Consider the following 57671-nt stretch of genomic DNA (forward strand, 5'->3'; position numbering starts at 1 on the left):
GCTCGCGATAGCGGTGTGTCATCCGACACATGTATTGGATGAAACACCGCTATCGCGAGCAGGCTCGCTCCCACATTTGTTTTGTGGTGCCTGTTAAGTCGTCGCTCTGCCCTACCATCACGCTCATCAATCATCCTGTTCAGCCTCTATCCCCACGCCTAGACTCGGTCCATTCCAAAAAAAGGTAGGCCGCCATGTCCGAGACGTTGCTCAGTTCCCGCAATCTGGCTTTCGAGCTGTATGAAGTCCTCGACGCCGAAGGCCTGACCCAGCGAGAGCGTTTCGCCGAGCACAATCGCGAGACCTTCGACGCCGCCATCGGCACCGCTCGCAGCATTGCCGAGAAGTTTTTCGCCCCGCACAACCGCAAGGGCGACGAGAACGAGCCGCGCTATGAGAACGGTCAGGCGATTCTGATTCCGGAAGTGAAACCAGCGGTGGATGCCTTCCTCGAAGCCGGTTTCCTCAACGCCGCGCGCAGTTTCGACGCCGGCGGCATGCAACTGCCTACGCTGTTGTCCCAGGCGTGTTTCGCGCACTTCCAGTCAGCCAACGCGGCCTCGACTTCATACCCGTTCCTGACCATGGGTGCGGCGAACCTGATCGAAAGCTTCGGCACCGAGGAACAGAAGCAGCGCTTCCTGCAACCGATGATCGACGGCCGTTTCTTCGGCACCATGGCCCTGACCGAGCCCCATGCCGGTTCGTCGTTGTCGGATATTCGTACCCGCGCCGAGCCCGCTTCTGACGGCACCTATCGACTCAAGGGCAACAAGATCTTCATCTCCGGCGGCGATCACCCGCTGTCGGAAAACATCGTGCACATGGTGCTGGCCAAGTTGCCGGACGCACCGGCCGGGGTGAAAGGCATTTCGCTGTTTATCGTGCCCAAGTTCCTGGTCAACGATGACGGCAGCCTGGGCAAGCGCAATGACGTGTTGCTGGCCGGGCTGTTCCACAAGATGGGCTGGCGCGGCACCACGTCCACGGCACTGAACTTCGGTGATAACGGTGAGTGCGTCGGTTATCTGGTGGGCAAGCCGCACCACGGTTTGAGCTACATGTTCCAGATGATGAACGAAGCACGGATCGGCGTCGGCATGGGCGCGGTGATGCTCGGTTACGCCGGTTACCTGTATTCGCTGGAGTACGCCCGCGAGCGTCCGCAAGGCCGCGTGCCGGACAGCAAAGACCCGAACACCGCGCCGGTGGCGATCATTCAGCACGCCGACGTCAAACGCATGTTGCTCACGCAAAAGGCTTACGTCGAAGGCTCGTTCGACCTCGGGCTGTACGCGGCGCGACTGTTCGATGACACCACGACGCTTGCGACCGAAGCCGAGCGCAAACAGGCCCATGAGCTGCTGGACTTGCTGACGCCAATCGTCAAATCCTGGCCGTCGGAGTTTTGCCTGAAGGCCAACGAACTGGCGATCCAGATTCTCGGCGGTCACGGTTATACCCGCGAATACCCGGTTGAGCAGTATTACCGCGACAACCGTCTGAACCCGATTCATGAAGGCACCCACGGCATTCAGTCACTGGACTTGCTGGGCCGCAAACTGGCGCAGAACGGTGGTGCGGGACTGAAGCAATTGATCCGCCTGATCGCCGACACTGCCGAGCGGGCGCAAGCGTACGAATCGTTGAATGCGCTGCGTGAACCGCTGGAGAAACTGGTGGCCCGCCTGCAAACCGTAACCCTCGGTTTGCTGACCGACCTGGCTCAAGGCAAGGTCAACAGCAGCCTGGCGAATTCGGCGCTGTACTTGAAGGTGTTTGGGCACACAGTGATTGGCTGGCGCTGGCTGGAGCAGGCGATTCGCGCCGAAGAAGGGTTGACCAAGGGGAATGCGGCGGATGTGAGCTTCTATAAAGGCAAGCTGCAGGCGGCGCGGTATTTCCTGACCTGGGAAGTGCCGGGTTGCCACCATGAATTGGCGATTCTTGAGGCTCTGGATGATGTGTGTTTGAACATGCAGGATGAGTGGTTCTGAGCAACTGATTCAGTGCAGAGTATTGGTAATGCATTGAGTGTTCATTTTGAAACACGCCAACTCTGCACTCGACACACCTGTTATTTCTGACAGCTGTGTAATCAAGGCAGCTCCGATAGGCTGGATTCCCGACGTCACACTATTTGTCGGCAACGACGGACATCACCCTGTCCGTCGGTCCTCCTATTTGAGAGAGCATGATGAATACGCCAAACACACTTGCAGACAAAACAATCAAACTCCCAGGACTTGTCAGCCGTGACTATTGCGTTCTGGCATCCATTTCAGCTGGGCCTGGAAGAGCGGGAACGATTTGGACCGATTCCAAAGGGATTGAATACATCGTCCTCGACAAGAATTATCACAGGCCGTCAAACGAACAGTCCCTTATCACTATTGAGATGGTTTCCGTTGGCGCCACCGGTGAGAAGAAAGCTTCGGAGAGTACTGAAACAACGGCTGTCGGTATGATGGAAATCGTTTCGCCCGACGAGCGATATGAGTGGGACTACCTCGTCGGGTACAAGGACTACGAGGCCATGTCTGCCAACGAGTGGCTAAGCGTTGTCTATGGCTTCCCTGCCGCAGAACGCACACCAAAAATAGACCCTTATATACGGCTCACCCACGACCAATTCATTCTGGCCACCAGAGTGGGTGACAAGGTAAGAGGTAGTCGCAACAGCACCGTCACAGGCAAAGAGTATCGCTGGCAAATCGATAACGGCTATCGCGTAACCGTCAAAACAGAGGGTGATACCCAAATTGGTAATCGGTTGTTTAACCGCGATGACATGTTCAGATCAATGACCAGTGGCGACACCTATATCGATGAACAACAACGTTCCTGGGTCGTGAGAGAGAAGCGGGTTTTTTATATCGATACCGTCAATGGTGCTGAGGTATATGGGAAAGAGCTTTTGGTCTCGTCATTCGTTTCTGACTGATCATCAGCGCCCCGAGAGCGCACAAACTATCGTCGCGCTCTCGGCCAGCCTGTGCTGCCTGGGACTCGAAACTCAGCTCAACCGAAACCCACCCATCTGCCGCGCCAAATCATCCGCCAACCGCTGCAACGTCTGACAATCCTCTCGGCAAGCCCTGACCTCCCCTGCCGTCGCCCGAGCCAAGTCGGAAATCCCCTGCACGTTGCGGTTGATCTCTTCGGTTACCGCCGACTGTTCTTCCGTCGCGGTCGCGACTTGATGGTTCATGTCGCTGATGCGCTCGATCTGCCCGGTAATCGCGGTCAGCGACGTCCCGGTGCGCTGGCTCGATTCGACACCGGTGCCGGTCGCCGCTTGACCGGTGTGCATCGACGACACCGCGTTCTCCGCACCTTGTTTGAGGCTGCCGATTATTTGCTGAATTTCATCGGTGGACGTTTGAGTTCGCCGCGCCAGCGTCCGCACTTCATCTGCCACGACGGCAAATCCACGGCCCATGTCTCCAGCCCGCGCCGCTTCAATAGCCGCATTCAACGCCAACAGGTTGGTCTGCTCGGAAATCCCGCGAATCACCGCCAACACCTGATCGATCGACGCCACCTGATCAGCCAGTTCGCCCACCGCACTGGCGGCGACACCGATTTCATCGGACATGCTTTCAATATGTCGGATCGACCCACCGACCACTTCCCGCGCCTGCATCGCTTCGTCGCGAGCATCCTGCGAAGCAACCGCCGCGTTACCGGCGTTCTGCGCGATTTCCTGCACGGTCAGGCCCATTTCGTGGACGGCGGTGGCAACCATGTCGGTCATTTCCTGCTGACGCCCGGAGCGTTCGGCGGTGTTGTCCACAACCTTCGCCACCTGGCTGACGGCGGTGCGCAAACGCTCACTGGTGGTCAGCACTTCGCCGATCATCTCGCGCTGGCTGTCAAGGAATCGATTGAAGCCGCGTGCCAGGTCACCCAGTTCATCGGCGCGGCTGGAATCTAACCGGTGGGTCAAATCTCCACCACCGCTACCGATGGCTACCAGCGCCGCTGTTACCTGACGAATCGGCCGCACCAACCCACGGGCCAGCAACACCACCAGTAACAGGCATACCAGCGCCACCGCCAGGCCAATGCCGCTGCTCATCCACATGGCGCGGCGGGCTTCGGCGTAGATCTGCGACTGTGGCACTTCGGCCACCAGGGTCCAGCCCAGATCCCTCAGCGGCAGGCTCAACGCGAGGAAGTCTTCGCCATCACGCACGAAGCTGCTGCTGGCAGCTTTTTGACCCATGACTGCCTGCGCGGCCGACGCACCGATTTGCTCGACCAAGGTGCGTTTGCCACTGAATTGCGCTTCGGGGTGAACCTGGATCAAACCGTCGGAACGCACGAGATAGACCTTGCCGCGCTCACCGAAGGTGAAGTTGTGAATCAGCTCCGACAGCTCTTTCATGCTCAGGCCAAGCCCGGCAACGCCCACGACTTTGCCGGCCTGCTCGACCTTGAGGTCGATGAACAGCGCCAATTCTCCGGTGGCTGTGTCGTTGTCGATATTGAGGGTGCGCGGCTGGTTGCTGTCGAGGAACGAATAGAACCAGGCGTCTTTGGGATTGGAACGGCTAAGGCTGCGGTCCAGGCCTTTTTCAGTGAAATAGTGGTTTGAAGCCGTACCGACAATTAATGCGGTAAAGGCTTTGTGTTCGGCGCGGATGCCTTCCAGATACTGCACGAACGCGGCGGTCTGATCACTGTTTTCGCCCCCGGCGAGCCAGTCGCGCACCATGCTGTTGCTGGCGATGTCCTTGGCGGCGGTGAGGGGTTGAACGAGGATGCGCTCGATGTCGTTGCGCATCGCTTCGATGCTCGACGGCAGCGCTTGTTCGACCAGGTAGCTCTGGGCGAGACGGTTGACCACGAGGGTATAAACGCCAACCACGATCAGAATACTGACCAGCAGGGCGGTGCCCATACTGAGGATCAACTGCCATTGAATACTGCGACGCCAGAACTGCATGGAGCACCCCCAAAGAATAAGAGGCTGAAACACTGCAACAGCCGTGCCGATTGTATACAACGCAAACGACAATTTATTCTTTGGTTGTGCGCAAAGCCGATCAGGCCTGATTGATCGTCTTGGAGATCACTTCAACCGTGGCGCTGACTTGCTCTTGGTAACGGTCGAGTTCGAGCTTGTGCTGCTTTTTCATTTCGATCTGCTGAGAACACAGATTCATCGCGGCCAGCACCAGCAGTCGGTCACCGATCAGGGTCGGGTACTTTCTTTTTGTGTCAGCCAAAGCAGCCTTCAACATCAATGCGGCGTCCAGCAGGGTTTGCTCTTCCCCGGCCGGCGCCTTGATCGAATAGTCCTCCCCCAGGATCGAGACGACTTTTACCCCTGCGGCGCCGACACTCATGCGCTGACCGGGCCGGCGCTGACGCGTTCAACCAGGGCCTGGATGCGGGCGGCGGTGGCGCCTTGTTTCTCTTCCTGTTCCATCAGGCTCAGTTGCAGGCTTTCGTTTTCATCCTTGGCCTGGGCCAGTTCTGCACTCAGGGTCTGGTTCTGTTGAACAAGGTCGCTGACCAGTTGTTCCAATTGGCTTAGGGATGCTTCCAACATTTTGATTTTCCAAGCATTTTCAAGGGGCGCGTACGATAAAGAAAAGTCACCACGGATGCCAGGGTTAATGGGGCGCAAGGCCTTGATTTTCCTGGCGGGCGACCTTCCTCGCGAACTTTAAAGACTGTGATTGGCGGATCTGGTTCCTGCACTTCGTCGCCATAGTTCCTGTAGGAGCGATGCTTGCTCGCGAAGGACGTCCAGACAACGCGTTCATCCAGACTGCACGCGTTACCGTTAACGCCCTTCGCGAGCAAGCTTCGCTCCTACAGGAAACAGTCTGACTGCGACAAATACGCGCAGCCCCTCAAGACTTTAGTCGTATGACCGATAAGTCATCCATACGTCAGTCTCAGCGCCGCACAGGTGCGCTCTTTTCGGTAAACACCATGTCCCTTCGTAATATGAATATCGCTCCGCGGGCGTTCCTCGGTTTCGCCCTGATTGGCGGTCTGATGCTGGTTCTGGGGGTGTTTGCCTTGAACCAGATGAGCAAGATTCGCGGTGCTGCCGAGGAGATCACCTTGAGCAGCGTGCCGAGTATCAAAAGCCTCGACGAGTTCACCCAACTCACCTTGCGCCTGCGGGTGCTGTCCTACCGTTTGCTGGTGAACCGCGAGCCCGATGTTCAGCAGAAAACCATGGAGCTGCTGGACACGCGCAACCAACAGATTCGTGCGGCTCAAGCCACCTACGAAAAACTGATCGCCAGCCCGCAGGAACGTGCAGCCTACGATCAATACGTGCAGTTGCTGGGGCAGTACCGCCAGATCGAAGACCGGATGAAAACCCTGTCGCGCAACAATCAGGTCGATGAACTGCGCACGCTGCTCAACACTGATCTGCTGACCAACTCCGAAGCCGTCAACGCGGTGCTCAATCGCTTGCTGGAGATCAACACCCAGCAGTCCCTCGACACCAATCAGCGCGCCGCCGATCAATATGATTCGGCCTTCAATCTGGTGATCACCTTGCTGGTCATCGCCACCGGCCTGACCGTGCTGTTTGCCTGGCTGCTGACCAACAGCATCACCAAGCCAATCGCCAATGCCTTGAGCGCTGCCGAACAAATTGCCGAAGGTAACCTGACTCGCCCGATCACCGTTGATGGCGAAGACGAAGCCGGCCGTTTGCTGCTGGCCATGTCGAAGATGCAAGACAAGCTGCGTGACACCCTGCAGCGGATTTCCGGCTCGGCCACGCAACTGGCCTCCGCCGCTGAAGAGCTCAACAGTGTCACCGACGAAAGCGCCCGTGGCCTGACCCAGCAGAACAACGAAATCGAACAGGCCGCCACCGCTGTCAACGAAATGACCAGCGCCGTGGAAGAAGTCGCGCGCAACGCGGTGAGCACCTCGGAAGCATCGAAGAACGCCACCACGTCGGCCGGTGACGGCCGTGATCTGGTGCAGGAAACCGTCAGCGCCATCGAACGCATGAGCGCCGATGTGCAGAGCACGGCGACACTGATCGGCGATCTGGCCAATGAATCCCGCGACATCGGCAAGGTACTGGACGTGATCCGTGGCCTGGCGGACCAGACCAACCTGCTGGCCTTGAACGCCGCCATCGAAGCGGCCCGTGCCGGTGAAGCCGGGCGCGGTTTTGCGGTGGTGGCGGACGAAGTGCGTGCGCTGGCGCACCGCACTCAGCAATCGACCAGCGAAATCGAACGCATGATCGGCAGCATTCAGACCGGCACCGAGCACGCGGTGGATTCGATGCGCAACAGCACCGAGCGCGCCGAGTCGACCTTGAACATCGCTCGCGGCGCAGGGATGTCGCTGGACACGATCAACAGCGCCATCGTCGAAATCAACGAACGCAACCTGGTGATCGCCAGCGCGGCCGAAGAACAGGCCCAAGTGGCCCGTGAAGTGGATCGTAACCTGGTGAACATTCGTGATCTGTCGGTGCAATCCGCCACCGGCGCCAATCAGACCAGCGCGGCGAGCAACGAACTGTCGCGATTGGCAGTGGACCTGAACACAATGGTTGGACGGTTCAGCCTCTGACCCGCTAACACCACAAATCCCTGTAGGAGCCGGCTTGCCGGCGATGAGGCCCTAAGATTTTGCGATGATCTTGAGGCCGCCATCGCTGGCAAGCCAGCTCCTACAGGGGATTGCGTAATGGCGGATTTCGCGTAGGGCTTTTGATCTGCAAAAGCTTTTTGACAGCATCACATTTCAACAGGTTAGAATCGCTGGCACGCAGACTGCATGGTCAGTGTGTGCCCGCCTTTCAGCTTTCTGGAGTATTGCCTTTGAATGCGACGACCATCAACAGCCTGTTCTTGATCGGCGCGTTGCTGGTAGGTGCGAGCATTCTGGTGAGCTCACTTTCGTCCCGCCTCGGCATCCCGATTCTGGTGATCATCCTGGCCGTGGGCATGGCCGCCGGCGTCGATGGCGGCGGGATTATTTTCGATAACTACCCAACGGCCTATCTGGTCGGCAACCTTGCACTGGCGGTGATCCTGCTCGACGGCGGTTTGCGCACCAGGGTGTCGAGTTTTCGTGTGGCGTTATGGCCGGCGCTGTCGCTGGCCACGGTCGGGGTGTTGATCACCACCGGGCTGACCGGCATGGCCGCGGCCTGGCTGTTCGATCTGAACCTGATTCAGGGCCTGCTGATCGGCGCCATCGTCGGCTCCACGGATGCTGCGGCGGTGTTCTCGCTGCTCGGCGGCAAAGGCTTGAACGAACGGGTCACCGCCAGTCTCGAAATCGAATCCGGCAGCAACGACCCGATGGCGGTGTTCCTCACCGTCACCCTGATCGACATGCTCGCCAGCGGCCAGACCGGCCTGCACTGGAGCCTGCTGACCCACCTGCTGCGCGAGTTCGGCATCGGCGGCGTGATCGGGCTCGGTGGCGGCTGGCTGATGCTGCAACTGGTCAACCGGATCAATCTGGCCACCGGCCTCTATCCGATTCTGGTGATCGCCGGCGGCCTGGTGGTGTTCGCCCTGACCAACGCCCTGCACGGCAGCGGTTTCCTCGCGGTTTACCTGTGCGGCCTGGTGATCGGCAACCGTCCGGTACGCAGCCGCCACGGCATTCTGCACATGCTCGACGGCATGGCGTGGCTGGCGCAGATCGGCATGTTCCTGGTGCTGGGCCTGCTGGTCACGCCGCACGACTTGCTGCCGATCGCCTTGCCTGCGCTGGGCCTGGCGCTGTGGATGATCCTGTTTGCACGGCCACTGTCGGTGCTGGTCGGCCTGCTGCCCTTCAAGGCCTTCCACGGTCGAGAGAAAGCCTTCATTTCCTGGGTCGGCCTGCGCGGCGCGGTCCCGATCATTCTGGCGGTGTTCCCGCTGATGGCCGGTCTGCCCAACGCCCAGCTCTACTTCAACCTCGCCTTCTTTATTGTGCTGGTGTCGCTGCTGGTACAGGGGACGAGCCTGCCGTGGATCGCCAAACTGTTAAAGGTGACGGTGCCACCGGAACCTGCGCCGATCTCGCGCTCAGCCCTGGAAGTGCATGTCACCAGCGAGTGGGAGCTGTTCGTTTATCGCCTCGGTGCCGAAAAATGGTGCATCGGTTCGCCCCTTCGCGAACTGAAAATGCCCGAAGGCACACGCATCGCCGCACTGTTTCGTGGCCAGCAACTGCTCCATCCGTCGGGTAGTACGGTGCTCGAAGTCGATGATTTGCTCTGCGTGATCGGCCACGAACACAACCTGCCGGCCCTTGGAAAACTGTTTAGCCAGGCGCCTCAACGAGGCCTCGATTTGCGCTTCTTCGGCGACTTCGTACTCGAAGGAGATGCCCAGCTGGCGGCGGTTGCTGCCCTGTACGGGTTGAAAGTCGAAGGCATCGATCCGGATATGACTCTGGCCAGCTTCATTGCTCACAAAGTAGGCGGTGCGCCAGTCGTGGGTGACCAGGTGGAATGGAACAACACCATCTGGACCGTCGCGGTCATGGAAGGGAACAAGATCGGCAAAGTGGGCGTCAGATTCCCCGAAGGAAGTCGCCCGGGTCCGGGACTCTTCCTCTAAACTTCATTCTTCGTCTCGTTTTCGATCGGTCTCTATGTCAACCCTGCGCACCTTTTTCATCATGGCCCTGCTGGGCTTGAGTCTGTCTGTCGGCACACTGCAAGCGGCGGAACCACCGTCCAGCGAAGCCGTGCAGGCGAGCCTGGACAAGATCGCCGACCGCAAACTGCCGGAAGCCGATCAGAAAGCTCTGCAAACGTTGCTGCAAAGCACGCTGACTCAGCTCAACAACAAGCGTGATTACGAGCGCAAGCTGGCCGATCTGAAGCAGCAACTCGCTACCGCGCCCAAGCAGAACATCGAGAACCAGCGCGAGCTGACGCGCCTCAAAGCCAGCAGCGTCATCCCTGTGGCGCAACGCTATGGCAAAGAATCCGTGCAGCAGCTCGAGCAGATGCTGACCGAGCGCGCGACCCAGCAAAGTGATATGCAGAAAGCCCTCGCCGATGCGAACAGCCTGGTCATTACCGCCCAGACCCGCCCTGAGCGTGCCCAGGCTGAAATTTCCACCAGCCAGACGCGCATCCAGCAGATCAATAACATCCTCAAGGCCGGCAAAGACAACGGTAAGACCTTGAGCAGCGAACAGCGCGACCTGCTCAATGCCGAACTCGCGGCACTGAATGCACTGATCCCGCTACGTCGCCAGGAACTGGCCGGCAACAGCCAGTTGCAGGACCTGGGCAACAGCCAGCATGACTTGCTCTCGGAAAAATCCGACCGCCTGGATCGCGAAATCCAGGAGCTGCAAAACCTGATCAACCAGAAACGCCTGGCCCAGTCTCAGGAGACGGTGACGCAGCAGTCTATCGAAGCGCAGAAGTCCGGCGGCAGCGCCCTGCTGGCCACCGAAAGTGCGGCAAACCTGAAGCTTTCGGACTACCTGCTCAAGAGCACCGACCGTCTCAACGAAGTCACCCAGCAGAACCTGCAAACCAAGCAGCAACTCGACAACGTAACCCAGAGCGATTCGGCCCTCGACGAGCAAATCAGTGTGCTCAAGGGCAGCCTGCTGCTGTCGAAAATCCTCTACAAACAGAAACAGGGCCTGCCGCGCCTCAAGGTCGACCGCGACCTGGCCGACCAGATCGCCGACATCCGCCTGTATCAGTTCGAAGTCAGTCAGCAACGGGAATTGCTCAGCAACCCGGCGACCTATGTCGACAACCTGCTGTCGACTCAGCCGCCCGAGCAAGTCACCCCGCAACTGCGCAAGAGCCTGCTGGAACTGGCCACGACCCGCGCCGACCTGCTGGAGCGGCTGAACCGCGAACTCAGCGCGGTGCTCAACGAATCGATCACGCTGCAACTCAATCAGAAACAACTGCTCAGCACCGCGCAAAGCCTGCGGGCGACCCTCGACGAACAGATGTTCTGGATTCCCAGCAACAAGCCGCTCGATCTTGAATGGATGCGCGGCGTGCCGGAACGTCTGCAACGCCAGGTGGCGACCCTGCCGCTGGCGTCGAGCGTGAGTGAATTGATTGACGGCCTGACTCAGCGACCGCTGCTGTTTCTCCCGCTGGTACTGGTGATCGGCGCCCTGCTGTGGCGGCGCAAAAGCCTGTATGCCCGACTGAACAAGGTTCACCAGGACATCGGCCACTTCAAACGTGACAGCCAGTTGCACACGCCGCAGGCGATTCTGGTCAATATTCTGCTGGCATTGCCGGTTGCGCTGGGCCTGGCCCTGTGTGGCCTGGCCCTGCAAATCGACGCTCGGGGGCAGAACGCCAACATGGGCGCGGCGCTGCTGCAAATGGCTCAGGCCTGGCTGGTGTTCTACACCGCCTACCGGATCCTCGCGCCGGGCGGCGTCGCCGAACTGCATTTCCGCTGGGAAAAGCCTCAGGTCGAATTCCTCCAGGGCTGGGTCCGCCGTCTCGGGCTGGTGGTCATGGCGTTGGTTGCGGTGGTGGCCGTTGCCGAGCTGCAACCGGCGGGGCTGGCCGATGACGTGCTGGGCATGCCGGTCGTACTGATCTGCTACGCCTTGATGACCTGGCTGCTCAGTCGATTGCTGATCAGCAGCCCGACGCACGAAAACGCCTCGTTGTTCCGCAAAGCGGTCGGGGTCATGTTCACCGTCCTGCCTGTCGCGTTGTTCGTGGCGGTGTGCTTCGGCTACTACTACACCGCGCTGAAGCTCAGCGACCGCTTGATCAACACGCTTTACCTGCTGATGTTCTGGCTGGTGATCGAAGCCACGTTCGTCCGCGGCCTGAGCGTTGCGGCACGCCGTCTCGCGTACCAGCGCGCCCTGGCCAAACGCCAGGCAGCGAAAGAGGCCGGCGATGGCGAAGCGGTGATCGAAGAGCCGACCCTGGACATCGAGAAGGTCAACGAGCAGTCGTTGCGCCTGATTCGCCTGGCGCTGCTCGGCGGCTTCATCGCTGCGCTGTACTGGGTCTGGTCCGATCTGATTTCGGTGTTCTCGTACCTCGACAACATCACCCTCTACGAATACACCAGCGGCACCGGCGCCAACATGAGCATGGTGCCGATCAGCATCGGTGACATGCTGGGGGCGCTGATCATCATCGGCATCACCTTCGCCCTCGCGCGCAACTTGCCAGGGCTGCTGGAAGTGTTCGTATTGTCGAAGCTGAACCTGGCGCAGGGCAGCGCCTACGCCACGACCACGCTGCTGTCTTACGTGATCGCCGGCATCGGTTTCGTCTCGACCCTGTCCACGCTCGGCGTGAGCTGGGACAAGTTGCAGTGGCTGGTGGCGGCGCTTTCGGTGGGACTTGGCTTCGGGATGCAGGAGATTTTTGCGAACTTCATCTCCGGGATCATGATCCTGTTCGAACGCCCGGTGCGGATCGGCGACACGATCACCATCGGCAACCTGTCGGGCACGGTCAGCAAGATCCGCATCCGCGCCACGACCATCACCGACTTCGACCGCAAGGACATCATCGTCCCGAACAAGACGTTCATCACCGGGCAACTGATCAACTGGTCGCTGACCGACACCATTACCCGGGTGACCTTGAAGCTCGGCGTCGATTACGGTTCGGACCTGGACCTGGTGAAAGAACTGCTGCTCAAAGCCGCCCGGGACAACCCGCGCGTGCTGAAGGATCCGGAGCCGCACGTGTACTTCCTGAACTTCGGCGAAAGCACCCTCGACCACGAGCTGCGCATGCATGTGCGTGACCTCGGCGACCGCAACCCGGTACTCGATGAGGTCAACCGCTTCATCAACCGCGAGTTCAAGAAGCAGCACATCAACATTTCGTTCCGGCAGATGGAGGTTTACCTGAAGAACCTGCACGGCCAGGAATACAAAATGGTGCCCATCGAGCCGGAAGCCAAAACCATCGTGCCGATGGCCGACGGCAAACCGCTGCAAGAGCCGCCGCCCGCCAAACTCGACTAACCGCCCTATCCCTAGCAGAATGCTCGGACATTCTGCTGGAGATGGCCGGTGAAAGCCCTCGACGAACTGACCTTCGATAATCGCTTCGATCGCCTGGGCGATACATTTTCTGCCCACGTACTGCCCGAGCCTATCGACAACCCGCGCCTGGTCGTCGCGAGCCCTGCCGCCATGGCGCTGCTCGACCTTGATCCGGCCGAGGCCGAAACCCCGGAGTTCGCCGAGCTGTTCAGCGGCCACAAGCTGTGGGCCGATGCAATTCCGCGGGCGATGGTGTATTCCGGGCATCAGTTCGGCTCCTACAACCCACAGCTGGGCGACGGTCGCGGACTGCTGCTGGGCGAGGTCTACAACGAGGCCGGCGAGCATTGGGACCTGCACCTCAAGGGCGCCGGCCAGACGCCTTTTTCGCGCATGGGCGATGGCCGTGCGGTGCTGCGTTCGTCGATCCGCGAGTTTCTTGCGTCCGAAGCGCTGCATGCCCTGAACATCCCGACCACCCGTGCGTTGTGCGTGATCGGCTCCGACACGCCGGTGTGGCGCGAAAAACAGGAACGCGCAGCCATGATCCTGCGCCTGTCACCGAGCCATGTGCGCTTCGGGCATTTCGAGTATTTCTACTACACCAAACGCCCCGAAAAGCAGAAAGAACTCGGCGAGCACGTGCTGGCCATGCACTTCCCGGAATGCCTCGAACAGCCAGAACCGTACCTGGCGATGTTCCGCGAAGTCGTCGAGCGCAATGCCGAGCTGATCGCCAAATGGCAGGCTTATGGCTTCTGCCACGGCGTGATGAACACCGACAACATGTCGATCCTCGGCATCACCTTCGACTTCGGCCCGTTCGCCTTCCTCGATGACTTCGACGCCAACTTCATCTGCAACCACTCCGATGATCAGGGCCGTTATTCCTTCAGCAACCAGGTGCCGATCGGCCAGTGGAATCTCAGCGCGCTGGCCCAGGCGCTGACGCCGTTCATCAGCGTCGAAGCCCTGCGCGAAACCCTCGGCCTGTACCTGCCGCTGTTCCAGGCCCATTACCTGGACCTGATGCGCCGTCGCCTCGGCTTCACCACCGCTGAAGACGATGACCAGAAACTGCTGGAACAGCTGCTGCAACTGATGCAGAACAGCGGCGTCGATTACAGCCTGTTCTTCCGCCGCCTCGGCGACGAGTCACCCGAGCTGGCCGTCGCCCGCTTGCGCGACGACTTCGTCGACATCAAGGGCTTTGATGCCTGGGCAGAACGCTATGTCGCCCGTGTTGCCCGCGAAGGTGAAGTTGACCAGCAACAACGCCGCCAACGGATGCACGCGGTCAATCCGCTCTACATCCTGCGCAACTACCTGGCGCAGAAAGCCATCGACGCGGCGGAGAGCGGCGACTATTCAGAGGTTCGCCGGCTGCATGCGGTGCTGAGCAATCCGTTCGAGGAGCAACCGGGGATGGAGGGTTACGCCGAACGGCCGCCGGAGTGGGGGAAGCATTTGGAGATCAGTTGTTCCTCTTGAGTGACTTACGGAATGTCGCCTTGATAACCACCGACTTCGACTCCAGATCAGCTTCACTGATTACCCATTTATTCAGAGCCCGATTATGTCCGAACCACTCCTCATCCCCTGCCCCCACTGCAACGGCCTCAACCGCATCCCCGCCGAGCGCCTCGGCGATCAGCCGAAATGCGGGCGCTGCAAAGCCGAGGTCTTGCTGAGCAAGCCTTTTGAATTGAAACAAGGTGATTACGCCAGTCAGATCAAGGGCGATCTGCCGTTGCTGGTGGACGTGTGGGCGGACTGGTGCGGGCCGTGCAAGTCTTTTGCGCCGGTGTTTGAGCAGGCAGCCAGTCAGTTGGCGGGCAAATGCAGGCTGGCCAAGCTGGACAGCGAGGCGAATCAGCAGTTGTCGGCGCAGTTGGGGATTCGCTCGATTCCGAGCCTGATTCTATTCAAGAACGGCCGGGAAGTGGCACGCCAGAGCGGGGCGTTTCCGTTGCCGCAGTTGATGAGCTGGTTGCGTAGCCAGGGGATTTAAGAACACCTCGATCAATTGTGGGAGCGAGCCTGCTCGCGATTGCTATCTGTCATTCAACATTGATGTTGTCTGACACACCGCTATCGCCGGCAAGCCGGTCTCGCTCCCACAGGTGTTCGGTGTCATCGCGAGATCAGGCATTTTCCAGCAGGCTATGCAGCTCGACGAATTGCTGGGTCAGCTTGTGCCGTGGGTCGAGGTGGATCAGCGGCGTGTTGGCCTGATGCGATTCGCGCATGCGCACCGAAGTGCCCAGGTACACCGGCAGCACGGGCAGCCCTTCGGCAATCAACTCGTCGAGGATTTGCTGAGGCAGGCTGGCGCGGGCCTGGAACTGGTTGACGACGATGCCTTCCACTTCCAGCCCTTCGTTGTGGTCGTCCTTCAATTCTTCGATTTCCGCCAGCAGACCGTACAGTGCCTGGCGCGAGAAACTGTCGCAGTCGAAGGGGATCAGCACACGATCGGCGGCAATCAAGGCAGAAACCGCATAAAAGTTTAGTGCTGGCGGCGTATCGAGGTAGATCCGGTCGTAATCTTCGGCCAGCTCGTCGAGCAGTTTGCGCAGCTTGTTGATCTTGTGTTTCGCCTCAAGCTTGGGTTGCAAGTCCGCCAGTTCGGCGGTGGCGGTGATGACGTGGAGGTTGTCGAAAGGGGTTTCGTAGATATCGACCTGGTTTTTCTTCGAAAACGGGCCTGAAGACAGCGTTTGCTTGAAGAAGTCGGCAATCCCCATCGGAATGTCATTACCGGTGAGCCCGGTGAGGTACTGGGTCGAATTGGCCTGAGCATCAAGATCCACCAACAGGGTGCGATAGCCCTCGCTGGCACTGACCGCCGCCAGATTGCAGGCAATGCTGGATTTGCCTACGCCGCCTTTCTGATTGAATACCACGCGCCGCATGTCAAAACCTCCGTGTATCAAAGAATGACCGAGTGTAGTAGTCCACGGCGTCGCTTAGCTACCTCGCCGGCACAGGGACTACGCAGTCAGGTGCAAACACTCACCAAAAAAGCCGCCTTCTCGTCCGGAAAAATGCTCTCGGCGCCGACAGACATCCGTCCACCGACGTGAATAATGGCCAAACGACAGCTTTTCACGAACCAATCGGTACATTTCGTTGAGCAAAATGTAACCAGCATTTGCTACGCGCTCGCCGCAACGGGATAATGCGCGCCACTCGACGCTCAGCGTCACGTCAGGTGAATCGCCGATTTTGCGACTTGCCGCGTCAAGAAAGCCCGCAGGGGCGGGATGAATGTCTGTGATCAACTTCAACATCGCCCAATGGCGCGCGTGGGCCCCTGGGCTCGAAAGCGTGGACGATTGGCAGGCCTGGAGCCGACAACCGGTCGTGCTGCCAAGCTGCGATGCCGCCCCCGACGTCTCGTTTCTGCCGGCCATGCAACGGCGGCGGCTCAGCCGTCTGGCGCGGATGGCGTTCAGTGTCGGCTGGCCATTGGCCGATGGTCGCCCTGACCTACCGTTGGTCTTTATTTCCCGCCACGGCGAAACCCCGCGCACCTTCGAAATCCTCAGCGATCTGGCCGCCGATCAGCCCCTGTCGCCGACTCAGTTCAGCCTGTCTGTGCACAACGCAGTCATCGGCCTGTGGTCGATCATGCGTGGCGAAACCAGCGAAATGACCGCTCTGGCTGCGGCCGGCGATGGCCTTGAACACGGCATGCTAGAGGCTGCGGCGCTGCTTGGCGAAGGAGCGCCCGCCGTCCTGCTGGTGGTCACCGAAGAGCAGCCACCCGAAGCCTATTCGACCTGGATCGACGACGTGCCCTTTCCCTACGCGGTGGCTTTGTTGCTCACGCCGGGCAACGACTGGCAATTGTCCTTGAACAGCACTTCGGATGAGTTGTCCAAAGCCCACTGGCCCCATGCCCTGAATCTCTTGCGTACCCTGCTGGGCCAGCAGACCACCTGCCAACATGCCTGGAAAAATCGTGTATGGAACTGGCAACGCAATCGGTAACCGAAAAAAACCGCGACGCCTATTACTGGCGTTTGCTGGCCACCGCCGCAAGCTTCACCCTCTTCGGATTGGGCGGGCTCTGCCTGCGCCTGGTGGTATTCCCGGTGCTGGGCTGTCTGCCCGGCGATGCGCAGACGCACCGCTTGCGTGCGCGGCAAACCGTCAGCCGCTGTTTCTGGTTTTTCGTCCGGTTCATGGCCCGCACCGGCGTGCTGACCTACGACATCGAGGGCGCGGAAAAACTCGGCCGCCCCGGGCAAATGATCATCGCCAATCACCCGTCGCTGATCGACGTGGTGTTCCTGATCGGCCTGGTGCGCCATTCCAACTGCGTGGTCAAAAGCAGCCTGTGGGAAAACCCCTTCACCCGTGGCCCGTTACGCTGCACCGAATACATCAGCAACGATGGCAGCATGGACATGCTCGACGCCGCGGCCGACGCGCTGAAAAGCGGCCAGACCCTGATCATTTTCCCCGAAGGCACCCGCACCCAGCCCGGCGAAGCACCCGCCTTCCATCGGGGTGCGGCGTCGATCGCACTGCGCGGTGCGAAAATTCTCACACCGGTGGTCATCAAGGTCAGCCCGACCACTTTGACCAAGGCTGAACCCTGGTATCGGATCCCTAAACGTCGCGTGCACTTCAGTTTCCGTGTCGGGGCCGATATAGACCCACAGGCCTTCGCTGCACAAGGCCCGGCGCCTCAAGCCTCGCGCAAGCTCAATGATTACCTGCATCACTACTTTATTAAGGAGCTCGCCGAAGATGAGCGATCTGCACCGTGAAATAAAACTGTTGATCATCGACGCCCTTGGCCTCGAAGACATCAGCGTCGAAGACATCGGCAATGACCAGACGCTGTTCGGTGAAGGCCTGGGCCTGGACTCCGTCGACGCCCTGGAACTCGGCCTGGCGATCCAGAAAAAGTACGGCATCAAAATCGATGCCGACGCCAAGGACACCCGCAATCACTTCAGCAACGTGGCGAGCCTTGCGGCGTTCGTCACTGCAAAACAGGCAGCTTGAGACCGGACCATGCAAACTCGTGACGACATTTTCAACACCTTGCGCGATGCCTTGGTCGAACTCTTCGAGCTGGATCCAGAACGTGTCAGCCTCGACTCCAACCTGTACCAGGACCTGGAAATCGACAGCATTGACGCGGTCGACCTGATCGATCACATCAAACGCCAGACCGGCAAGAAAATCGCCGCCGAAGAATTCAAATCGGTGCGTACCGTCAGCGACGTCGTCGAGGCGGTCTACCGTCTGGTTCAGCCGGCCGCATGAGTCGACTGATCGGCCTCGGCCTGCTGCTCGCGGGGCTGCTGTACCCTTTCGCGGTGTATTTCGGCATGGAGCATTTCGCCCCGTGGCAGTTCGGCCTGCTGCTGGGCAGCCTGTGGCTGGCGCGAGCGGTGACGGGCGTGCGGCGACCAGGGAGCCTGTGGATGGCCATCGTCGCCATCGTGTTTTGCCTGTTGCTCGCACTGTTCGACAGCCCCGCCATGCTGCGCTGGTACCCCGTGCTGATCAGCGGCTTCATGCTGGTGCTGTTCGGGTTGAGCCTGAAATTCGGCCCGCCGATGATCGAGCGCCTGGCCCGCCTGCGTGAGCCACGCTTGCCGGCCAAGGCCATTCGCTACACCCGCCAGGTCACCATTGCCTGGTGCTGGTTTTTTCTTTGCAACGGTTTGTGCGCCGCCGCCCTGACCCTCTGGGCGCCGCTGAGTTGGTGGATGTTGTACACCGGCCTGATCTCCTATGGGTTGATCGGCCTGATGTTTGCCATTGAATGGCTTATACGACAACGGGTACGAGGCCACCCATGAATTGGATAAAACTTGAGCACCTGTTGCTCAAGGCTCAACCGGAACGCGCCGTGACGGCCGAGCCGGTGCTGAATCACGCACAATTGTGCGAACAGGCCCTGAGCCTGGCCGCCGGCCTGCAAGCGCAGGGTGTGCAGCGCATTGCCGTGCATCTGGAAGACGCCGCCGACCTGGCGATTGCCCTGCTTGGCGCCTGGCGTGCCGGGATCAGCGTATTGCTGCCTGCCGACCTGCAACCCCAGACGCGCCAGCGCTGGTCGAGCGAAGTCGATCTGTGGCTGACAGATCAGGCCGATGACGCTCAGTTGAGCGACTATCGCCATGCGCCGCTAAGTGCAGCAGCACTGGACCTGGATCGCTGCTCGCTTAGCCTGTGCACCTCCGGCTCCAGTGGCGCGCCCAAACGCATCGACAAAAACCTGCGCCAACTGGCCAATGAAGTCGAAGCCCTGGAACACCTCTGGGGCGCCGATCTGGCTGAAGCCTGCATCATCGGCAGCGTCGCCACCCAACACATCTACGGTTTGCTGTTTCGGGTGTTGTGGCCGCTGTGTGCCGGGCGCTCGTTCGTGCGCAAGCAACTGGCCTTTCCGGAAGATTTGCAGCGCGCCAGCCGCGAACACCCGGCCTTCGCCTGGGTCGCCAGCCCGGCGCTGCTCAAGCGCATGGGCGACAACCTCGACTGGCCGGCCTTGAGCGCAGTTCGTCGGGTGTTTTCCTCGGGCGGCGCATTGCCGGCCGAGGCAGCGCAAAGCCTGCAGCAACGCCTGCAACAGTGGCCGACGGAAATCTTCGGCAGCTCGGAAACCGGCGGCATTGCCTGGCGCCAGGGACTTGATTTGTGGCAGCCGTTTGCGGGCATCGAATTGAACCAGGACAGCGATGGCGCGCTGCTCATTGCCTCGCCGTACCTGCCACCCGGCCATATTGAACACACCGCGGATGCCGCGCGAATCGCGGCCGATGGCCGCTTCGAATTGCTGGGCCGTCTGGACCGGATCGTCAAACTGGAAGAAAAACGTATCTCCTTGCCGATGCTGGAACACGCGCTGATGGCCCACGACTGGGTCGCCGAAGCGCGCCTGGGCGTGGTTCAGGAAAATCGCGCATCACTGGGTGCGTTGCTGGTGCTGAGCGAGCAAGGTTTGCATGCCTTGCGCAATCAAGGTCGACGCACCCTCACTCAGGCATTGCGCCAACACCTGAGCCAGCATTGCGAAGCCCTTGCCTTGCCTCGACGCTGGCGTTTACTGCGGCAGTTGCCGCTGAACGCTCAGGGCAAACTGCCTCAGGCCGACGTCGAAGCGCAGCTGCTGGCGCCGCGTCCAAAGGCGCCGCAAGTGCTGGAGCAGGTCGAAGCCGATGGCGAATGGAGCCTGCAACTGGCGGTGCCACCGGACCTCGCCTACTTCAGCGGCCATTTCCCTCAGGCGCCGGTATTGCCCGGCGTGGTGCAAGTGGATTGGGCGTTGAGCCTTGGCCAGCAACTGATGAACCTGCCGGAAAAATTCGCCGGCATGGAAGTGCTGAAGTTCCAGCAACTGGTGCGCCCCGGCGATGAAATCCAGTTACACCTGCGTTTCGATCCGGTACGCAGCAAGTTGTATTTCGCCTATCGCAACGAGACCGCCACGTGTTCCAGCGGGCGGATTTTGCTGGAGGCTTCGAGTGATGCATAAATTTGGTGAGTGCTGCGCACTCAATCGCGAGCAGGCTCGCTCCCACAAGGGGCCGTTTTGCACAATTCCAATGTGGGAGCGAGCCTGCTCGCGATGGAATCAACGCGGTCTCCCAGGTGTACGCCAACATGCATAACCCCTGCGCCGTCGTGCCCGTCTACAACCACGAAACCGCCATCACCACGGTGGTCGACGCCCTGATTACCTGCGGCCTGCCGTGCATTCTGGTGGACGATGCCAGCAGCCCGGCCTGCGCAAAAGTGCTCGATCGCCTGGCTGAGCGCGAGATGGTCTACCTGATCCGCCTCGCCGCCAACCAGGGCAAGGGCGGCGCTGTCATGACCGGTCTGCGCGAAGCCTCACGCCTGGGCTTCAGCCACGCCTTGCAGGTGGACGCCGACGGTCAACACGACCTGCAAGACGTCGCGACGTTCATCGAGCACTCACGCACCCATCCACGCGAAGTGATCTGCGGCTATCCGCAATACGACGCCAGTGTGCCGAAAGGTCGGTTGTACGCCCGCTACCTGACGCACGTGATGGTGTGGATCAACACCTTGTCGTTGCAGATTCGCGACTCCATGTGCGGTTTCCGCGTCTATCCATTGTCACCGACCCTCGCCGTGATCGAATCGGCCAAAGTCGGCAAGCGCATGGACTTCGACTCGGACATTCTGGTGCGCCTGTCCTGGCGCAATCAGCCGATGCAGTGGTTGCCTACTAAGGTGCATTACCCGCTGGACGGCGTCTCGCATTTCCGCATGTTCCACGACAATGTGCTGATTTCGAGCATGCACACCCGGTTGTTCTTCGGCATGTTGCTGCGGGCGCCGGTGATTCTCTGGCGGCGGTGGCGAGCATGAGCAGCAACGTCGACAAAAAGCATTGGGCCGACCGCGAAGAGCGCGGCAGTTTCTGGCTGATGAAGCTCACTGCGTTCGGTGCCAAAGTCCTTGGCCGCCGACTGTTGAGCCCGCTGTTGTACGGCATCGTTCTGTACTTTTTCCTGTTCGGTCGCAGCGCCCGCCGCAGTGCCTGGCAATACCAGCAACGCCTCGCCGACTGGAGCGCTCGCACTGAATTGCGCCCGACCCATTGGCGGGTATTCGGTCAGTTCATGGCCTTCGCTGATTCGATGCTCGACAAACTCGACGTGTGGAACGGCAAGCTGAGCATCGAGCAAATCGAAATCGTCGACCCGGCGCTGTTGCGCAATCAGTTGCGTGGCAGCCGCGGGCAACTGCTGGTGGGCGCACACCTGGGCAATCTCGAGGTCTGCCGCGCGCTGGCGGAGATCGGCGAAAAGGTCACGATGAACGTGCTGGTGCACACCAAGCACGCCGAGCAGTTCAATCGTCTGCTGGGCGAGGCCGGGGCCACCAATCTGCGGTTGATTCAGGTCAGTGAACTGGACCCGGTGATCATGCTGCAACTGCACGAGCGCCTGGAGCGCGGCGAATGGCTGGCGATTGCCGGTGATCGCGTGCCGTTGCACGGCGGTCGCAGCGTGACTGTGGATTTCCTTGGCCATCCGGCAAAGTTTCCGCAGGGGCCATGGTTGTTGGCCGGTCTGTTGAAATGCCCGGTCAACCTGATGCTGTGCCTGAAGAAACCCGACGGCGATTATCGACTGACCCTCGAACCGTTCGCCGATGCGATCACCTGGAAGCGCAGCGACCGCGAGCAGGTCATTCATCAGTGGGCGACCCGCTACGCCGAGCGCCTGGGCCACTATTGCCTCGAAGCACCTCAACAATGGTTCAACTTTTACCCTTTCTGGAAGACCGATGACGACGCCAACGCTTGAGCCGGTAACCTTCGGCGAACTCCCTTTGCGCATCGAAGACGTGCTGGCCCTGGCCAACCGTCAGGTGCCGACGCAGTTGCAGGCTGACCCTGCGTACCGCGAGCGCATCGCCAAGGGCGCACGATTCCTCGATTCCCTGCTGGACAAGGAAGGCGTGATTTATGGCGTGACCACCGGTTACGGCGATTCCTGCGTGGTCGCGGTGCCACTGCATCACGTCGAAGCGTTGCCGCGTCATCTGTACACGTTCCACGGTTGCGGCCTGGGCAAACTGCTCGACGCCCAAGCCACCCGCGCGGTGCTGGCTGCACGCTTGCAGTCGCTGTGCCACGGCGTGTCGGGGGTTCGCATTGAGCTGCTGGAACGCCTGCAAGCATTCCTTGAACACGACATTTTGCCGCTGATCCCGGAAGAAGGTTCAGTGGGCGCCAGCGGTGATCTGACGCCGCTGTCCTATGTCGCGGCGACCTTGTCCGGCGAGCGCGAAGTGATGTTCCGTGGCGAACGCCGCCAGGCCGCCGATGTGCACCGCGAACTCGGTTGGGAGCCGCTGGTGCTGCGCCCCAAAGAAGCCCTCGCGCTGATGAACGGCACCGCCGTCATGACCGGCCTCGCTTGCCTGGCCTATGCCCGCGCCGATTACCTGCTGCAACTGGCAACGCGCATCACCGCGCTGAACGTGGTCGCGCTGCAAGGCAATCCCGAGCACTTCGACGAGCGCCTGTTCGCCACCAAACCGCATCCGGGGCAAATGCAGGTCGCCGCGTGGCTGCGCAAGGACCTGGCGATCGACGCGCCGACCGCGCCGCTGCATCGCCTGCAAGACCGCTATTCCCTGCGCTGCGCGCCGCACGTGCTCGGCGTCTTGGCCGACAGCCTGAACTGGCTGCGTTCGTTCATCGAGATCGAACTCAACAGCGCCAACGACAACCCGATCATCGATGCCGAAGCCGAGCGCGTGCTGCACGGCGGGCATTTCTACGGCGGCCACATCGCGTTCGCCATGGACAGCCTGAAAAACCTGGTGGCCAACGTGGCCGACCTGCTCGACCGTCAACTCGCGTTGCTGGTGGACGAGCGTTACAACCATGGCTTGCCGAGCAACCTTTCCGGCGCCACGGCAGATCGAGCGATGCTCAACCACGGCTTCAAAGCCGTGCAGATCGGCACCAGCGCCTGGACCGCCGAGGCGCTGAAAAACACCATGCCGGCCAGCGTGTTTTCACGCTCCACCGAATGCCACAACCAGGACAAGGTGAGCATGGGCACCATCGCTGCCCGCGATGCCATTCGTGTGCTGGAGCTGACCGAACAGGTCGCCGCTGCCACACTGCTCGCCGCCAATCAAGGCGTGTGGCTGCGCAGCAAGGCCGAGGACGCGCGCCCGTTGCCGCCGGCCCTTGCTGCCATGCATGAAGAGCTGGCCAAGGACTTCCCGCCGGTCATCGAAGACCGCGCGCTGGAAGGCGAATTGCGCCTGTGCCTGAAACGGATTGCCGAGCAACACTGGAGGCTGCATGCGTAGCAAGGGAGTGCTTCACACTGATACGGAAATCCTCGTGCCGTTCTTTGACGTCGACAGCATGAACGTGGTCTGGCACGGCCAATACGTCAAATACCTGGAAATCGCCCGTTGTGCGCTGCTGGATAAAATCGGCCACAACTACACGGCCATGTCCGAGTCGGGCTATGCCTGGCCGGTGATCGACCTGCAATTGCGCTATGTGCGTGGTGCCGTGTTTGGCCAAAAGCTGAACGTGCGCGCCAATCTGGTGGAGTGGGAGAACCGGCTGAAGATCAACTACCTGATCAGCGACCTGGAAACCGGCGAACGCTTGACCCGCGCCGTCTCGGTGCAGGTCGCAGTCGACATGAGCAGCCGTGAGATGCAATTGGCCTCACCCAAAATCTTCACCGACGCCGTCGCAAGGGCCCTGTCATGATTTTCTGCCACCCCCGCTCCCCTGTGGGAGCCGGCTTGCCGGCGATGCTCGTTAACGATGACGCGGGACACCTGACACTCCGCGGCGCTCTCAGGTTTTTCGCGAGCAAGCTCGCTCCTACAGTGTTGTGCCTGTTGCTGGGCATTCCAGGCCTGGCCCATGCCTTCGATCTGCAACAGCTCAGCGATCAACTGGCCAAACCCGATGTGATCCACGGCCACTTCATCCAGGAAAAACACCTGCGCGCCCTGCCCCAGCCGCTGACCAGCAAAGGCACCTTCGTTCTCGCAAAAAACCACGGCCTGCTGTGGTTGCTGAAAACGCCGCTGCAACAGGATTACCGCATCACCGGCAAAGGCATTGCGCGACGTGACGCCAGCGGCTGGCAAATGCTGCCCGGCAAGAGTGCCGGCGCCGAGCAGAACCGCTTGTTCCTCGCCGTGCTGCAAGGCGACAGCAGCGGGCTGCAACGGGACTTCGAACTGTCGCTGAGCGGTGAGGCGCAGAACTGGAAACTGACGCTGACCCCGCGCTCGCTGCTGCTCAAGCAGGTGTTCAATCAGATCAACATCACCGGCGGCGAATTGGTGAACACCATCGAACTGCTGGAAACCCAGGGTGACAGCACCTTGCTGCGCATGCAGGACAGCACCAGCACCCAACCGTTGAGCGACGCGGAGCAACATGACTTTGCCGAGTGAACGTACGCTTCCACGGCTGTTTCTGATCCTGCTGCTGGCGGTGCTCGCGCTCGCCGGTTGGCAATGGCGGGACGGCGCGCCGCTGTCGGCCAACCTGATGGAACTGGTGCCGGGCACGGCGCCGGACGCGCTGGAACTGCGCGCCGAACAACGCATGCAAGAACCGCTGAACCGCGAAATGCTGGTGCTGGTCGGTCACACCGATCGCCAGCAAGCCGTCGCCATGGCGCAGAAACTGGGCGAGCAATGGCAGGCCAGCGGTTTGTTCGAAAAGGTCCAGTGGACCCTGCAAGCCGACTTGCCGGCGCTGCGCACGCAACTGCTGCAAGGCCGGTTGGCGATGCTCTCGGCTGCGGATCGCCAGCAATTGATCGAGCATCCCGACGCGTTCATCCAGCAACGGGTGCAGGCATTGTTCGACCCATTCACCGGTTTCAGCCTGGTGCCGAGCCAGGATGACTGGCTGGGCCTGACCGGGCGCATCCAGAACAGCCAGCCGCAACACGGTTCGGTGCAACTGGACATCGGCAGCGGCGCACTGGTCGCCGATGCCGATGGCAAGAGCTGGGTGTTACTGCGGGCGCGCACCACCGGCAATGCTTTCGACATGAACCTGCCGCTGCAAGTGGCCGATCTGCTCAAACACAGCCGTGAAGATGCGGCCCAGGCTGACGTGCAACTGCTGGCCGCCAGCGGCTTGCTCTACGCGGCCAACGGGCAGCGGCAAGCCTCACGCGAGATAACCTGGGTCGGCGGTGGTGCCACCGTCGGCATTCTGTTGCTGTTGTTGCTGGCCTTCCGCCGTTTGCGCGTATTGCTGGCGTTCGTCCCGGTGCTGGTGGGCATGCTGTTTGGCGCGGTGGCGTGCGTGGCGCTGTTCGGCCATATGCATGTGATGACGCTGGTGCTCGGCTCCAGCCTGATCGGCGTCGCGGTCGATTACCCGCTGCACTATTTGTCCAAGAGCTGGAGCCTGAAACCCTGGCACAGCTGGCCGGCGTTGCGCCTGACCTTGCCGGGGCTGACGCTGAGCCTGATCACCAGTTGCATCGGTTACCTCGCGCTGGCCTGGACCCCGTTCCCGGCCCTGACCCAGATCGCCGTGTTCTCCGCCGCCGGCCTGCTCGGCGCCTACCTGTCTGCGGTGTGCCTGTTGCCTGCGCTGCTCAAGGGTTCGGATTTGCGCCCGGCGCAATGGCCATTGCGCGTCGCCGAGTATTTGCTGGCACTGCGCGAAAGGCTGTTGAAAATCGCCCGTACGCCCGTGCTGCTGGTGCTGCTGATTGCCTTCTGCGTGGGCGGTCTGTTGCAGCTCGATACCAAAAACGATATTCGCCAATGGGTCGGCGCACCGCAGCAATTGACCGACGAAGCCCAGACTATTGCGCGCATCACCGGCTACCAACCCACCAGCCAGTTCTTCCTGGTGCGAGCGGCCAATCAACAAGCATTGCTCGAACGCCAAACCGCGTTGAGCGAGCGTCTGGATCAGTTGGTCAATCTGAACAAACTTCAAGGCTATCTGTCGCTGAACCAACTGGTCAGCCAGCCCAGCGAGCAACGGCAAGTGCGCGAAGCGCTGAACAAGTTGCCGGCGTTCTGGCAACCGCTGCTCGACGTCGGCGTGCCCGTCGAAGCACTGAAAACCGAATTGGCGAAGTTGCAGGCACTGCCGGTTGAAGACATCGACAGCGCACTGACCGGTCCGCTGGCCGAACCCTATCGCACGCTATGGCTGGGCCCGACCGAAGACGGCGTGGCGGCGATGGTCAGCCTGCAAGGCCTGAACAACCCTGCACTGCTGCGGGTACAGGCGCTGGACTTGCCGGGGGTGGAACTGGTGGATCGTCTGGGCGAATTGAATAACGTGTTCGCCAAAACCCAGATCAGCGCTGCGGAACTGAAACTCGCCTCCTGCGTGCTGATCGTATTGGTGCTGATCCTGCCGTTCGGCCTTGGCGGCGCCTTGCGCATCGTCGCCCTGCCGTTGCTGGCGGCGCTGTGCAGCCTCGCCAGTCTCGGCTGGCTCGGACAGCCGCTGACGTTGTTCAGCCTGTTCGGCCTGCTGCTGGTGACGGCGATCAGCGTCGATTACGCGATCCTCATGCGCGAACAGGTCGGCGGCGCCGCCGTCAGCCTGCTGGGCACCTTGCTGGCGGCGTTGACCACATGGCTGTCGTTCGGATTGCTGGCCGTGTCCAGCACGCCAGCGGTGAGCAACTTCGGGTTGTCGGTGAGCCTCGGCCTGGCGTTCAGCTTCATCCTCGCGCCGTGGGCCGGACGGCACGTGCAAGCGGCCACGGTCGCGGAGTCGGCAGCGTGATGGTCGTGTTGTTCTGGGCAATGGCCCTGGCGCTGTTCGCCGTGGCCACGCGTGTCGGGCGCCACTTCGGTTTGATCCCGATCGTCAGCCAATTGTTGCTGGCCACCGTCGGTTTGCCGCTGCTGATGTACTTCTGGATCGAACCTCAATGGCACTTGAGCGGCGCAACGCTGGTCGCTCCGATCTGGCTGAAAAACCTCTACAGCCTGAGTTTCGCGCTATTGCTGGGCTACATCCTCAGCGACGTGATCGACCTGCGCCTGGACCGCCAGAGCCTGAAAATCGCCCTGCCGAGTTTCTGCATTCCGTTCGCCGGCGGGCTCGCGACAGCGATCTGGCTGCTGCCGCCACAACCGTGGATCAGCTCTTTGGCGGTCGGCCTGCTGTTCGCCATTACCGCGATTCCGGTGTTGTACCTGTACCTTCGGCATATCGATTACCCGGTCGCCGCGACCCGGCGCCTGGTGCAAACCGCGATCCTCATCGACCTCACGTGCTGGACCGTGTTCGCCATCGCCCAAGGCAGCCTGCACCTGAGCAGTTTGCTGCTGCCCTTGGTCTGCGCATGTGTGCCCTTGCTGCTGCGGGTACTCGGCTTGCGCCAGGCACGGCTCTACAGCGGGTGTTTCTTCGCGTTGCTGGTGGTGGCCGAGCACTACAAGCTCAATGCGCTGATTGTCGGCATCGGTTACTTGTTGTGCATGGCCGCGCTGAAGGTGCCGCTGGTGCTGCCAATGCCGGCGGCGTGGATGAATCGCCTGCAGACCTGGATCGCGATCCCGTTGATCCTGACGTTCGGCATCGTGCAGATCAACGTCCACAGCGCCATGGACAGCCTGAGCTGGGCGCAACTGGCTGCGCTGCTGCTGTTCCCGATTGCCAGCAAACTGCTGGGCAACTGGCTGGGACTTGGCTGGGCCGGCGCTTCGTTTGCGGGCGCCAGCCGCTGGCGCGAAAGTGTGCTGCTCAATATTCGCGGCTTGAGCGAGATCGTCTTTCTCAACCTGCTGCTGCAACAACAGCTCATCAGCCCGCCGCTGTACTTTGCGCTGATGCTGATGGGTCTTATCGCGACATTGCTGCCGGCATTGGCCGGCATGCACCGAATCCCTTTGAAAGCTGCCGTCCCGGCAAGGAGCCCCCATGCCAATCGTTGAAATGGAACGTCGTCAGGTAGTGATCATCGGCGCCGGTCCATCGGGCGCCATCGCCGCCGCGCTGCTCAAGCGCAAGGGCCACGATGTGTTAGTGATCGAACGCCAGCATTTCCCACGGTTCTCCATCGGCGAAAGCCTGCTGTCGCACTGCCTGGATTTCGTCGAAGAAGCCGGCATGCTCGAAGCGGTCAATGCGGCTGGTTTCCAGCTGAAAACCGGTGCGGCGTTCGCCTGGGGCGAGCAGTACAGCGCCTTCGATTTCGGTGACACCTTCAGCAACGGCAAGCCGACCACGTTTCAAGTCCAGCGCGCCGATTTCGACAAACTGCTGGCCGATCAGGCCGCGCTGCAAGGCGCGGAAATCCGCTATGGCGAAGCGATCGTCAGCGTCGATATCGAGCGGGAAAAACCGCTGCTCGGCGTGCAGCGCGAGGATGGCAGCGAGTACCGCGTCGAGGCTGATTTCATGCTCGATGCCAGCGGCTACGGCCGCGTCCTGCCGCGCCTGCTCGACCTTGAGGCACCCTCGAATTTCCCGGTGCGCCAGGCGGTATTCACCCACGTCGAAGACCACATCGACCACCCGGGTTTCGACCGCACGAAAATCCTCGTCACCACGCATCCAACCAAACGCGATGTCTGGTTCTGGACCATCCCGTTCAGCAACGGCCGCTGCTCGGTGGGCGTGGTCGCGGCGGCGGAGCATTTTGCCGGTCGTGCCGATAATCTGGACGATTGCCTGCGCGGTTTCATTGCCGAGACGCCAAGCCTCTCCGGCGTGTTGAACAACGCGGTGTGGGATACGCCGGCGCGCACCATCGGCGGCTACTCGGCCAACGTCAAAACCCTGCACGGCCCGGGTTTTGCGCTGCTGGGCAACGCGGCGGAGTTTCTTGACCCGGTGTTCTCCTCCGGCGTGACCATCGCCATGCGTTCGGCGAGCATGGCCGCCGGTGTTCTGCATCGCCAACTGCAAGGTGAACGTGTCGACTGGCAAACCGAGTTCGCCACACCGCTCAAGCGCGGCGTCGACACCTTCCGCTGCTACGTTGAAGGCTGGTATGCCGGGACGTTCCAGGACGTGATTTTCCATCCGGACAGCTCGCCGGACATCCGCCGCATGATCAGTTCGATCCTCGCCGGTTACGCCTGGGATGAACGCAATCCGTTCGTCGCCGAACCGAAACGCCGGCTGCGGATGCTGTCGGAACTCTGTGCAAGGGATGCCACATGAGCTACTTGAGCGACAACTACGTCGAGGAGACACGCTTCGGGTTCTGGTTCCTGCGTAGCCACACCTGGCAGCACCATGTGCTGCGTGTGGCGATCAATGACCTGCGCAGCCTGTTCAGCGAACCGTTGCCCGCCCATCCGGTGTTGCTGGATGCCGGTTGCGGCCAGGGCAAGTCGTTCCAGTACCTGCGCCAGACCTTTGCGCCACAGCGCCTGATCGGTGTAGACGCCGACCCGCACAGCCTCGACCTGAGCGGTGCAGAAGCCACCCGTCAGGGCATGGACGTGGAGTTGATCGGCAGCGACTGCGCCACGCTGGCCGTGCCGGATGCCAGCGTCGACCTGTTGTTCTGTCACCAGACCTTCCATCATCTGGTGGAACAGGACAAAGCGCTCGCCGAGTTCTACCGTGTGCTCAAGCCCGGTGGTTATCTGCTGTTCGCCGAATCCACCGAGGCTTACATTGATACCTGGGTGATCCGCTGGTTGTTCCGCCATCCGATGCACGTGCAGAAGAGCGCCGCCGGGTACCTTGAAATGATTCGTCGCCAGGGTTTCGAATTTGCCCCGCACAACGTGTCATATCCTTACTTGTGGTGGAGTCGCGCCAAGGATTTCGGCCTGCTTGAACGCTGGGGTCTGCGCCAGCCAAAACCCTTCGGCCAACGGGAAGAAACCCTGGTCAATGTGGTGGCGCGCAAACCGCTTGAAGGTGCTGTGTGATGTCTAGTGCAACTCAAAACTGTAGGAGTGACGGTGCGACGATTCGACCTGCTCGCGATAGCGGTGTGTCAGTCAGCATAAATGTCGACTGTATGGCCGCCATCGCGAGCAGGCTCACTCCCACAGGGTATGCGGCGGTGTTGAGATTTTTGCTCATTGGCGCGGTCCTGCTGATCAGCGCCTGCGCCAGCAAGGCACCGCTGCCCGAGCAAACCCCGAGTCTGCCGTTGCCGCAGCAATTGCACATCCAGCGTCTGGCGGACGGCCAGCGTCAGGACTGGGTACTGGTGATTGCGCGTGAAGGCCCGGGCATTCGCTGGTCGATGATGGACCTGCTGGGCATTCCACAGGCGCGTCAAAAACTGATCGACGGTCAATGGCAAGCAGACGGCCTGTTGCCGCCCAACCCGGAAGCCCGTGAGCTGTTCGCGGCGTTGGTGTTTGCGCTGACGCCCAAGGATGAATTGCGCGGCAACTACCCAACGGCCTGGCAGCATGGCGCACAACGCTCCCTGCCCGAGTACTGGGAAGTCCGTTATTCACAACCGATGAGCTTTGAATTGAACCTGCCCAAAGGTCCGACGTACCAAGTCACGCCCCTGTCCGGTGAGACACCATGACCGCCTACCTCAACGCCCTCGGGGTGATCTGCGCCCTGGGCCGCGACAAGCACGAAGTCGCGCGCAACCTGTTTGCCGGCGATTGCTCCGGCATGCGCAGCGAGTCTGGCTGGGTGCCGGAACGTTCGTTGCCGGTGGCCGCAGTGCGCGGTGATCTGGCGCCGATCCCGGCGGAACTGGTAAAGCAAAGCACCCGCAACAATCAGTTGTTGCTGGAAGCGGCGCTGCAAATCCGCGGCGATATCGATCAGGCGATCCAGACCTACGGCCGCGACCGCATCGGCGTGATCCTCGGCACCAGCACGTCCGGCATCGATGAAGCCAGTCGCGGCCTGGCCCATTACATCCGCGAACATCAGTTCCCGGACTATTACGACTATCAGCAACAGGAACTCGGCGCGCCGGCGAATTTCCTTGCCGACTGGCTGCAACTCAGCGGCCCGGCCTATGTGATTTCCACCGCCTGCACCTCCAGCGCCCGGGCGCTGATGAGTGCCCAGCGCCTGCTGGACCTGGGCCTGTGCGACGCGGTGTTGTGCGGCGGCGTCGACAGTTTGTGCAAACTGACCCTCAACGGCTTCTCGGCGTTGGAGGCGGTGTCCGAACAACGTTGCAATCCGTTCTCGGTCAACCGCAACGGCATCAACATCGGTGAAGCGGCGGTACTCTTCCTGATGACCAAAGTGGCTGGCGATAAACAATCGATTGCACTGCTCGGCAGTGGCGCCAGCTCAGATGCGCACCACATTTCCGCGCCGGAACCGACCGGCCGTGGCGCCCTGCAAGCGATGCGCAAGGCCCTGGGCCGCGCAAACCTGCAACCCGAACAGATCGGCTACCTGAACCTGCACGGCACCGCCACGCAACACAATGACGCGATGGAAAGCCTCGCGGTGTCGGCCTTGTTCCCGGCCGGCGTGCCGTGTTCTTCGACCAAACCGATGACCGGTCACACCCTCGGCGCGGCCGGCGCGCTGGAAGCGGCGTTCTGCTGGCTGAGCCTGAGCGCTGACAACCAAACACACACGTTGCCGCCACATGTCTGGGACGGCCAGCCTGACCCGCAATTGCCAGCCCTGAATTGGGTGACCCCGGCCGATCGCCTGGCGTCCATTGCACCTCGCTACCTGATGAGCAACTCCTTTGCCTTCGGTGGCAATAACGTCAGCCTGATTATCGGAGACGCCCCATGATTGACTGGCCGCTCGCCGAACTGCTGCCGCACGCTGGCGACATGATCCTCATCGATCAGATCCTCGCGTTCGATGACGAGCAGATCCACACCCGCCTCACCGTCAAGCCCGATGGCCTGTTCAACCGTCCCGACGGCAGCCTGCCGGCGTGGGTCGGCATCGAACTGATGGCCCAGAGCGTCGCCGCCTTCGCCGGCTGCCATGCGCGCCAGCGAGGCGATGCGGTGGAGCTGGGCTTCCTGCTCGGCACCCGCAAATTCGAATGCAATGTCGACCACTTTCCCGCCGGCACCGAGCTGACTATCCATGGGCTGCGTTCGCTGGAAGACGACAACGGCATGGGCGTGTTCGAATGCCACATCAACGCCCCCGGCATTCACGCTACCGCCCGTCTGAACGTGTTTCGCCCGCCGCAAGCTGCTCAATATCTTCATGAAACCCCACAAAGCTCTTCACAAGGCTTTTCACAAGGAACGCAGGCATGACTGAATCCGTACTGGTCACCGGTTCCAGCCGTGGCATCGGCCGCGCTATCGCGTTGCGTCTGGCTCAGGCCGGGCATGACATCGTGCTGCATTGCCGCAGCGGCCTGGTTGACGCCGAAGGGGTGAAGGCCGAAATCGAAGCCTTGGGCCGCAACGCACGCATCCTGCAATTCGACGTGTCTGACCGCGCCAGTTGCAAAGCCATTCTCGAAGCCGACGTGGAAAGCCATGGCGCCTATTACGGCGTGGTGCTCAACGCCGGCCTGACGCGTGACGGTGCTTTTCCGGCGCTGAGCGAGGATGATTGGGATGTGGTGATGCGCACCAACCTCGACGGTTTCTACAACGTGCTGCACCCGGTGATGATGCCGATGATCCGTCGTCGCGCCGCCGGGCGAATCGTTTGCATCACCTCGGTTTCCGGTTTGATCGGCAATCGCGGGCAGGTAAATTACAGTGCCTCCAAGGCCGGTTTGATCGGCGCGGCAAAAGCGTTGGCGATTGAACTGGGCAAGCGCAAAATCACCGTCAATTGTGTCGCACCCGGCCTGATCGACACCGCCATGCTCGACGAAAACGTGCCAGTGGAAGAACTGATGAAAATGATTCCCGCACAGCGCATGGGCACCCCGGAAGAGGTGGCCGGCGCGGTGAATTTCCTGATGTCGGCGGAAGCGTCGTACATCACCCGGCAGGTTCTGGCCGTCAACGGAGGCCTGTGCTGATGAAGCGCGTCGTCGTCACCGGCATGGCCGGCATCACCTCACTGGGCAGCGACTGGGAAACCATCGCCGGCAACTTCGCAGCCAACCGCAGCGGCATCCGCCGCATGGACGAGTGGGACCGTTTCACCGAGCTCAACACGCGCCTGGCCGGGCCCATTGATGATTTCAAAGTGCCGAGCCACTGGACCCGCAAGCAACTGCGCAGCATGGGCCGCGTCTCGCGCCTGGCCGTCGGCGCGGCGGAACAGGCGTTGGCCGATGCCGGTTTGCTGGGTGACCCTTCGATCAAGGACGGGCGCATGGGCGTCGCGTGCGGCTCGTCCACCGGCAGCACCGACGAAATCAAGGCATTCGGCAACATGCTGCTCAACTCGGTGGCCGAAGGCCTGAACGCCAACTCCTACGTGCGCATGATGCCGCACACCACGGCGGCCAACATCAGCATCTTTTTCGGCCTCACCGGCCGACTGATCCCGACTTCCAGTGCTTGCACCAGCGGCAGTCAGGGCATCGGTTACGCCTACGAATCGATCAAGTTCGGCCGCTTGCCCTTGATGCTCGCCGGCGGCGCCGAAGAGCTGTGCCCCACCGAAGCCATGGTCTTCGACGCGCTCTACGCCACCAGCCTGAAAAACGACGCGCCGCAGACGTCGCCACGCCCTTACGACAGCGCTCGCGATGGCCTGGTGATCGGTGAAGGCGGCGGCATGCTGGTGCTGGAAGAGCTCGAACACGCGCTGGCACGCGGCGCACACATTCACGCCGAACTCGTCGGCTTCGGCAGCAACGCCGACGGCCAGCACACTACCCGTCCAGAGCAGGCCACCATGCGCCGCGCGATGGAGCTGGCCCTGGAAGATGCCGGTTTGCAGCCATCGGACATCGGCTACGTCAACGGTCACGGCACCGCGACCGAACAGGGCGACATCGCTGAAACACTGGCGACCAGCAGCCTGTTCGGCGAACACATGCCGATCAGTTCACAGAAGAGCTTCCTCGGCCACACCCTCGGCGCCTGCGGTGCACTGGAATCCTGGTTCAGCATCGAAATGATGAACCGCGATTTGTACGCGCACACCTTCAACCTCGATGAGGTCGATCCGCACTGCGGCAAGCTCGATTACCTGCGCGGCGAGTTTCGGCAGATGAGCAATCAGTATGTGATGAATAACAATTTTGCGTTTGGCGGCGTCAACACCTCGCTGATCTTCAAGCGCTGGTCGTAACGCAATCCCTTGTAGGAGCCGGCTTGCCGGCTCCTACAGGTTTGCGGGTGTGACGACGTTGTGGGGTCATTCAGCTCGTTAGAGACGTCTTAGGAAACGTCCCACAACTGCTACAGAAAGAATGCAAAACCTGTAGGAGCCGGCTTGCTGGCGATAGCGGTGGATCATTCAACATCGATGTCGCCTGATAGTCCGCTATCGCCGGCAAGCCGGCTCCTACAGGTTTAGGGGTGTGACGATGTTGTGGGGTCATTCAGCTCGTTAGAGATGTCTTAGGAAACGTCCCACAACTACTACTGAAAAAATGCAAAACCTGTAGGAGCCGGCTTGCTGGCGATAGCGGTGGATCAGTCGACATCGATGCCAACTGACAATCCGCGATCGCCAGCAAGCCGGCTCCTACAGGTTTGTGTCGTTCATGACTTGAGGGGTTCGACCTTGAGTGTCAGCAGGTCCACAAACGCCTTGGCCATGGGGGATTTCTGATCCTTGCGCTGCACCAGCCACACCGCCGAAACCGCTGCAGGGTCGAGCAGGGGTCGGTACACAACGCCATCAATCCGCATCCGCTGATAAGACGCCGGCAGCACCGACACGCCGAGCCCCGCAGCCACCAACCCGATAATGGTCATCGCCTCACCCGCCTCTTGCGCGAAGTGCGGGCTGAAACCGGCGTCCCGCGCCAGGCTGAGCAATTGTGCGTACAGACCACTGCCGTAACTGCGTGGGAAAAATACGAACGGTTCGAGGGCCAATGCTGACAGGAATAATCCCTCTTCACTGTCCTGCACCAGCGGATGCTTCGAACTGAGCACGGCCACCAGCGGCTCGCGCATCAACTCCACCACGCTGAGCGAATCCGGCAAACCCAACGGCCGCATGATCCCGACCTCGATCGACTCGTCCACCAGCGCCTCGGCGACCTGGGTGCTGCTCATTTCCCGCAGGTTCAGGTGCACCGCCGGGAACCGCTGGCGGAATGAAAAAATCGCCTGGGGAATGGTCGAGTTGAATGGCGCCGATGAAGTGAATCCGATCTTCAACTCCCCCAGCTCACCCAACTGCGCCCGCCGCGCCACATCCGCCGCCTTGTCGACCTGCGCCAGCACCAACCGGGCTTCTTCCAGAAACAATCGCCCGGCCTCACTGAGCTCGACCCGACGATTGGTTCGCTCGAACAATCGCGCACCGACTTCCTGTTCCAGCGCCTGAATCTGCTGGCTCAGCGGCGGTTGCGAGATGCCCAGCACCTGGGCGGCGCGGCCGAAGTGCAGTTCTTCGGCGACGGCAATGAAGTAGCGCAGGTGACGCAATTCCATGAAAACTCCATTAGGTCGTAAAACCTCTCAAACAGGTCGAACAATATATTGGATTGAATCATTAGGCAGCTATATGCTTTTTTCATTGCCTGACCGGCTGCGTTCCCCCGAGGTCTGAAGTGAAAACTGCTGTCGCCCCACTCGCCCATGAAGTTCCGCCCGCCGCGCTGGACGATGCCGTCTCTGAACTGAAGGAGATCTACATCGAAAAGGGCACGCCGATGTTCATGCGCACGGTACTGGCGCTGTTCTCCGGCGGCTTTGCGACCTTCGCGCTGCTGTATTGCGTGCAACCGATGATGCCGCTGCTGTCCCACGAATATTCGATCAACGCGGCGCAGAGCAGCCTGATTCTGTCGGTGGCCACGGCCATGCTCGCTATCGGCCTGCTGATCACCGGGCCGATCTCCGACCGGGTCGGGCGCAAACCGGTGATGGTGGCGGCGCTGTTTGCCGCGGCGCTGTGCACCATCGCCAGTTCCATGATGCCGAGCTGGCACGGCGTGCTGGTGATGCGTGCGTTGATCGGGTTGTCGTTGAGTGGCCTGGCGGCGGTCGCCATGACCTACCTGAGCGAAGAGATCCACCCGCAACACATCGGCCTGGCGATGGGCCTGTACATCGGTGGCAACGCGATTGGCGGGATGTGCGGGCGCTTGATTACCGGGGTGTTGATCGACTTCGTCAGCTGGCACACGGCGATGCTGGTGATCGGCGGCCTGGCGCTGATCGCGGCGGCGGTGTTCTGGAAAATTCTTCCCGAATCGCGCAACTTCCGCGCCCGTTCGCTGCACCCGCGCAGCCTGCTCGACGGTTTCACCATGCACTTTCGCGACGCCGGTTTGCCGCTGTTGTTCCTAGAAGCGTTTGTGCTGATGGGCGCGTTCGTCACGCTCTTCAACTACATCGGCTATCGCCTGCTGGCCGAGCCGTACCACATGGACCAGGCCTTTGTCGGGCTGCTGTCGGTGGTGTACCTGTCGGGCATCTACAGCTCGGCGAAAATCGGTTCGCTGGCCGACAAACTCGGACGCCGCAAAATGCTCTGGTCGACCATCGTGCTGATGCTCGCCGGTCTCGCCCTGACCATGCTCACGCCGCTGCCCGTGGTGATCATCGGCATGCTGATTTTCACCTTCGGCTTCTTCGGTGCGCACTCGGTGGCCAGCAGCTGGATCGGCCGCCGCGCCACAAAGGCCAAGGGTCAGGCATCGTCGTTGTACTTGTTCAGTTACTACGCCGGGTCGAGCATTGCCGGTACGGCGGGCGGTGTGTTCTGGCACCTCGGCGGGTGGAACGGGATTGGCGTGTTTATCGGTGCGCTGCTGGTGGTGGCGTTGCTGGTTGCGTTGAAACTGGCCCGCCTGCCGCTGCTGCCGGGGAACGGTTCGACTACCTGAGCACCACCCGCGCCTCAAGCACCGCATCGCGCTTTTCCAGGGTCAGCGATTGCAAGGCGACGCCGTCACGTTCGGTGCGGTCCAGCCATTGCAGCAACGCCTTCGCGTCGCCGCTGAGGGTCAGGCGCAACACGTCGTTGTCGGTGTCCATCTGATGGATCTCAAGCCCCGCTTCTGTGGCGCTTTCGCTGACACGCAGCGACAACGACTGATGGCTGACGACGGGCGGGGGGCTTCGCGGTTGTGCCCGTTGCAGTTGCGCAGACACGGCCAGTTGCTGTTGGTGCTGGCGTTCCATGGTTTCCAGGCGTTGGCGTGTCGGTTGCCAGATCAGGCTGAACGCCACGACAGCCAATAAAAATGCGCCCATGGCCAGCAACAGTCGTTGCTCGCGAAGGGACAGCCGTTGCCAGGCCGCTTTCATGCGCGGTCCTCCACTGTAAGGGTCGCCTGCACGCGGTCGCGCTCTTTGCTCGCACTGTCGAGCCGCAGTGGCACGCCTTGTTGTCGCCCGCGCTCGCGCAGTTGTTCCAGCTCGGCAAAGCTGTTGGCGCTCAGCTGGATTTTCCAGCCATCGCCGGCACGAAACTCAATACGCCGGACCTCGACATTGCTTGCGCCGATCACTTGCTCGACCAGCGTCACCAGCTCGGCGACGCGTGTGCGCTGCGGCTCGGCGGTCTGCTGTTGAAGCGTGTTGAGCTGCGTTGCCAGATCGACGATACGGCTCTGCTCGGGGTAAAGCGTCTTGAACCGTTGCTCGTTCTGGCTGTAGAGCCTGCGTGTTTCACTCTCCAGAAAATGGATTCGCGCAGCGCTGGCGCCCCAGGTCAGCAACAGCAACGTGAGGATCGTCAAACCGCCGAGGCGCCAGGGCAGACGTTTGTTGCGCAGGGCGAATTCGCCTTGCAGCAGATTGATGGCCTGCGCGGGACGGTGGGCCAGGTATTGATCGACATCCGTCGCACCCTGACGCTCGTCGACCCATTGAATCCCCGCGGGCAAGGCCGGTCCCAGCAACGTCAACCCGTCGTCCGTCAACGCCAGGCGGGCCGGCAGCCCTCCGCCAACCAGCCATCGACCGAACCACCAAACACCGAGTGCCTGATCCAGGGGCAAGACATCGGCATCGACGAACACCGAACGCACCTCGACGCCCTCTTCGGCCAATAACGCGAGCATCGCGGCAAACCGCTGACGGTCGATCACCATGACCGGATAACGCCCTTCCTGATCGCGAGCGCCGATGCTCAGGTGCAGCTTTTCCAACGCCTCGCTCAATTGATCTTCCACGGCAAACGCGACGGCTTGCGCGCCGGGCTGGCGTTTGGAAGGCCACGGATCGCTACGCACCCAACTGCACAACTCCATGGGCAGCAGCAGGTCCACCGCCTGCCCGTTCAGCACCTGTGCCGCTTGATTCAAGGGCATGGACTGGCGTTGCCGAGTCGAGGACCAGACGCAGCAAGGCCAGTCTGCCGACGGTTCGCCCAGGCCCTCGGCGGTCAGGTAAAGCCAGGTATTCATCGCGGCATCTCGTGGGCAGTCGAAGGAAGAAGGCGTCGTTGCAGGACGTTGAGTTGGTGGGTGTCGGCGTCGCGTTCGACCTCCGTGGCCAGCCGCAAACGGCGCTGTCCCTGAGTGACCTGCACCGTGATGCGGAACCAGCGGCTGCCGGTGCCAAGTCCATGACTGCTCAGGCCTGCACCGGAGAGCAGCGGGTCTTGCGTAAAGGCCTGTACGCTGGCCCATCCCGTCGTCGAAGCCTGACGAACCAGCGCCGCAGCCGTGGTCGCGTCCACGTCATCGAGCGTCCTCAGCACCAATGCCGGGGCCGTGTTGACGTTCAGCGTTGCGTGGCCGGGCAACATCGCCACCCAAGGCTCAAGTTGACGCAGCACATGAGCGTCAACCCCCGGCAGCAGGCGCAGTTGGCTCAGTTCTCGGAACGCTCCCACCTGAGCAAGTTGCAGCGGTGGGAGATCCAGCACGTCGAGCAAGCGCGCCCAGCGGTTGAGGGTGACTTGGTCGGTCTGCCCCTGAGTCAACAATGCGTTGAGATTGAAGCGCCCGGCGAGGTCCTCGATATCAACGCGGATCTGCGCACCTTCGACGTCGAAGTCGGGAGTCATCCGCGCCCAGTCCTGGGTCAGGTCGACGGTTTTTTGCGAGCCCTGCGCCGCGTCCCGCAAGCGCAAAAGCGCCCAGCTTTCCCCCGCAACGGCGAGTTGGCGCATTTGAATGTGCTGCAAGGCCTGGCCGCTGCTGTGTAGCGACAGGCGATGACTGCGCAGCAAGCCGCTGGTGATCAACAACGCCAGACTCATGACCAGCAACACGCTGATCAACGCGATGCCGCGTTGATGCCTCCTCATGGCAACGCGCCGGGCAACAGCAATACCCGACGAATCGCCTCGAAACGGCCCGTAGAGAATTGCACTTCCACCGCCATCGGCCGCTTCACGCCCCGCCCGGATGGCCAATCGCTGCGCCAACCGGACTGTGCGTCAAACACCCGCCAACTCAAGTCTCGAACATCGCCCAGCAGTTTTTGCCGCTGCACGATCGGCCCCCCCTCCCCCTGACTTTCACGCCACAGCGTGCCGTTATCGAGTCGATAGGTCAGCAACTGGCGCTCGCTGCGCGGCTGGTCCAAAGGGTTGCGCCAATGGCTGCGCTGCAACTGCAACACCGATTGCTGGAGCACGACAGGTTGATCGGTGGCGTGCAGCACATCCCGTTCGATCACCGCCACCGCCCGTTGCAGGCTTCGGAACTCACGCTCATGCGCCGTCGTCCCTCGTTGCACGCGCACCACGCCATCGAACAGCCCCCAACTGGCCAGGCCCAGCAACGCGAAGATCGCCATGGCGATGACCAGTTCCAGCAAAGTGAAACCGCTCTGCTTATTCATCACGATGAGGTATCCAGCCACTGGCGCGGTATACGGTTTGCTCGCGCCCGGAAAGGCTGACGTCAACATCGACCTTGAGCAGGCGCGGGTCGGACGAAACGCTGATGCGCTGGCGCAGCAACCAGTCGCGGCGATCCATCGACACGATCCGTTGTTGCTGGTCGAGGGGCCATCCGGTTTGCAGGCGCAGTTCATTCAGATGGTTGTCTGCCAGCCACGCGGCGAAGAGCCGTTCCTCGACCGCGCCGGTTTGCCTGAGCACGTATTGGCTCGCCGACAGCACGGCAGCCGCCAGCGTCGAAAAGATCGCCAGGGCCACCATGATTTCCAGCAAGGTGAAACCACGCATGCGTGAAGCAAACGGCCGGCTAGCCATCGATCACCACCTGGCCAAGGCCATCGCTGGACAGGCTGAGCCACGTCTTTTTGTCGCTGCCAAACGTCAGCGTAAAGACGCTGGTTTCATCGTTGCTGAACATCAGCAACTGAGGAGGTCCATCGTCGGCGCCAAGGGTTACCGGATGACCGTCCTGTTCAAGCCGTAGCCGCACGTTTTCGGGCCATCGATAAAAAGCCGCCAACGGTTCCCAGCCCTGAACATCGAGCCTCATCACCCGATAACCCTCGACACTCAGCCGCAGGCCGAACTCCTGGCCATCGAGCACTGCGCGTTCGCGCAACTGTTGAATCACGCCCACGATCCCGTGCCCTTCCTGCCGGGCCTGACTCGCCGGATTCGACCCGGTGGCGAAGCTCACCATGCCCAACAGCACGCCGATCAAAACAATCACGATCATCAGTTCGAGCAAGGTGAATCCCCGACAACGCTGGCGCATGAGTCAGTCGCCCCAGTTGCCGATATCGGCCGCATGCCCTTCGCCACCCTTCACGCCATCGGAACCGAGGGAATACAAGTCATAGCTGCCGTCCACCGAATGCACACCGGGATTGAGGTACTGATAGGGCGTGTTCCACGGATCGACCGGCAGGCTTTTCAGATAACCCTGAGGGTTCCAGTTCCTCGCCGCCGGCAGGCCGGAAGGTTGTTTGCTCAAGGCTTCCAGCCCCTGCTGTGTCGAGGGGTAGTTGAAGTTGTCGAGGCGATACATTTCGAGGGCCGTAGCGATGGCCTGGAGATCAATTTTGCTGGCGGTGACTTTGGCCTGGTCGGGACGGCTCATGAACTGCGGCACCACGATGGCCCCCAGCACGCCGATGATGACGACCACCACCATGATTTCGATCAGGGTAAAACCGCGCTGAGCGCGAGGACTGTTTCTCTGTGCTGCATTCATGGGTCAATTCACCAATTGGTTGAGGCTGAGAATCGGTAGGAGGATGGCCATGACGATCAGCAGCACCACGCCGCCCATCAGCACCAGCATGGCCGGTTCAAAAAGGCTCACGACCAGTGCGATACGCGCCGCCAGGCTGCTTTCTTGCTGTTCGGCGGCCCGCACCAGCATGCGATCGAGTTCACCGGCACGTTCGCCGCTGGCGATCATGTGCAGCATCATCGGCGGGATGTCGCCGCTCAGTTCCAGGCCGCGAGTCAGCGTTCCACCTTCACGGACCGAGCGCGCGACATCGGCCATGCGGCTGCGGATGGTCAGGTTGCCGATGACGGCCGCCGCGATCTCCAGCGCGTCCACCAATGGCACTGCACTTTTGCCGAGGATCGCCAGCGTGCTGGCGAACCGCGCGGCTTCCATCGCCCGCAGCACTTCGCCCATGACCGGCAGTTTCAACGCGAGACGATGCCAGCGCAGGCGCCAGGCCGGCTGGCGCAGGCTCCAGCGCCAGAGGCCGAGCAACGTCGCCAGCACGCCCATCAACAGCAGAAAGTGATTGCGCAGCCCATTGCTGAGGGCAATCAGCGCCTGCGTCAGCCAGGGCAACGGCTGGCCACTGTCGACGAAGATCTTCACCACGTCCGGCACCACGTAGCCGAGCAGAAAACCAACAATCGCGACACTGGCCAACATCAGGATCAACGGGTACACCAGGGCCATCTGGATTTTCTGCCGCGACGCCTGGCGGGCCTGGGTGTAAGCGGCCAGTTGTTCCAGCACATGCCCCAAGTGACCGGAACGTTCGCCAGCCGCGACGGTGGCGCGGAACAATTCGGGGAACGCCTTGGGAAATTGAGCCAGCGCCGTCGACAGGGCATGACCTTCCATCACCCGACTCCTGACCGCCGACAACAGACCGGCAACCTTGCGCTTTGCGCTCTGCTTCGTCACCGCTTCAAGGGCTTCCTCCAGAGGTAGCCCTGCCTGAACGAGGGTGGACAGCTGCAAGGTCAACAGCGCCAGATCCGCCACGCTCAGACGTCCGCTGCGAGGCTGCGTCCCGGTGTCGCCACCTGCCCTGACCTCGCTCAACTCACGCGGCCACAAGCCGCGCTCGCGCATCAGCTGCCGGGCATGTCGCGGGCCGTCGGCCTCCAGTCGGCCTTTGCAGCGTCGGCCCCGGGCGTCGTCAGCGCGGTAATCGAACGTCGGCACTCGCTAGTCCTCCTGGGTCACGCGCAGTAATTCGTCGAGGCTGGTCGCGCCCTCCAGCACCCGCTGGCGACCGTCCTGAAACAGGCTGCGGGAGACCTTGCGCGTCTCTTCTATCAACGCCTGTTCGCTCGCACCTTGATGAATCAGAACCGAGACGGCGGGCGTCACGCTGATCAGCTCGTAGATCCCGATCCGCCCGCGATAACCGTGCTGACACTGGTCGCATCCCACTGCCCTGAACAGCTGCGCCGGCGCTGCCGAATCGAGCCCGAGGCGCTCGCATGTAGCCTCATCGGCGCTGTACGCCGTCTTGCAATGAGGACACAACGTGCGCAGTAAACGCTGGGCCAGAATGCCCACCAGCGACGACGCCAGCAGGTAGGCATCGACGCCCATGTCCACCAGCCGCGTCACTGCACCGACGGCACTGTTGGTGTGCAACGTCGAGAGCACCAGGTGCCCGGTCAGCGATGCCTGGACGGCGATTTCCGCCGTCTCGCGATCACGGATTTCGCCGACCATCACCACGTCCGGATCCTGTCGCAAGATCGCCCGCAAGCCGCGGGCAAACGTCATGTCCACTTTCGGATTGACCGGCATCTGCCCCACACCCGGCAGGTGATATTCGATGGGGTCTTCGACCGTGAGAATGTTGCGTGTCTGATCGTTCAGGCTGCTCAGCGCGGCGTACAGACTGGTGGTCTTGCCGGAACCGGTAGGCCCGGTTACCAGCAGAATGCCGTGAGGTTTTGCGAGCAACTGGCGCAACGCGGCGAGGGTATCGGCAGGCATGCCGAGTCGCGGCAATTCCAGGCGCCCGGCCTGCTTGTCGAGCAGGCGCAGCACCACCCGTTCGCCGTGGGCCGAAGGCAGCGTAGAGACCCGCACATCGACTTCGTGCCCGGCCAGTCGCAGGGCCATTCGACCATCCTGCGGGACCCGTTTTTCAGCAATGTCCAGGCGCGCCATGACCTTGATCCGCGACACCAGCAAGGTGGCCAGTTCACGTCGGGGCCTGAACATTTCGCGCAATTGCCCGTCGACGCGCATGCGTACCGACAGGTATTGCTCGAAAGTTTCCAGGTGCACGTCCGACGCGTGCTCGCGCACCGCTTCGCTGAGCAGTGCGTTGATCAACCGGATGATCGGCGCGTCGCCCTGCTGCTCCAGCAGGTCGGCGGTTTGCGGGACTTGATCGACCAGGCTGAGCAGGTCCAGCTCTTCGTCCAGCCCTTGGGCAACTTGCTCGGCTGCGCTCTGACCTTCGCGATAAGCGACGGCCAGACGTGCGGCGAATACATCAGGCTCAAGCACCCGCATCGACAGATTCCGAGCGCTTGCCCGACGGGCTTCCGACAGGGCCGTGAGCGGCGTATTGGCGCGCAGTACAAGGCTTGAGCCCGGCCCGTCGTGCTCCAGCAGTACGCCGAAACGCCGGGCGAAACCGAAGGGCAATGGCTGGAGGGATTCACGCGACTCGCTCATGGCGATTCCGCCGCTGATTTACGCAAATCGAACACGGGGGCGTCGGGCGCGGGGTCGAACAATTGACGCGCCTCGGCCGGCAGCAGCAAGGAGTTGTTCCCTCGCGCGCCGGGCTTGCTCAATTCACGCAGCGCGTTGTAACGCTGCTGGCTGACGTCTGACAGGTCTTCCTTGCTGCGCACGATGGTCGGCCGCAAAAACACCATCAGGTTGCTTTTGGTCTGGGTGTCGCGGGTCCAGCGAAACAGCGCACCGAGGTAGGGAATGTCGCGCAGCAACGGCACCCCGCTCTGTTGGGTGCGGACGCTGTCCCTGATCAGCCCGCCGATGACGATGATTTCGCCATCGTCCGCCAGGATCGTGCTCTTGAGCGCACGTTTGTTGGTGATCAGGTCCGAAGAATCGATGCCCGATACCGAAGGCGCGATGTCCGACACTTCCTGCGCGACCTCCAGGCGCAACGTCGAGCCTTCGTTGATGTACGGCTTGATCTTCAGGCTGATGCCCACGTCCTTGCGCTCGACGGTGGTAAACGGATTTTCCGCGCCGTTGCTGTTGGTGGCGTAGGAGCCGGTCTTGAACGGGACGTTTTGGCCGACGATGATTTCTGCCTCCTGATTGTCCAGGGTCAGCAGGCTCGGCGTGGACAGCAGGTTGCTGCGGGTGTTGCTGGCCAGCGCCGAAACCAACGCGCCGAAGCGGTCACTACCCAGTCGCAGGACGGCCCCTTCCGGCGCGGATTTTTTCTCGTCAAAGTTCAACCCGCCGATGATCGGAATATCGGTGCCGGGAAAGTTGATGAAGCCTTTTGCATCGCTGCCGCTGACGCTCCACTGAACACCCACGGCCTCGGCGATGTCCCCGGAAATCTCGACGATGGCGGCATGGATCAGCACCTGCGCCCGAGGCTGGTCCAACTGACGCACGATGTCCTCGATGGTGCGGATTTGCGCCGGTTCGGCGATCAGCACCAGCGCATTCTGGCTTTCGTCGGCCTTGATCATGAACGTCGTGCCGGCTGAGTTATCCCGGGCGCCACCGACGGCCGTTGCCGGCTTTCGGCCCTGCCCCATCGTTTCGAGGACTTCGGCCAATTGCCTGGCATCGCTGTGACGCAGGCGAATCACCCGCGCATTGTCGAGGGTGGCGGTCGCGGGGGTATCGAGACGGCGTGCGAGGTCGATCAGGCGCTGGCGAACCGACGGTGGACCAATGAGGATCAGCCGATTGGTTCTGGCGTCGGCCAGCACCTGGATCGCCGTATCAGCGCTGCGTTTGCCCAGCGAGGACTCCATCACAGTCGCCACATCAGCAGCCTGTGCGTGCTGCATTTGCACCACGGCATGCTGGTTGTTCTGCCCGGAATCCAGTTGCCGGACCACCTGCGCGATACGGTTCACATTGGCCGCAGTATCGGTGACCACCAGCGCATTGGCTGACACCGAAGGACCGACATAGCCGTTGGCCGACACCAGCGGCCGAACCAGGCCGGCAATGTCGGAAGCGCTGCTGGTGTTCAGTTCGACGACCTGGGTGATGAATTGCGAAGCCGTGGCGTTTTTTGCAATGCCTTGGCCGGCGCGGGTTTTCGCTTCGGTGACCGGCGTAATCAGGATCCGGTCACCCTCGTCGATGACCGTGAAGTTGTGGGCATCCAGCACCGAATAAAACAATCGGCGAACACCTTCGCGGTCGAGGGCCTGACGGGACATGACGGTGATGCGCCCGGAGACTCTGGGATCAAGCACCACCGTGGTCCCGAGAATGGTGGAGATTTCCTCGACGATGTCGCGCAGCTCGGCATTGTTCATCGCCAGTTGCCATTTTTCTTCCTCGGCCCGTACCGCACCGTGAAAGAGTGACAGCGCCAACGCGGCGAGAAAAAGCAGGATGCGCAACGCCTTCGCGCTGATGGAAAAGTTCATGGGTTGATCACTCTGACGGCCCGGAGAGCGGGCGTAGAAAATGCGCAGGAGTCGCGGGGGCCGGAGCCTCGGTTTGCGCGTCTAATCGACGCAAGAGCTGCGTGGCAGACGTCTGCAGCGTCAGCACTTCTTCTCGCCCCTTGTTCCACAACACCGCCCTATCCGCCTCGACGCGACGCAGGACGCTGCCACCCGGCAACGGATCGCCCACCTGATAAATCCGCGAGCTTTGAGCGTCTGCCAGCAGCGCTCTGGACAACCCTGTGGCCAGGACAAAACTGGCCTGCAGGGTCAGCGGCTCGGCGCTGGCCAACAACGTGGCTCCCGCCGTCAGACCGAGCACCGTCGCCACCGCAGTGGTATCCAGAGGTGCAGGGGACGGTGGCGTCGCTATCGTTGCAACGGTGGGCATTGGTGCGACACGGCTTTGACGAAACCCCCACTCTTGCCACACCAGAAAGGCTCCGTACGCGACTGTCACCAGCAGCAGGCCGAGGGTACAGAGCCGCCCGTTCACTCGGTGCGGTCACTGCGAACATTGCTGCACAAGGACATTCGCCGCAGTACGCGGTGACCGCACAGTTCATGGAAAATCACCGCACCGACATGCATCGCGATCAGCAGTGAAAGCACCAGGCATGACCAAACGTGCATGGTGACAAACAGCGCGATAAGCGCTGGATCACTCAGCGGCTGCACAATATCGACCCACCCGAATACATCAATCGGGCGGTCCATCATCAACACACCGGTCACCAGCACGACAGTCACCGTCAGGTAGATCAGCGTGTGGGCAAACAGCGCGAGTTTTTCCATGGGCGACAAAGTGTTCACGCTCGTCTGCCGGGCGTGAACGACAAAAATAAACAGCCGCCAGACAAAAAACGGGATGAACACCGTCGTCAGCGACACATTGATAAAGGCAACCCGCTCACCGACGCGGGCTGGCACGTCCACAAAGGCCACATAGAACCCCGACACCAGCGTCCAGATAATCACCGCCGCCGACACCCAGTGCAGCCATACGCGTTGGGTGGAGTAACCCGAAACCGTCATTTTCAACTCGATTTTTCAACAGGAAGATAAGCCTTCAGGCAATCCTGTTCCGGATCGCCTGAAGTGTTACGAGAGACTTAGATTTTGTCCCACGCCATGTGCCAGTGCCCCCCTACACCGGGCTCAAAGCCGTTGGCCGTCGGGGTGTATTGCTTGCAGTAACCGGACGCGGGGAATGGCTTGCATTCGAAGATTTCATTGGTCTTCGGTTGCAGCACTTTGGTGCCGGCGGTGTACTCGCTGATGCCTTCGGGGAACACGAAGTCGTGCTCGATGCCCGCGCCTTCACCGGTCATGTGGGTGGGCTGGGTGTCCTGGCGAGTGGTGCGACCATCCAGCGTGGTGCCGACCAGCGTCAGGGTGTGTTTGCCGGGATTGCTGCGAACATCCATGGTCAGCCAGGTCGGACCGCTGTCTACCTGCTTCGCGACGGAACCGACCGGCTTGTTGTTCTCGTCGAACAAGGTCGCTTCGACGTTCATCGCACGGTTCGAGATCATGCTGAACTGGACGTTGGCCAGGCCTTTGTCCAGAACGTATTCGGCTTGCTGGGAGGCCACCGACATACGCGCGGCGGTGTCTTCCTTCATGTCCAGCTGAACTTCGAATCGGGTTACGCCGCTTTCTTTCTGGGCGTAGAGGGTGTTGTTACCCCGGACCGGTTCGATGTTGCCGCTCTCATCACGAATACCGGCACGGATAAGCGATTGGGTGCTGTTGATTTTTTCTGCGAGTTTGAACGCCCAGTTGTTCGGCGAGCCTTCCTCGGCAGTGTCGATGGAGATCTCGACGTCGTAATTCGGGCTGACACCGTTGGCAGAGAATGCACGGGCCTTGACCTTGTCGCCGATCTGCAATTGGGCCGATGGCGTGATGCCGCCAACGGAAGACCAGCCACCGGGCAACGACGGTTCGCCGAGGATGTTCACATCGACAGCGTTGTAAAACGCCGCGTCGGTATCACCGACGGTCCAGATCCCGAGAATCACGTGCTGACCGGATTTGTCGCCAGGAATGTTGCAGTTGTGTTTGGCGCCGGACACCGGCAGCTGATGATTCCCCTCGACGACGCAGAACGGGGTGCTTTCGAACGAGGCGCGCTTGAGGGATTCGTTAACGTTCCAGCCGTTGCGAGTGATGAAGTACTCATGCTTGGTGGCCGGGTGAGCCTGGGTGTAGCGCCATTGGAAATCGATGTTGCGGTCTTTGATTTCCGTTAATTGCCAACGGGTAGCGGACTGAGCATCCATAGCGGAGAACGATGGATGACCGCCACTTGGAATCTTGCCATCGATCGGCCCTTGCAAAGGCGCACCGCCTGTACCAGCCGGAAAACCTTTGAATGTTTCGCCAACACTTTGAGGCTCGTATTGCGCGGAACCACAGTTGGTGTTCACCCCTTTCTGGCACAGCAGTGCGCGCGAAGGCGGCACTTCCATATAGCCATGGGCCGAAACAGTTTGAGACGCCAACATTGCCGATAACAGGATCATTGAAGAGGAGCATGCGCTTAGCGCACCTCCCTTGTAGAAGGTCTTTTTCATGAGTGTGTTCCAGACTACTTATCGAAAATTAAGGCGCCACAAGGACGCCGCTGTTCGTAATCTCGTTCGGTGGGTTGCACCGGACGAAGGTCTGAAACCTTACTGAGATGAGCACGAATTCTATGTAGGACAAGTCTCCGCTTGCATGGGGATTACTCTCTCTCTTCAGTTGTCTGACAAAGAGAGAAAACATTCTTACAGGATGAAACGGATTAGGCTGGCACACGGTATTTCAGACAAAAAAAAGCCTGCCCGGCGTTGGCCGGACAGGCTTGATGGAACCTGCGAGGACTACTCGTGATACTGCGCCGACAGCTCATGCACCGCGCGCAGGAACGCACCCGCATGTTCCGGATCGACTTCCGGCGTAATGCCATGACCCAGGTTGAACACGTGGCCGCTGCCCTTGCCGTAGCTGGCGAGGATCCGTCCGACTTCGGTACGAATGGCTTCCGGTTTGGCGTAGAGCACGGTCGGGTCCATGTTGCCTTGCAAGGCAACTTTGTCGCCAACGCGAGCCCGGGCATTGCCGATATCGCACGTCCAGTCCAGGCCCAGCGCATCAGCACCGGCATCAGCGATGCTTTCCAGCCACAGGCCGCCGTTCTTGGTGAACAGGATGACCGGAACCTTGCGGCCTTCGTGTTCGCGGATCAGGCCGCTGACGATTTTGCGCATGTAGGCCAGGGAGAATTCCTGGTACGCCGCCGCCGACAGGTTGCCGCCCCACGTGTCGAAGATCTGCACCGCTTGCGCGCCGGCCATGATCTGGCCGTTGAGGTACGAGGTCACCGACTGCGCCAGCTTGTCCAGCAGCAGGTGCATGGCTTGCGGGTTGTCGTAGAGCATGGCTTTGGTCTTGCGGAAGTCTTTCGACGAACCGCCTTCAACCATATAGGTGGCCAGGGTCCATGGGCTGCCGGAGAAACCGATCAGCGGTACACGGCCGTTCAGTTCGCGGCGGATGGTGCTGACCGCGTCCATCACGTAACCGAGGTCTTTGTGCGGATCAGGAATCGGCAGGGCTTCGATGTCGGCCATCGTGCTGACGACTTTTTTGAAGCGCGGACCTTCACCGGTTTCGAAGTACAGGCCCTGGCCCATGGCGTCCGGGATGGTGAGGATGTCGGAGAACAGGATTGCCGCGTCCAGTTGCGGATAGCGGTCGAGCGGTTGCATGGTGACTTCGCAAGCGAACGCCGGGTTCATGCACAGGCTCATGAAGTCGCCGGCCTTGGCACGGCTGGCGCGGTATTCAGGCAAGTAGCGACCGGCCTGACGCATCATCCACACAGGGGTAACGTCTACAGGTTGCTTGAGCAGGGCGCGAAGGAAACGGTCGTTCTTCAGGGCAGTCATGTCGGCATCCGGAAAAAAAGTGCGGGCATTTTCTCAGAGCTCGACGCAAAAGGCACGGATGCAGGTCAGCCTTTTGTCTATCGGGTCAATTTGTCGCGGGGGAACCACATCTTCGCAACACCACAAAGCACTGTAGGAGCTGGCTTGCCGGCGATGCGGACACCTCGGTCTGTCAGTCAGACCGAAGTGATGCTATCGCTGGCAAGCCAGCTCCTACAGGGGTTGCATTCCAATGTTGGAGTGCGATCAGACGCCCAGGTAATCCAGGATCCCTTCAGCCGCATTGCGGCCTTCGAAGATCGCCGTCACCACCAGGTCGGAACCGCGAACCATATCGCCACCGGCGAAGATTTTCGGGTTGCTGGTCTGGTGCTTGAACTGACCTTGTTCAGGCGCAACTACGCGGCCCTGGCTGTCGGTCTGGATGCTGAACTGCTCGAACCACGGCGCCGGGCTTGGACGGAAACCGAAAGCGATGACCACGGCGTCGGCCGGGATGATCTCTTCGGAGCCCGGGATCGGCTCGGGGCTGCGACGGCCACGGGCGTCCGGCTCGCCGAGACGGGTCTCGACCACCTTCACGCCTTCAACCTTGTCTTCACCCACGATGGCGATCGGCTGGCGGTTGTAGAGGAATTTCACGCCTTCTTCCTTGGCGTTCTTCACCTCTTTGCGCGAGCCAGGCATGTTCGCTTCGTCACGACGATACGCACAGGTCACCGACTTGGCGCCCTGGCGGATCGACGTACGGTTGCAGTCCATCGCCGTATCACCGCCGCCCAGTACCACAACCTTCTTGCCTTTCATGTCGACGAAATCTTCCGGCGACTTTTCAAAGCCCAGGTTGCGGTTGACGTTAGCGATCAGGAAGTCCAGCGCGTCATGCACGCCCGGCAGGTCTTCACCGGCAAAGCCGCCCTTCATGTAGGTGTAGGTGCCCATGCCCATGAACACGGCATCGTATTCTTCGAGCAGTTGCTCGACGGACACGTCCTTGCCCACTTCGGTGTTCAGGCGGAACTCGATGCCCATGCCGGTGAAGACTTCGCGGCGATTGCTCAGCACGGTCTTTTCCAGCTTGAACTCCGGGATGCCGAAGGTCAGCAGACCGCCGATTTCCGGGTTCTTGTCGAACACCACCGGGGTCACGCCGCCGCGTACCAGCACGTCGGCACAACCGAGGCCGGCCGGGCCTGCGCCGATGATCGCGACACGTTTGCCGGTCGGCTTGACCTTGGACATGTCCGGGCGCCAGCCCATGGCGAACGCGGTGTCGGTGATGTACTTCTCGACCGAACCGATGGTCACCGCGCCGAAGCCGTCGTTGAGGGTGCAGGCACCCTCGCACAGACGATCCTGCGGGCACACCCGGCCGCAGACTTCCGGCAGGGTGTTGGTCTGGTGCGACAGCTCGGCGGCCTGGAGGATGTTGCCCTCGGCCACCAGTTTCAGCCAGTTCGGAATGAAGTTGTGCACCGGGCACTTCCATTCGCAATACGGGTTACCGCAACCCAGGCAGCGGTGGGCCTGATCGGCCGAATGCTGGGGTTTGAAGGGTTCGTAGATCTCCACGAACTCTTTCTTGCGTTGACGCAACAGTTTCTTCTTCGGATCTTTGCGCCCGACGTCGATGAACTGGAAGTCGTTATTCAGACGTTCAGCCATTGTTAAAACCTCATCAAACTCTTCAGGCGCATATCACTGCGGGTTGGCACGGGTGCTGGAAAGCAACGTTTTCAAGCTGGCAGCCTTGGGCTTGACCAACCAGAAACGGCGCAGGTAGTCATCGAGGTTTTCTGCGAGTTCACGACCCCACTCGCTGTCGGTTTCCTCGACGTACTCGTTCAGCACGCGTTGCAGGTGGCTACGGTAGGCTTCCATCGCTTCGCCGCTGATCCGCTGGATTTCCACCAGTTCGTGGTTGACCCGGTCAACGAAGGTGTTGTCCTGGTCGAGCACGTAGGCGAAACCGCCGGTCATGCCTGAGCCGAAGTTGTAACCGGTTTTGCCCAGGACGCAGACGAAACCACCGGTCATGTACTCGCAGCAGTGATCGCCAGTGCCTTCCACCACGGTGTGAGCACCGGAGTTACGCACTGCGAAACGCTCGCCCGCAGTGCCGGCAGCGAACAACTTGCCGCCGGTGGCGCCGTACAGGCAGGTGTTGCCGATGATGGCACTGTCCTGAGTCTTGTAGGCGCTGCCCTTCGGCGGAACGATGACCAGTTTGCCACCGGTCATGCCTTTGCCGACGTAGTCGTTGGCATCGCCTTCCAGGTACATGTTCAAACCGCCGGCGTTCCACACACCGAAGCTCTGACCGGCCGTCCCTTTGAAGCGGAAGGTGATCGGCGCGTTCGCCATGCCTTGGTTGCCGTGCTTGCGCGCGATTTCACCGGAGATCCGCGCGCCGATCGAACGGTCGCAGTTGCAGATATCCAGCGCGAATTCGGCGCCGCTCATGTCGTTGATGGCCGAGGTGGCCATATCGATCATTTTCTCGGCCAGCAGGCCTTTGTCGAACGGCGGGTTGCGGTCGACCTGGCAGAACTGAGGCTTGTCTGCCGGGATGTGATCGCTGCCCAGCAACGGGGTCAGGTCCAGGTGGTTCTGCTTGGCGGTCTGGCCTTCGAGGACTTCCAGCAGATCGGTGCGACCGATCAGCTCTTCGAGGGAGCGCACGCCCAGCTTGGCCAGCCACTCACGGGTTTCTTCGGCGACGTAGGTGAAGAAATTCACCACCATGTCGACGGTGCCGATGTAGTGATCCTTGCGCAGCTTCTCGCTCTGAGTCGCGACGCCGGTGGCGCAGTTGTTCAGGTGGCAGATACGCAGGTATTTGCAACCCAGGGCAATCATTGGCGCGGTGCCGAAACCGAAGCTTTCAGCGCCGAGGATGGCCGCCTTGATCACATCGAGGCCGGTTTTCAGGCCGCCGTCGGTCTGTACCCGGACTTTGCCGCGCAGGTCGTTGCCACGCAGGGTCTGGTGGGTTTCGGCCAGGCCGAGTTCCCACGGAGCGCCCGCGTATTTGATCGAGGTCAGCGGCGATGCACCGGTGCCGCCGTCGTAGCCGGAAATGGTGATCAAGTCCGCATAGGCCTTGGCCACACCGGCGGCGATGGTGCCGACGCCCGCTTCTGCTACCAGCTTCACCGAGACCAGCGCTTTCGGGTTGACTTGTTTCAGGTCGAAAATCAGCTGCGACAAGTCTTCGATCGAGTAGATGTCGTGGTGCGGCGGCGGCGAAATCAGGGTCACGCCCGGCACTGCGTAACGCAGCTTGGCGATCAGACCGTTGACCTTGCCGCCTGGCAGTTGACCGCCTTCGCCGGGCTTGGCGCCCTGGGCAACCTTGATCTGCAGCACTTCAGCGTTGACCAGGTATTCCGGGGTCACACCGAAACGGCCTGTCGCGACTTGCTTGATTTTCGAGCTCTTGATGGTGCCGTAGCGCGCCGGGTCTTCGCCGCCTTCGCCGGAGTTGGAACGCGCACCGAGGCGGTTCATGGCTTCGGCCAGGGCTTCGTGAGCTTCCGGCGACAGTGCGCCAAGCGAAATGCCGGCGGAGTCAAAGCGCTTGAGCACCGATTCCAGCGGTTCGATCTCGCTGATGTCCAGCGGCGTGGCCAGCGTCTTGACGTTGAACAGGTCGCGGATCATCGACACCGGACGGTTGTCCACCAGCGACGTGTATTCCTTGAACTTGCTGTAGTCGCCCTGCTGCACAGCGGCTTGCAGGGTGTTGACCACGTCCGGGTTGTAGGCGTGATATTCGCCACCGTGGACGAACTTCAGCAGGCCGCCTTGCTGGATCGGCTTGCGCGGGCTCCAGGCTTCGGCGGCGAGGGCTTTCTGCTCGGCTTCGATGTCGACGAAACGTGCGCCCTTGATGCGGCTCGGCACGCCACGGAAGCTCAGGTCGCAGACTTCCTCGGACAGGCCGATCGCTTCGAACAGCTGTGCACCACGGTACGAGGCGATGGTCGAGATACCCATCTTCGACAGGATCTTCAGCAGGCCTTTAGTGATGCCTTTGCGGTAGTTCTTGAACACCTCATAGAGGTCGCCCAGCACTTCACCGGTACGGATCAGGTCGCCCAGCACTTCATAAGCCAGGAACGGATAGACCGCCGAGGCGCCGAAGCCGATCAACACCGCAAAGTGGTGCGGGTCGCGTGCGGTGGCGGTTTCCACCAGGATGTTGGAGTCGCAACGCAGGCCTTTTTCGGTCAGGCGGTGGTGTACCGCGCCGGTGGCCAGGGAAGCGTGGATCGGCAACTTGCCCGGTGCAATGTGACGGTCGCTCAGGACGATCTGGGTGCGACCGGCGCGAACGGCTTCTTCAGCCTGATCGGCGACGTTGCGCACGGCAGCTTCGAGGCCGACGCTTTCGTCGTAGTTGAGGTCGATGATCGCGCGCTCGAAGCCCGGACGATCGAGGTTCATCAGCGAGCGCCACTTGGCCGGGGAAATGACCGGCGAGCTGAGGATTACGCGCGAGGCGTGTTCCGGCGACTCCTGGAAGATGTTGCGCTCGGCACCGAGGCAGATCTCCAGCGACATGACGATGGCTTCACGCAGCGGGTCGATCGGCGGGTTGGTCACCTGCGCGAACTGCTGGCGGAAATAGTCGTACGGCGTGCGCACGCGCTGGGACAGCACGGCCATCGGCGTATCGTCGCCCATGGAGCCAACGGCTTCGTAGCCTTGTTCGCCGAGCGGACGCAGCACTTGGTCGCGCTCTTCGAACGTGACCTGATACATCTTCATGTACTGCTTGAGCTGATCGACATCGTAGAACGCCGAACCGTGGTCGTTGTCTTCCATGGTCGCCTGGATGCGCAGGGCATTCTTGCGCAGCCATTGCTTGTACGGATGACGGGACTTCAGACGGTTGTCGATCGCGTCGGTGTCGAGGATCTGGCCGGTTTCGGTGTCCACGGCAAAGATCTGGCCCGGGCCAACGCGGCCCTTGGCGATCACGTCTTCAGGCTGGTAGTTCCAGACACCGATTTCCGACGCCAGGGTGATGAAACCGTTCTTGGTGGTGACCCAACGCGCCGGACGCAGACCGTTACGGTCGAGCAGGCACACCGCGTAACGACCGTCGGTCATTACCACGCCGGCCGGGCCGTCCCACGGTTCCATGTGCATCGAGTTGTATTCGTAGAACGCACGCAGGTCCGGGTCCATGGTTTCGACGTTCTGCCACGCAGGCGGAATGATCATCCGCACGCCACGGAACAGGTCGATGCCACCGGTGACCATCAGCTCGAGCATGTTGTCCATGCTGGAGGAGTCGGAACCGACGCGGTTCACCAGCGGGCCGAGTTCTTCCAGATCCATCAGATCGTTGGTGAACTTGGTGCGACGGGCCTGGGCCCAGTTGCGGTTGCCGGTGATGGTGTTGATCTCGCCGTTGTGGGCGAGGAAGCGGAATGGCTGGGCCAGCGGCCATTTCGGCAGGGTGTTGGTGGAAAAGCGCTGGTGGAACACGCAAATCGAGGTTTGCAGGCGCTGATCGCTGAGGTCTGGATAGAAGGCGGTCAAATCCGCCGGCATCATCAGGCCTTTGTAGATGATGGTCTTGTGCGAAAAGCTGCAGATGTAGTGATCGACGTCGGCGGCGTTGGCCACGGACGAGCGACGACGGGCGCTGAACAGCTTGATCGCCATGTCCTGATCGCTCAGGCCTTCACCGCCGATGTAGACCTGCTCGATCTGCGGCAGGCGCTCAAGGGCCAGGCGGCCGAGGACGCTGGTGTCGATCGGCACTTTGCGCCAGCCGACCAGGGTCAGGCCTTCGGCCAGGATCTCGCGGTTCATGTTCTCGCGAGCGGCTTCGGCTTTGACCGGGTCCTGGTTGAAGAAGACCATGCCCACCGCATATTGCTTGGGCAGTTCGACGCCGAAGGTTTCCTGGGCGATGGCTCGCAGGAACACGTCCGGCTTTTGAATCAGCAGACCGCAACCGTCACCGGTCTTGCCGTCGGCGTTGATCCCACCGCGGTGGGTCATGCAGGTCAGGGCCTCGATGGCCGTTTGCAAAAGGGTATGACTGGGCTCGCCCTGCATATGGGCTATCAGGCCGAAACCGCAGTTATCCTTGAATTCATCTGGTTGGTACAGACCTGCTTTCATAGACACTTTCTCACCAGGCTGCCTCTTATCGAGGCAAATTTCTTTTCAATTCAACCACTTACCATCCGCGCCGAACGTACGCCAGCTTTGCGGGGGCAAAAGGGAGGTCATTGTACACACCGACACAGAGGCTCACAAATTTGACGACGAAATGTCGCAAATCTATGTCGCATTTGTGAAAGGTTTAAAGCGATCTGCTGTGCTAGTCAAAACTTTTTTAATTTTGACTGCAACGACTCAAAGACTACTGTGACGCAGACACCACAAGGCACGCGGCCTGTAGAGGCGGCATGCGCTTGTAGAAATTTTGAGGTGCCGGGAGAGGCGGCCTGGGTAAGGCCGCCGAATCTTCAGCGAGTTGTTGCCAGTTCCTGTTGGACGCTGGCGACAGTGCGAGGCCAAGGTTTACCAGCCTGAACCTTCGCTGGCAAGGCCTTGATGGCGGTAACGGCTGCATCGCGGTTGGCGAAGTTACCGTAAGTGATGACGTAAAGCGGCTTGCCGTTGAGGACTTTCTTGAAATAACGGTACTCGCCGCCCTGCTCTTTCACGAAGTTTTGCGCGGTCGCCTCGGAGCTGGTGCCGAGGATCTGCACCACGTAGTTACCCGGAGCCTGACCGGCGTACCAGGTGCCGCCGGCAGCCTTGGCCGCAGCCGCAGGTTTCTCGGCAGGCTTGGCGGTTGCGACGGCCGCAGGCTTGGCTGGCGCAGGCGCTGGTGCCGGCTTCGCTGCAGGCGTAGTCGGAACCGGCTTGGCCGTCGCGACCTGAGTCGGCGCTGGTGCAGGCGCTGGCGTCGGCTTGGCGGCTGGCGTCGGCGCAGGACCGGCCTGGATGCCCGCAGGAGGCGCGATGGTGGTCACGGTCGGCGGTGTAGCGCTGGAACCCTCTACCGGCACGCCATCGTCGCCCTCGGCAATGCCACCGGCGGCTTCAGCCAGCGGGCCACGCATGACCGGCTGCGAGTTGCCGACCAACGGCAATGGCATCGGTTGCGAATTACCGGCGAATTCCACGGCTGGTGCGCCGCCGCTGTTAGGTTGTGGCGTGCCCTGCCCGAGCGGCAGTTGCGCCTGTTCGTTGGCAGGTGCGCCGGTGGTCGGTGCTTTGCTGCGACCCGGCATCAACCAGGCGGCGGCTACCGCGACCACGACGACGGCGGAAATCGCCAATACGTGTTTCTTCGGCATGTTGAACCCCATACTTGGACGCTTGACCGCTGAGCGGCTGGCAATCATGGCTTCGATCATTGCATCGCGGGCAACCTGGTTGATGTTGCCAGGCCAGCCGTCGGAGCTTTCGTGAATATCAGAGATCTGTTCTGCGGTGAAAAGTTCGATACCCCGTCCAGCACCTTCGAGCCGCTGGTCCAGATATTCGCGGGTTTCTTCTTCGGTGTA

General features: G+C 61.1%; 50 protein-coding genes and 1 pseudogene (1 of these 51 running past the window's edge). 29 read left to right on the forward strand and 22 right to left on the reverse strand.

Features of this window, described 5'->3' with window-relative positions; genetic code table 11:
- Positions 1–194 precede the first annotated feature (194 nt).
- Both KGB27_RS09570 and KGB27_RS09575 read left to right on the forward strand, forming a co-directional pair.
- Complete coding sequence (locus KGB27_RS09570; RefSeq protein WP_223554154.1) at positions 195–1997, forward strand: acyl-CoA dehydrogenase; 1803 nt, start codon at positions 195–197, stop codon at positions 1995–1997.
- A gap of 200 nt (positions 1998–2197) precedes the next feature.
- Positions 2198–2944, forward strand: a complete 747-nt coding sequence (locus KGB27_RS09575; RefSeq protein ID WP_207284701.1) for a hypothetical protein — start codon at positions 2198–2200, stop codon at positions 2942–2944.
- A 72-nt stretch (positions 2945–3016) separates the two neighbouring features.
- Here the strand turns inward: KGB27_RS09575 and KGB27_RS09580 are convergent, their stop codons facing one another.
- From KGB27_RS09580 to KGB27_RS09590, 3 genes are all read right to left on the reverse strand, one after another.
- Positions 3017–4951, reverse strand: a complete 1935-nt coding sequence (locus KGB27_RS09580; protein ID WP_223554156.1) for a methyl-accepting chemotaxis protein — start codon at positions 4949–4951, stop codon at positions 3017–3019.
- A gap of 100 nt (positions 4952–5051) precedes the next feature.
- Complete coding sequence (locus KGB27_RS09585) at positions 5052–5354, reverse strand: cell division protein ZapA (protein WP_008025105.1); 303 nt, start codon at positions 5352–5354, stop codon at positions 5052–5054.
- A complete protein-coding gene (locus KGB27_RS09590; protein WP_008025106.1) occupies positions 5351–5560 on the reverse strand; it encodes a hypothetical protein in 210 nt (69 codons plus the stop codon). The genes KGB27_RS09585 and KGB27_RS09590 overlap by 4 nt, the downstream gene beginning before the upstream one ends.
- 404 nt (positions 5561–5964) lie before the next feature.
- Between KGB27_RS09590 and KGB27_RS31540 the strand changes: the two are divergent.
- The 6 genes and pseudogenes from KGB27_RS31540 to trxC form a co-directional block, all read left to right on the forward strand.
- Positions 5965–6720, forward strand: a pseudogene (locus KGB27_RS31540) (MCP four helix bundle domain-containing protein); the annotation flags it as partial.
- Complete coding sequence (locus tag KGB27_RS31545) at positions 6712–7575, forward strand: methyl-accepting chemotaxis protein (protein WP_407013414.1); 864 nt, start codon at positions 6712–6714, stop codon at positions 7573–7575. The pseudogene KGB27_RS31540 and the gene KGB27_RS31545, both read left to right, overlap by 9 nt.
- 251 nt (positions 7576–7826) lie before the next feature.
- Entirely contained in the window at positions 7827–9569 is a 1743-nt protein-coding gene (locus KGB27_RS09600; RefSeq protein WP_008025108.1) for a potassium/proton antiporter, read from the forward strand.
- A gap of 34 nt (positions 9570–9603) precedes the next feature.
- Entirely contained in the window at positions 9604–12954 is a 3351-nt protein-coding gene (gene mscK, locus KGB27_RS09605) for a mechanosensitive channel MscK (protein WP_008042036.1), read from the forward strand.
- A gap of 48 nt (positions 12955–13002) precedes the next feature.
- Positions 13003–14466 carry a protein adenylyltransferase SelO gene (gene selO, locus KGB27_RS09610; protein ID WP_223554158.1) on the forward strand — a complete coding sequence of 488 codons (1464 nt, stop codon included), beginning with the start codon at positions 13003–13005 and terminating at the stop codon, positions 14464–14466.
- 85 nt (positions 14467–14551) lie between these two features.
- A complete protein-coding gene (gene trxC / locus KGB27_RS09615) occupies positions 14552–14986 on the forward strand; it encodes a thioredoxin TrxC (protein WP_008042033.1) in 435 nt (144 codons plus the stop codon).
- 133 nt (positions 14987–15119) lie between these two features.
- Here trxC and KGB27_RS09620 read toward each other — a convergent pair whose 3' ends face one another.
- Positions 15120–15890, reverse strand: a complete 771-nt coding sequence (locus KGB27_RS09620) for a ParA family protein (protein WP_008025116.1) — start codon at positions 15888–15890, stop codon at positions 15120–15122.
- 355 nt (positions 15891–16245) lie between these two features.
- Between KGB27_RS09620 and KGB27_RS09625 the strand changes: the two genes are divergently transcribed.
- The 20 genes from KGB27_RS09625 to KGB27_RS09720 all read left to right on the forward strand — a co-directional run bounded on the left by KGB27_RS09625 (position 16246) and on the right by KGB27_RS09720 (position 34618).
- Positions 16246–16971 carry a beta-ketoacyl synthase chain length factor gene (locus tag KGB27_RS09625; RefSeq protein ID WP_008042032.1) on the forward strand — a complete coding sequence of 242 codons (726 nt, stop codon included), beginning with the start codon at positions 16246–16248 and terminating at the stop codon, positions 16969–16971.
- Positions 16947–17756, forward strand: a complete 810-nt coding sequence (locus tag KGB27_RS09630) for a lysophospholipid acyltransferase family protein (RefSeq protein WP_008025119.1) — start codon at positions 16947–16949, stop codon at positions 17754–17756. The genes KGB27_RS09625 and KGB27_RS09630 overlap by 25 nt, the downstream gene beginning before the upstream one ends.
- Positions 17737–17997, forward strand: a complete 261-nt coding sequence (locus tag KGB27_RS09635; RefSeq protein ID WP_008025122.1) for a phosphopantetheine-binding protein — start codon at positions 17737–17739, stop codon at positions 17995–17997. The genes KGB27_RS09630 and KGB27_RS09635 overlap by 20 nt, the downstream gene beginning before the upstream one ends.
- Before the next feature lie 9 nt (positions 17998–18006).
- Positions 18007–18261 carry an acyl carrier protein gene (locus KGB27_RS09640; RefSeq protein ID WP_008025124.1) on the forward strand — a complete coding sequence of 85 codons (255 nt, stop codon included), beginning with the start codon at positions 18007–18009 and terminating at the stop codon, positions 18259–18261.
- Positions 18258–18803: a hypothetical protein gene (locus KGB27_RS09645; RefSeq protein WP_008025126.1), complete on the forward strand. Its 546-nt coding sequence runs from the start codon at positions 18258–18260 to the stop codon at positions 18801–18803. Before KGB27_RS09640 ends, KGB27_RS09645 begins: the two co-directional genes overlap by 4 nt.
- Positions 18800–20482: an acyl-CoA synthetase family protein gene (locus KGB27_RS09650; protein ID WP_223554160.1), complete on the forward strand. Its 1683-nt coding sequence runs from the start codon at positions 18800–18802 to the stop codon at positions 20480–20482. Before KGB27_RS09645 ends, KGB27_RS09650 begins: the two co-directional genes overlap by 4 nt.
- Positions 20483–20610: 128 nt before the next feature.
- Complete coding sequence (locus KGB27_RS09655; RefSeq protein WP_008025129.1) at positions 20611–21345, forward strand: glycosyltransferase family 2 protein; 735 nt, start codon at positions 20611–20613, stop codon at positions 21343–21345.
- Positions 21342–22289, forward strand: a complete 948-nt coding sequence (locus KGB27_RS09660; protein ID WP_192226881.1) for a glycosyl transferase — start codon at positions 21342–21344, stop codon at positions 22287–22289. The genes KGB27_RS09655 and KGB27_RS09660 overlap by 4 nt, the downstream gene beginning before the upstream one ends.
- Complete coding sequence (gene hutH / locus KGB27_RS09665) at positions 22270–23814, forward strand: histidine ammonia-lyase (RefSeq protein ID WP_008039899.1); 1545 nt, start codon at positions 22270–22272, stop codon at positions 23812–23814. The genes KGB27_RS09660 and hutH overlap by 20 nt, the downstream gene beginning before the upstream one ends.
- Positions 23807–24232, forward strand: a complete 426-nt coding sequence (locus KGB27_RS09670; RefSeq protein WP_223554162.1) for an acyl-CoA thioesterase — start codon at positions 23807–23809, stop codon at positions 24230–24232. Before hutH ends, KGB27_RS09670 begins: the two co-directional genes overlap by 8 nt.
- Positions 24229–24933 carry an outer membrane lipoprotein carrier protein LolA gene (locus KGB27_RS09675; RefSeq protein WP_207284693.1) on the forward strand — a complete coding sequence of 235 codons (705 nt, stop codon included), beginning with the start codon at positions 24229–24231 and terminating at the stop codon, positions 24931–24933. The genes KGB27_RS09670 and KGB27_RS09675 overlap by 4 nt, the downstream gene beginning before the upstream one ends.
- The gene (locus KGB27_RS09680; RefSeq protein ID WP_223554164.1) at positions 24917–27256 is read left to right on the forward strand and encodes an MMPL family transporter; all 2340 of its coding nucleotides are present in this window, start codon (positions 24917–24919) and stop codon (positions 27254–27256) included. Before KGB27_RS09675 ends, KGB27_RS09680 begins: the two co-directional genes overlap by 17 nt.
- Positions 27256–28413, forward strand: a complete 1158-nt coding sequence (locus KGB27_RS09685; protein WP_223554210.1) for a sodium:proton antiporter — start codon at positions 27256–27258, stop codon at positions 28411–28413. Before KGB27_RS09680 ends, KGB27_RS09685 begins: the two co-directional genes overlap by 1 nt.
- On the forward strand, positions 28400–29647 hold the full coding sequence (locus KGB27_RS09690) for an NAD(P)/FAD-dependent oxidoreductase (RefSeq protein WP_192226876.1): 1248 nt from the start codon (positions 28400–28402) through the stop codon (positions 29645–29647). Before KGB27_RS09685 ends, KGB27_RS09690 begins: the two co-directional genes overlap by 14 nt.
- Complete coding sequence (locus tag KGB27_RS09695; RefSeq protein ID WP_223554166.1) at positions 29644–30369, forward strand: class I SAM-dependent methyltransferase; 726 nt, start codon at positions 29644–29646, stop codon at positions 30367–30369. Before KGB27_RS09690 ends, KGB27_RS09695 begins: the two co-directional genes overlap by 4 nt.
- Positions 30369–30989: a hypothetical protein gene (locus KGB27_RS09700; RefSeq protein ID WP_223554168.1), complete on the forward strand. Its 621-nt coding sequence runs from the start codon at positions 30369–30371 to the stop codon at positions 30987–30989. The genes KGB27_RS09695 and KGB27_RS09700 overlap by 1 nt, the downstream gene beginning before the upstream one ends.
- Positions 30986–32182 carry a beta-ketoacyl-[acyl-carrier-protein] synthase family protein gene (locus KGB27_RS09705; protein WP_223554170.1) on the forward strand — a complete coding sequence of 399 codons (1197 nt, stop codon included), beginning with the start codon at positions 30986–30988 and terminating at the stop codon, positions 32180–32182. Before KGB27_RS09700 ends, KGB27_RS09705 begins: the two co-directional genes overlap by 4 nt.
- The gene (locus KGB27_RS09710; protein WP_008039908.1) at positions 32179–32667 is read left to right on the forward strand and encodes a hotdog family protein; all 489 of its coding nucleotides are present in this window, start codon (positions 32179–32181) and stop codon (positions 32665–32667) included. The genes KGB27_RS09705 and KGB27_RS09710 overlap by 4 nt, the downstream gene beginning before the upstream one ends.
- Positions 32664–33392 (forward strand): 3-oxoacyl-ACP reductase FabG, encoded by a 729-nt coding sequence (gene fabG, locus KGB27_RS09715; RefSeq protein ID WP_008039909.1) that lies wholly within the window; start codon positions 32664–32666, stop codon positions 33390–33392. The genes KGB27_RS09710 and fabG overlap by 4 nt, the downstream gene beginning before the upstream one ends.
- Positions 33392–34618 carry a beta-ketoacyl-ACP synthase gene (locus KGB27_RS09720; RefSeq protein ID WP_008039910.1) on the forward strand — a complete coding sequence of 409 codons (1227 nt, stop codon included), beginning with the start codon at positions 33392–33394 and terminating at the stop codon, positions 34616–34618. The genes fabG and KGB27_RS09720 overlap by 1 nt, the downstream gene beginning before the upstream one ends.
- Positions 34619–35034: 416 nt before the next feature.
- Here KGB27_RS09720 and KGB27_RS09725 read toward each other — a convergent pair whose 3' ends face one another.
- Complete coding sequence (locus tag KGB27_RS09725) at positions 35035–35937, reverse strand: LysR family transcriptional regulator (RefSeq protein ID WP_223554173.1); 903 nt, start codon at positions 35935–35937, stop codon at positions 35035–35037.
- Positions 35938–36104: 167 nt separating this feature from the next.
- On the opposite strand from KGB27_RS09725, the gene KGB27_RS09730 reads away from it, so the two are divergent.
- Entirely contained in the window at positions 36105–37337 is a 1233-nt protein-coding gene (locus KGB27_RS09730) for an MFS transporter (RefSeq protein ID WP_225609813.1), read from the forward strand.
- On the opposite strand, the gene gspM is transcribed toward KGB27_RS09730, so the two are convergent.
- From gspM to KGB27_RS09815, 17 genes are all read right to left on the reverse strand, one after another.
- Positions 37330–37761: a type II secretion system protein GspM gene (gene gspM / locus KGB27_RS09735; protein ID WP_223554175.1), complete on the reverse strand. Its 432-nt coding sequence runs from the start codon at positions 37759–37761 to the stop codon at positions 37330–37332. The two genes, KGB27_RS09730 and gspM, sit on opposite strands and share 8 nt — an antisense overlap.
- The gene (gene gspL, locus KGB27_RS09740) at positions 37758–38864 is read right to left on the reverse strand and encodes a type II secretion system protein GspL (protein WP_223554177.1); all 1107 of its coding nucleotides are present in this window, start codon (positions 38862–38864) and stop codon (positions 37758–37760) included. Before gspL ends, gspM begins: the two co-directional genes overlap by 4 nt.
- Positions 38861–39712: a type II secretion system protein GspK gene (locus KGB27_RS09745; RefSeq protein WP_223554179.1), complete on the reverse strand. Its 852-nt coding sequence runs from the start codon at positions 39710–39712 to the stop codon at positions 38861–38863. Before KGB27_RS09745 ends, gspL begins: the two co-directional genes overlap by 4 nt.
- Complete coding sequence (locus KGB27_RS09750) at positions 39709–40251, reverse strand: type II secretion system protein GspJ (protein ID WP_223554181.1); 543 nt, start codon at positions 40249–40251, stop codon at positions 39709–39711. The genes KGB27_RS09745 and KGB27_RS09750 overlap by 4 nt, the downstream gene beginning before the upstream one ends.
- Positions 40244–40627 carry a type II secretion system minor pseudopilin GspI gene (gene gspI, locus KGB27_RS09755; RefSeq protein ID WP_223554183.1) on the reverse strand — a complete coding sequence of 128 codons (384 nt, stop codon included), beginning with the start codon at positions 40625–40627 and terminating at the stop codon, positions 40244–40246. Before gspI ends, KGB27_RS09750 begins: the two co-directional genes overlap by 8 nt.
- Positions 40620–41087 (reverse strand): type II secretion system minor pseudopilin GspH, encoded by a 468-nt coding sequence (gene gspH / locus KGB27_RS09760; protein WP_223554186.1) that lies wholly within the window; start codon positions 41085–41087, stop codon positions 40620–40622. The genes gspI and gspH overlap by 8 nt, the downstream gene beginning before the upstream one ends.
- 3 nt (positions 41088–41090) lie before the next feature.
- The gene (gspG, locus tag KGB27_RS09765; RefSeq protein WP_207284680.1) at positions 41091–41546 is read right to left on the reverse strand and encodes a type II secretion system major pseudopilin GspG; all 456 of its coding nucleotides are present in this window, start codon (positions 41544–41546) and stop codon (positions 41091–41093) included.
- Between the two features lie 3 nt (positions 41547–41549).
- Positions 41550–42758, reverse strand: a complete 1209-nt coding sequence (gene gspF / locus KGB27_RS09770; protein WP_223554188.1) for a type II secretion system inner membrane protein GspF — start codon at positions 42756–42758, stop codon at positions 41550–41552.
- Positions 42759–42761: 3 nt separating this feature from the next.
- A complete protein-coding gene (gene gspE, locus KGB27_RS09775) occupies positions 42762–44243 on the reverse strand; it encodes a type II secretion system ATPase GspE (RefSeq protein WP_223554190.1) in 1482 nt (493 codons plus the stop codon).
- Positions 44240–46168: a type II secretion system secretin GspD gene (gspD, locus tag KGB27_RS09780; protein ID WP_223554191.1), complete on the reverse strand. Its 1929-nt coding sequence runs from the start codon at positions 46166–46168 to the stop codon at positions 44240–44242. Before gspD ends, gspE begins: the two co-directional genes overlap by 4 nt.
- Positions 46169–46175: 7 nt before the next feature.
- Positions 46176–46580: a type II secretion system protein N gene (locus KGB27_RS09785; protein ID WP_317850701.1), complete on the reverse strand. Its 405-nt coding sequence runs from the start codon at positions 46578–46580 to the stop codon at positions 46176–46178.
- Between the two features lie 101 nt (positions 46581–46681).
- The gene (locus KGB27_RS09790) at positions 46682–47224 is read right to left on the reverse strand and encodes a cytochrome b (protein ID WP_223554196.1); all 543 of its coding nucleotides are present in this window, start codon (positions 47222–47224) and stop codon (positions 46682–46684) included.
- Between the two features lie 77 nt (positions 47225–47301).
- The gene (gbpA, locus tag KGB27_RS09795; RefSeq protein WP_223554198.1) at positions 47302–48768 is read right to left on the reverse strand and encodes an N-acetylglucosamine-binding protein GbpA; all 1467 of its coding nucleotides are present in this window, start codon (positions 48766–48768) and stop codon (positions 47302–47304) included.
- Between the two features lie 291 nt (positions 48769–49059).
- Complete coding sequence (hemE, locus tag KGB27_RS09800) at positions 49060–50127, reverse strand: uroporphyrinogen decarboxylase (RefSeq protein ID WP_008025187.1); 1068 nt, start codon at positions 50125–50127, stop codon at positions 49060–49062.
- A gap of 246 nt (positions 50128–50373) precedes the next feature.
- A complete protein-coding gene (locus tag KGB27_RS09805; protein WP_192226859.1) occupies positions 50374–51792 on the reverse strand; it encodes an FAD-dependent oxidoreductase in 1419 nt (472 codons plus the stop codon).
- Between the two features lie 33 nt (positions 51793–51825).
- Complete coding sequence (gltB, locus tag KGB27_RS09810) at positions 51826–56271, reverse strand: glutamate synthase large subunit (RefSeq protein ID WP_223554200.1); 4446 nt, start codon at positions 56269–56271, stop codon at positions 51826–51828.
- Positions 56272–56621: 350 nt separating this feature from the next.
- Positions 56622–57671 carry the 3' portion of an AAA family ATPase gene (locus tag KGB27_RS09815; protein ID WP_223554202.1) on the reverse strand. It continues 564 nt past the right edge of the window, so only the last 1050 of its 1614 coding nucleotides appear in the window; its start codon lies off the right edge, out of view; the stop codon is at positions 56622–56624.

The organism is Pseudomonas sp. BF-R-01, from assembly GCF_019946615.1.
Classification (GTDB): domain Bacteria; phylum Pseudomonadota; class Gammaproteobacteria; order Pseudomonadales; family Pseudomonadaceae; genus Aquipseudomonas; species Aquipseudomonas migulae.

Coding starts and splice junctions, on each gene's coding strand:
- KGB27_RS09570 (WP_223554154.1), top strand. CDS start 195: ATGTCCGAGACGTTGCTCAGTTCCCGCAATCTGGCTTTCGAGCTGTAT.
- KGB27_RS09575 (WP_207284701.1), top strand. CDS start 2,198: ATGAATACGCCAAACACACTTGCAGACAAAACAATCAAACTCCCAGGA.
- KGB27_RS09580 (WP_223554156.1), bottom strand. CDS start 4,951: ATGCAGTTCTGGCGTCGCAGTATTCAATGGCAGTTGATCCTCAGTATG.
- KGB27_RS09585 (WP_008025105.1), bottom strand. CDS start 5,354: ATGAGTGTCGGCGCCGCAGGGGTAAAAGTCGTCTCGATCCTGGGGGAG.
- KGB27_RS09590 (WP_008025106.1), bottom strand. CDS start 5,560: ATGTTGGAAGCATCCCTAAGCCAATTGGAACAACTGGTCAGCGACCTT.
- KGB27_RS31545 (WP_407013414.1), top strand. CDS start 6,712: ATGCAAGACAAGCTGCGTGACACCCTGCAGCGGATTTCCGGCTCGGCC.
- mscK (WP_008042036.1), top strand. CDS start 9,604: ATGTCAACCCTGCGCACCTTTTTCATCATGGCCCTGCTGGGCTTGAGT.
- trxC (WP_008042033.1), top strand. CDS start 14,552: ATGTCCGAACCACTCCTCATCCCCTGCCCCCACTGCAACGGCCTCAAC.
- KGB27_RS09620 (WP_008025116.1), bottom strand. CDS start 15,890: ATGCGGCGCGTGGTATTCAATCAGAAAGGCGGCGTAGGCAAATCCAGC.
- KGB27_RS09625 (WP_008042032.1), top strand. CDS start 16,246: ATGTCTGTGATCAACTTCAACATCGCCCAATGGCGCGCGTGGGCCCCT.
- KGB27_RS09630 (WP_008025119.1), top strand. CDS start 16,947: ATGGAACTGGCAACGCAATCGGTAACCGAAAAAAACCGCGACGCCTAT.
- KGB27_RS09635 (WP_008025122.1), top strand. CDS start 17,737: ATGAGCGATCTGCACCGTGAAATAAAACTGTTGATCATCGACGCCCTT.
- KGB27_RS09640 (WP_008025124.1), top strand. CDS start 18,007: ATGCAAACTCGTGACGACATTTTCAACACCTTGCGCGATGCCTTGGTC.
- KGB27_RS09645 (WP_008025126.1), top strand. CDS start 18,258: ATGAGTCGACTGATCGGCCTCGGCCTGCTGCTCGCGGGGCTGCTGTAC.
- KGB27_RS09650 (WP_223554160.1), top strand. CDS start 18,800: ATGAATTGGATAAAACTTGAGCACCTGTTGCTCAAGGCTCAACCGGAA.
- KGB27_RS09655 (WP_008025129.1), top strand. CDS start 20,611: ATGCATAACCCCTGCGCCGTCGTGCCCGTCTACAACCACGAAACCGCC.
- KGB27_RS09660 (WP_192226881.1), top strand. CDS start 21,342: ATGAGCAGCAACGTCGACAAAAAGCATTGGGCCGACCGCGAAGAGCGC.
- hutH (WP_008039899.1), top strand. CDS start 22,270: ATGACGACGCCAACGCTTGAGCCGGTAACCTTCGGCGAACTCCCTTTG.
- KGB27_RS09670 (WP_223554162.1), top strand. CDS start 23,807: ATGCGTAGCAAGGGAGTGCTTCACACTGATACGGAAATCCTCGTGCCG.
- KGB27_RS09675 (WP_207284693.1), top strand. CDS start 24,229: ATGATTTTCTGCCACCCCCGCTCCCCTGTGGGAGCCGGCTTGCCGGCG.
- KGB27_RS09680 (WP_223554164.1), top strand. CDS start 24,917: ATGACTTTGCCGAGTGAACGTACGCTTCCACGGCTGTTTCTGATCCTG.
- KGB27_RS09685 (WP_223554210.1), top strand. CDS start 27,256: ATGGTCGTGTTGTTCTGGGCAATGGCCCTGGCGCTGTTCGCCGTGGCC.
- KGB27_RS09690 (WP_192226876.1), top strand. CDS start 28,400: ATGCCAATCGTTGAAATGGAACGTCGTCAGGTAGTGATCATCGGCGCC.
- KGB27_RS09695 (WP_223554166.1), top strand. CDS start 29,644: ATGAGCTACTTGAGCGACAACTACGTCGAGGAGACACGCTTCGGGTTC.
- KGB27_RS09700 (WP_223554168.1), top strand. CDS start 30,369: ATGTCTAGTGCAACTCAAAACTGTAGGAGTGACGGTGCGACGATTCGA.
- KGB27_RS09705 (WP_223554170.1), top strand. CDS start 30,986: ATGACCGCCTACCTCAACGCCCTCGGGGTGATCTGCGCCCTGGGCCGC.
- KGB27_RS09710 (WP_008039908.1), top strand. CDS start 32,179: ATGATTGACTGGCCGCTCGCCGAACTGCTGCCGCACGCTGGCGACATG.
- fabG (WP_008039909.1), top strand. CDS start 32,664: ATGACTGAATCCGTACTGGTCACCGGTTCCAGCCGTGGCATCGGCCGC.
- KGB27_RS09720 (WP_008039910.1), top strand. CDS start 33,392: ATGAAGCGCGTCGTCGTCACCGGCATGGCCGGCATCACCTCACTGGGC.
- KGB27_RS09725 (WP_223554173.1), bottom strand. CDS start 35,937: ATGGAATTGCGTCACCTGCGCTACTTCATTGCCGTCGCCGAAGAACTG.
- gspM (WP_223554175.1), bottom strand. CDS start 37,761: ATGAAAGCGGCCTGGCAACGGCTGTCCCTTCGCGAGCAACGACTGTTG.
- gspL (WP_223554177.1), bottom strand. CDS start 38,864: ATGAATACCTGGCTTTACCTGACCGCCGAGGGCCTGGGCGAACCGTCG.
- KGB27_RS09745 (WP_223554179.1), bottom strand. CDS start 39,712: ATGAGGAGGCATCAACGCGGCATCGCGTTGATCAGCGTGTTGCTGGTC.
- KGB27_RS09750 (WP_223554181.1), bottom strand. CDS start 40,251: ATGAATAAGCAGAGCGGTTTCACTTTGCTGGAACTGGTCATCGCCATG.
- gspI (WP_223554183.1), bottom strand. CDS start 40,627: ATGGCTAGCCGGCCGTTTGCTTCACGCATGCGTGGTTTCACCTTGCTG.
- gspH (WP_223554186.1), bottom strand. CDS start 41,087: ATGCGCCAGCGTTGTCGGGGATTCACCTTGCTCGAACTGATGATCGTG.
- gspG (WP_207284680.1), bottom strand. CDS start 41,546: ATGAATGCAGCACAGAGAAACAGTCCTCGCGCTCAGCGCGGTTTTACC.
- gspE (WP_223554190.1), bottom strand. CDS start 44,243: ATGAGCGAGTCGCGTGAATCCCTCCAGCCATTGCCCTTCGGTTTCGCC.
- gspD (WP_223554191.1), bottom strand. CDS start 46,168: ATGAACTTTTCCATCAGCGCGAAGGCGTTGCGCATCCTGCTTTTTCTC.
- KGB27_RS09785 (WP_317850701.1), bottom strand. CDS start 46,580: ATGCCCACCGTTGCAACGATAGCGACGCCACCGTCCCCTGCACCTCTG.
- KGB27_RS09790 (WP_223554196.1), bottom strand. CDS start 47,224: ATGACGGTTTCGGGTTACTCCACCCAACGCGTATGGCTGCACTGGGTG.
- gbpA (WP_223554198.1), bottom strand. CDS start 48,768: ATGAAAAAGACCTTCTACAAGGGAGGTGCGCTAAGCGCATGCTCCTCT.
- hemE (WP_008025187.1), bottom strand. CDS start 50,127: ATGACTGCCCTGAAGAACGACCGTTTCCTTCGCGCCCTGCTCAAGCAA.
- KGB27_RS09805 (WP_192226859.1), bottom strand. CDS start 51,792: ATGGCTGAACGTCTGAATAACGACTTCCAGTTCATCGACGTCGGGCGC.
- gltB (WP_223554200.1), bottom strand. CDS start 56,271: ATGAAAGCAGGTCTGTACCAACCAGATGAATTCAAGGATAACTGCGGT.